The organism is Rhizobium sp. BK538, assembly GCF_014197575.1.
Lineage (GTDB): Bacteria > Pseudomonadota > Alphaproteobacteria > Rhizobiales > Rhizobiaceae > Rhizobium.
Genome location: NZ_JACIFT010000012.1, coordinates 1 through 53,563, shown reverse-complemented (window position 1 = coordinate 53,563; position 53,563 = coordinate 1). Strand labels below are relative to the sequence as shown.

68 protein-coding genes, 1 tRNA gene and 3 pseudogenes (1 of these 72 cut by a window edge) are annotated in these 53,563 nt (G+C 58.8%); 36 read left to right on the top strand and 36 right to left on the bottom strand.

From position 1 onward, the window contains the following. Window positions 1–1,159: the 3' portion of a GTPase HflX gene (gene hflX / locus FHX09_RS16250; RefSeq protein WP_007793333.1), read on the top strand. 176 nt of this gene lie to the left of the window's left edge; the window shows 1,159 of its 1,335 coding nt (coding positions 177–1,335); the start codon falls outside the window, past its left edge; the stop codon is at window positions 1,157–1,159. Between the two features lie 75 nt (window positions 1,160–1,234). On the opposite strand, the gene mazG is transcribed toward hflX, so the two are convergent. Both mazG and FHX09_RS16240 read right to left on the bottom strand, forming a co-directional pair. Further along, on the bottom strand, window positions 1,235–2,068 hold the full coding sequence (gene mazG, locus FHX09_RS16245; protein ID WP_132590968.1) for a nucleoside triphosphate pyrophosphohydrolase: 834 nt from the start codon (window positions 2,066–2,068) through the stop codon (window positions 1,235–1,237). A 6-nt stretch (window positions 2,069–2,074) separates the two neighbouring features. Continuing rightward, complete coding sequence (locus tag FHX09_RS16240; RefSeq protein WP_132590970.1) at window positions 2,075–2,662, bottom strand: nucleoside deaminase; 588 nt, start codon at window positions 2,660–2,662, stop codon at window positions 2,075–2,077. Window positions 2,663–2,923: 261 nt separating this feature from the next. Between FHX09_RS16240 and cysG the strand changes: the two genes are divergently transcribed. The 5 genes from cysG to FHX09_RS16215 are packed head-to-tail and all read left to right on the top strand — an operon-like array spanning window position 2,924 to window position 8,127. Then, window positions 2,924–4,360 carry a siroheme synthase CysG gene (gene cysG / locus FHX09_RS16235; RefSeq protein ID WP_132591012.1) on the top strand — a complete coding sequence of 479 codons (1,437 nt, stop codon included), beginning with the start codon at window positions 2,924–2,926 and terminating at the stop codon, window positions 4,358–4,360. Window positions 4,361–4,362: 2 nt separating this feature from the next. Continuing rightward, a complete protein-coding gene (locus FHX09_RS16230; protein ID WP_007793337.1) occupies window positions 4,363–4,677 on the top strand; it encodes a DUF2849 domain-containing protein in 315 nt (104 codons plus the stop codon). 8 nt (window positions 4,678–4,685) lie between these two features. Further along, window positions 4,686–6,356, top strand: a complete 1,671-nt coding sequence (locus FHX09_RS16225) for a nitrite/sulfite reductase (protein ID WP_007793343.1) — start codon at window positions 4,686–4,688, stop codon at window positions 6,354–6,356. 10 nt (window positions 6,357–6,366) lie between these two features. Continuing rightward, on the top strand, window positions 6,367–6,879 hold the full coding sequence (locus FHX09_RS16220; protein WP_132590972.1) for a DUF934 domain-containing protein: 513 nt from the start codon (window positions 6,367–6,369) through the stop codon (window positions 6,877–6,879). Window positions 6,880–6,915: 36 nt separating this feature from the next. Beyond that, the gene (locus tag FHX09_RS16215; RefSeq protein ID WP_132590974.1) at window positions 6,916–8,127 is read left to right on the top strand and encodes a UbiH/UbiF family hydroxylase; all 1,212 of its coding nucleotides are present in this window, start codon (window positions 6,916–6,918) and stop codon (window positions 8,125–8,127) included. On the opposite strand, the gene FHX09_RS16210 is transcribed toward FHX09_RS16215, so the two are convergent. The 6 genes from FHX09_RS16210 to FHX09_RS16185 form a co-directional block, all read right to left on the bottom strand. Further along, window positions 8,107–9,057 carry an AEC family transporter gene (locus FHX09_RS16210; RefSeq protein ID WP_007793350.1) on the bottom strand — a complete coding sequence of 317 codons (951 nt, stop codon included), beginning with the start codon at window positions 9,055–9,057 and terminating at the stop codon, window positions 8,107–8,109. The two genes, FHX09_RS16215 and FHX09_RS16210, sit on opposite strands and share 21 nt — an antisense overlap. A 38-nt stretch (window positions 9,058–9,095) precedes the next feature. Continuing rightward, window positions 9,096–9,845 carry a cytochrome c biogenesis CcdA family protein gene (locus FHX09_RS16205; RefSeq protein WP_132590978.1) on the bottom strand — a complete coding sequence of 250 codons (750 nt, stop codon included), beginning with the start codon at window positions 9,843–9,845 and terminating at the stop codon, window positions 9,096–9,098. 195 nt (window positions 9,846–10,040) lie between these two features. Further along, window positions 10,041–10,325: a hypothetical protein gene (locus FHX09_RS16200; protein WP_007793355.1), complete on the bottom strand. Its 285-nt coding sequence runs from the start codon at window positions 10,323–10,325 to the stop codon at window positions 10,041–10,043. Between the two features lie 289 nt (window positions 10,326–10,614). Beyond that, on the bottom strand, window positions 10,615–10,842 hold the full coding sequence (locus FHX09_RS16195; RefSeq protein WP_007793359.1) for a hypothetical protein: 228 nt from the start codon (window positions 10,840–10,842) through the stop codon (window positions 10,615–10,617). Window positions 10,843–11,048: 206 nt separating this feature from the next. Next, on the bottom strand, window positions 11,049–11,204 hold the full coding sequence (locus tag FHX09_RS16190; RefSeq protein WP_007793362.1) for a hypothetical protein: 156 nt from the start codon (window positions 11,202–11,204) through the stop codon (window positions 11,049–11,051). 204 nt (window positions 11,205–11,408) lie between these two features. Next, on the bottom strand, window positions 11,409–11,645 hold the full coding sequence (locus FHX09_RS16185) for a hypothetical protein (protein ID WP_132590980.1): 237 nt from the start codon (window positions 11,643–11,645) through the stop codon (window positions 11,409–11,411). A 93-nt stretch (window positions 11,646–11,738) separates the two neighbouring features. Here FHX09_RS16185 and msuE point away from each other — a divergent pair, with 93 nt between their 5' ends. From msuE to FHX09_RS16165, 5 genes are read left to right on the top strand one after another with little or no spacing between them, the layout of a single operon-like run. Then, window positions 11,739–12,302 carry an FMN reductase gene (msuE, locus tag FHX09_RS16180; RefSeq protein ID WP_007793364.1) on the top strand — a complete coding sequence of 188 codons (564 nt, stop codon included), beginning with the start codon at window positions 11,739–11,741 and terminating at the stop codon, window positions 12,300–12,302. Between the two features lie 16 nt (window positions 12,303–12,318). Beyond that, window positions 12,319–12,489, top strand: a complete 171-nt coding sequence (locus tag FHX09_RS16175) for a hypothetical protein (protein ID WP_007793367.1) — start codon at window positions 12,319–12,321, stop codon at window positions 12,487–12,489. Between the two features lie 22 nt (window positions 12,490–12,511). Further along, window positions 12,512–12,673 (top strand): hypothetical protein, encoded by a 162-nt coding sequence (locus tag FHX09_RS16170; protein WP_165933119.1) that lies wholly within the window; start codon window positions 12,512–12,514, stop codon window positions 12,671–12,673. An 8-nt stretch (window positions 12,674–12,681) separates the two neighbouring features. Continuing rightward, the gene (locus tag FHX09_RS30355) at window positions 12,682–12,813 is read left to right on the top strand and encodes a hypothetical protein (protein ID WP_281040965.1); all 132 of its coding nucleotides are present in this window, start codon (window positions 12,682–12,684) and stop codon (window positions 12,811–12,813) included. 40 nt (window positions 12,814–12,853) lie between these two features. Then, a complete protein-coding gene (locus FHX09_RS16165; protein WP_132591013.1) occupies window positions 12,854–13,453 on the top strand; it encodes an alpha/beta fold hydrolase in 600 nt (199 codons plus the stop codon). 26 nt (window positions 13,454–13,479) lie between these two features. Here FHX09_RS16165 and FHX09_RS16160 read toward each other — a convergent pair whose 3' ends face one another. Continuing rightward, the gene (locus FHX09_RS16160; RefSeq protein ID WP_132590982.1) at window positions 13,480–13,761 is read right to left on the bottom strand and encodes a hypothetical protein; all 282 of its coding nucleotides are present in this window, start codon (window positions 13,759–13,761) and stop codon (window positions 13,480–13,482) included. A 12-nt stretch (window positions 13,762–13,773) separates the two neighbouring features. Between FHX09_RS16160 and FHX09_RS16155 the strand changes: the two genes are divergently transcribed. The 4 genes from FHX09_RS16155 (at window position 13,774) to FHX09_RS29940 (ending at window position 16,951) form a co-directional block, all read left to right on the top strand. Next, a complete protein-coding gene (locus tag FHX09_RS16155; protein WP_007793375.1) occupies window positions 13,774–14,433 on the top strand; it encodes a peroxiredoxin in 660 nt (219 codons plus the stop codon). 40 nt (window positions 14,434–14,473) lie between these two features. Further along, complete coding sequence (locus FHX09_RS16150; protein ID WP_132590984.1) at window positions 14,474–15,805, top strand: LLM class flavin-dependent oxidoreductase; 1,332 nt, start codon at window positions 14,474–14,476, stop codon at window positions 15,803–15,805. A 182-nt stretch (window positions 15,806–15,987) separates the two neighbouring features. Next, entirely contained in the window at window positions 15,988–16,545 is a 558-nt protein-coding gene (locus FHX09_RS16145) for a hypothetical protein (protein ID WP_132590986.1), read from the top strand. 223 nt (window positions 16,546–16,768) lie between these two features. Then, complete coding sequence (locus FHX09_RS29940) at window positions 16,769–16,951, top strand: hypothetical protein (RefSeq protein WP_132590987.1); 183 nt, start codon at window positions 16,769–16,771, stop codon at window positions 16,949–16,951. A gap of 34 nt (window positions 16,952–16,985) precedes the next feature. Here FHX09_RS29940 and FHX09_RS29935 read toward each other — a convergent pair whose 3' ends face one another. From FHX09_RS29935 to FHX09_RS16135, 3 genes are all read right to left on the bottom strand, one after another. Beyond that, window positions 16,986–17,177, bottom strand: a complete 192-nt coding sequence (locus tag FHX09_RS29935) for a hypothetical protein (protein WP_132590988.1) — start codon at window positions 17,175–17,177, stop codon at window positions 16,986–16,988. 504 nt (window positions 17,178–17,681) lie between these two features. Then, the gene (locus FHX09_RS16140) at window positions 17,682–18,236 is read right to left on the bottom strand and encodes a LysR substrate-binding domain-containing protein (protein WP_245505489.1); all 555 of its coding nucleotides are present in this window, start codon (window positions 18,234–18,236) and stop codon (window positions 17,682–17,684) included. Window positions 18,237–18,255: 19 nt separating this feature from the next. Then, the gene (locus tag FHX09_RS16135) at window positions 18,256–18,516 is read right to left on the bottom strand and encodes a hypothetical protein (protein ID WP_132590990.1); all 261 of its coding nucleotides are present in this window, start codon (window positions 18,514–18,516) and stop codon (window positions 18,256–18,258) included. 119 nt (window positions 18,517–18,635) lie between these two features. On the opposite strand from FHX09_RS16135, the pseudogene FHX09_RS16130 reads away from it, so the two are divergent. After that, window positions 18,636–18,800, top strand: a pseudogene (locus tag FHX09_RS16130) (DUF1515 family protein); the annotation flags it as partial. Between the two features lie 212 nt (window positions 18,801–19,012). Here FHX09_RS16130 and FHX09_RS16125 read toward each other — a convergent pair. The 3 genes from FHX09_RS16125 to FHX09_RS16115 form a co-directional block, all read right to left on the bottom strand. Beyond that, a complete protein-coding gene (locus tag FHX09_RS16125; protein ID WP_007793395.1) occupies window positions 19,013–19,201 on the bottom strand; it encodes a hypothetical protein in 189 nt (62 codons plus the stop codon). Between the two features lie 597 nt (window positions 19,202–19,798). After that, window positions 19,799–20,044 carry a hypothetical protein gene (locus FHX09_RS16120; RefSeq protein WP_132590994.1) on the bottom strand — a complete coding sequence of 82 codons (246 nt, stop codon included), beginning with the start codon at window positions 20,042–20,044 and terminating at the stop codon, window positions 19,799–19,801. A 148-nt stretch (window positions 20,045–20,192) separates the two neighbouring features. Continuing rightward, entirely contained in the window at window positions 20,193–20,498 is a 306-nt protein-coding gene (locus tag FHX09_RS16115) for a DUF982 domain-containing protein (RefSeq protein ID WP_007793418.1), read from the bottom strand. A gap of 189 nt (window positions 20,499–20,687) precedes the next feature. Between FHX09_RS16115 and FHX09_RS16110 the strand changes: the two are divergent. Both FHX09_RS16110 and FHX09_RS16105 read left to right on the top strand, forming a co-directional pair. Next, window positions 20,688–20,843: pseudogene (locus FHX09_RS16110) on the top strand (ATP-dependent DNA ligase); the annotation flags it as partial. Further along, the gene (locus tag FHX09_RS16105; RefSeq protein WP_132590998.1) at window positions 20,843–21,217 is read left to right on the top strand and encodes a hypothetical protein; all 375 of its coding nucleotides are present in this window, start codon (window positions 20,843–20,845) and stop codon (window positions 21,215–21,217) included. The pseudogene FHX09_RS16110 and the gene FHX09_RS16105, both read left to right, overlap by 1 nt. A gap of 43 nt (window positions 21,218–21,260) precedes the next feature. On the opposite strand, the gene FHX09_RS16100 is transcribed toward FHX09_RS16105, so the two are convergent. Next, complete coding sequence (locus tag FHX09_RS16100; protein ID WP_037082833.1) at window positions 21,261–21,479, bottom strand: DUF982 domain-containing protein; 219 nt, start codon at window positions 21,477–21,479, stop codon at window positions 21,261–21,263. Between the two features lie 230 nt (window positions 21,480–21,709). Between FHX09_RS16100 and FHX09_RS16095 the strand changes: the two genes are divergently transcribed. Next, complete coding sequence (locus FHX09_RS16095) at window positions 21,710–22,357, top strand: transcription termination/antitermination NusG family protein (RefSeq protein WP_281040966.1); 648 nt, start codon at window positions 21,710–21,712, stop codon at window positions 22,355–22,357. Between the two features lie 263 nt (window positions 22,358–22,620). After that, window positions 22,621–22,869: a hypothetical protein gene (locus FHX09_RS16090; RefSeq protein WP_184450373.1), complete on the top strand. Its 249-nt coding sequence runs from the start codon at window positions 22,621–22,623 to the stop codon at window positions 22,867–22,869. A gap of 312 nt (window positions 22,870–23,181) precedes the next feature. On the opposite strand, the gene FHX09_RS16085 is transcribed toward FHX09_RS16090, so the two are convergent. Next, window positions 23,182–23,367, bottom strand: a complete 186-nt coding sequence (locus FHX09_RS16085; RefSeq protein ID WP_007793431.1) for a hypothetical protein — start codon at window positions 23,365–23,367, stop codon at window positions 23,182–23,184. Between the two features lie 168 nt (window positions 23,368–23,535). After that, on the bottom strand, window positions 23,536–23,718 hold the full coding sequence (locus FHX09_RS16080; RefSeq protein ID WP_037082842.1) for a DUF3606 domain-containing protein: 183 nt from the start codon (window positions 23,716–23,718) through the stop codon (window positions 23,536–23,538). Window positions 23,719–23,955: 237 nt separating this feature from the next. Between FHX09_RS16080 and FHX09_RS16075 the strand changes: the two genes are divergently transcribed. After that, window positions 23,956–24,396 (top strand): hypothetical protein, encoded by a 441-nt coding sequence (locus FHX09_RS16075; protein WP_184450371.1) that lies wholly within the window; start codon window positions 23,956–23,958, stop codon window positions 24,394–24,396. Between the two features lie 66 nt (window positions 24,397–24,462). Here the strand turns inward: FHX09_RS16075 and FHX09_RS16070 are convergent, their stop codons facing one another. Together FHX09_RS16070 and FHX09_RS30350 are read right to left on the bottom strand one after the other, a co-directional pair. After that, window positions 24,463–24,603, bottom strand: a complete 141-nt coding sequence (locus FHX09_RS16070) for a hypothetical protein (RefSeq protein WP_165933122.1) — start codon at window positions 24,601–24,603, stop codon at window positions 24,463–24,465. A gap of 466 nt (window positions 24,604–25,069) precedes the next feature. Continuing rightward, a complete protein-coding gene (locus tag FHX09_RS30350; RefSeq protein WP_007793444.1) occupies window positions 25,070–25,198 on the bottom strand; it encodes a hypothetical protein in 129 nt (42 codons plus the stop codon). Between the two features lie 220 nt (window positions 25,199–25,418). Between FHX09_RS30350 and FHX09_RS16065 the strand changes: the two genes are divergently transcribed. Then, window positions 25,419–25,613: a hypothetical protein gene (locus FHX09_RS16065; RefSeq protein WP_132591016.1), complete on the top strand. Its 195-nt coding sequence runs from the start codon at window positions 25,419–25,421 to the stop codon at window positions 25,611–25,613. 21 nt (window positions 25,614–25,634) lie between these two features. On the opposite strand, the gene FHX09_RS16060 is transcribed toward FHX09_RS16065, so the two are convergent. Then, complete coding sequence (locus tag FHX09_RS16060; protein ID WP_132591210.1) at window positions 25,635–25,979, bottom strand: hypothetical protein; 345 nt, start codon at window positions 25,977–25,979, stop codon at window positions 25,635–25,637. Window positions 25,980–26,612: 633 nt separating this feature from the next. Then, complete coding sequence (locus FHX09_RS16055) at window positions 26,613–27,122, bottom strand: hypothetical protein (RefSeq protein WP_007793452.1); 510 nt, start codon at window positions 27,120–27,122, stop codon at window positions 26,613–26,615. Window positions 27,123–27,669: 547 nt separating this feature from the next. Here FHX09_RS16055 and FHX09_RS29930 point away from each other — a divergent pair. Next, window positions 27,670–27,813, top strand: a pseudogene (locus FHX09_RS29930) (ATP-dependent DNA ligase); the annotation flags it as partial. A gap of 63 nt (window positions 27,814–27,876) precedes the next feature. Here the strand turns inward: FHX09_RS29930 and FHX09_RS16050 are convergent. After that, on the bottom strand, window positions 27,877–28,215 hold the full coding sequence (locus FHX09_RS16050; RefSeq protein ID WP_007793456.1) for a hypothetical protein: 339 nt from the start codon (window positions 28,213–28,215) through the stop codon (window positions 27,877–27,879). Window positions 28,216–29,115: 900 nt separating this feature from the next. On the opposite strand from FHX09_RS16050, the gene FHX09_RS29925 reads away from it, so the two are divergent. Next, the gene (locus FHX09_RS29925; RefSeq protein ID WP_132591018.1) at window positions 29,116–29,301 is read left to right on the top strand and encodes a hypothetical protein; all 186 of its coding nucleotides are present in this window, start codon (window positions 29,116–29,118) and stop codon (window positions 29,299–29,301) included. A 439-nt stretch (window positions 29,302–29,740) separates the two neighbouring features. Here FHX09_RS29925 and FHX09_RS16045 read toward each other — a convergent pair. Both FHX09_RS16045 and FHX09_RS16040 read right to left on the bottom strand, forming a co-directional pair. Continuing rightward, a tRNA-Ser gene (locus tag FHX09_RS16045) sits at window positions 29,741–29,830 on the bottom strand. Between the two features lie 76 nt (window positions 29,831–29,906). Then, window positions 29,907–30,173 carry a tyrosine-type recombinase/integrase gene (locus FHX09_RS16040; protein ID WP_281040967.1) on the bottom strand — a complete coding sequence of 89 codons (267 nt, stop codon included), beginning with the start codon at window positions 30,171–30,173 and terminating at the stop codon, window positions 29,907–29,909. 49 nt (window positions 30,174–30,222) lie between these two features. Between FHX09_RS16040 and FHX09_RS16035 the strand changes: the two genes are divergently transcribed. Next, window positions 30,223–30,915, top strand: coding sequence for a hypothetical protein (locus FHX09_RS16035; protein WP_184450370.1), 693 nt, complete (start codon window positions 30,223–30,225; stop codon window positions 30,913–30,915). A 192-nt stretch (window positions 30,916–31,107) separates the two neighbouring features. On the opposite strand, the gene FHX09_RS16030 is transcribed toward FHX09_RS16035, so the two are convergent. Continuing rightward, on the bottom strand, window positions 31,108–31,830 hold the full coding sequence (locus FHX09_RS16030; RefSeq protein WP_132591024.1) for an SOS response-associated peptidase: 723 nt from the start codon (window positions 31,828–31,830) through the stop codon (window positions 31,108–31,110). 105 nt (window positions 31,831–31,935) lie between these two features. Here FHX09_RS16030 and FHX09_RS16025 point away from each other — a divergent pair, with 105 nt between their 5' ends. After that, a complete protein-coding gene (locus tag FHX09_RS16025) occupies window positions 31,936–32,973 on the top strand; it encodes a hypothetical protein (RefSeq protein WP_132591026.1) in 1,038 nt (345 codons plus the stop codon). 105 nt (window positions 32,974–33,078) lie between these two features. Here FHX09_RS16025 and FHX09_RS16020 read toward each other — a convergent pair whose 3' ends face one another. Then, on the bottom strand, window positions 33,079–33,297 hold the full coding sequence (locus FHX09_RS16020) for a hypothetical protein (protein ID WP_007793480.1): 219 nt from the start codon (window positions 33,295–33,297) through the stop codon (window positions 33,079–33,081). Between the two features lie 242 nt (window positions 33,298–33,539). On the opposite strand from FHX09_RS16020, the gene FHX09_RS16015 reads away from it, so the two are divergent. The 5 genes from FHX09_RS16015 to FHX09_RS15995 all read left to right on the top strand — a co-directional run bounded on the left by FHX09_RS16015 (window position 33,540) and on the right by FHX09_RS15995 (window position 38,200). Continuing rightward, a complete protein-coding gene (locus FHX09_RS16015) occupies window positions 33,540–33,842 on the top strand; it encodes a hypothetical protein (protein ID WP_132591028.1) in 303 nt (100 codons plus the stop codon). Between the two features lie 170 nt (window positions 33,843–34,012). Then, a complete protein-coding gene (locus FHX09_RS16010; RefSeq protein WP_132591030.1) occupies window positions 34,013–35,116 on the top strand; it encodes a septal ring lytic transglycosylase RlpA family protein in 1,104 nt (367 codons plus the stop codon). Window positions 35,117–35,185: 69 nt separating this feature from the next. After that, window positions 35,186–36,382: a D-alanyl-D-alanine carboxypeptidase family protein gene (locus FHX09_RS16005; protein ID WP_132591032.1), complete on the top strand. Its 1,197-nt coding sequence runs from the start codon at window positions 35,186–35,188 to the stop codon at window positions 36,380–36,382. A 116-nt stretch (window positions 36,383–36,498) separates the two neighbouring features. After that, complete coding sequence (gene tmk / locus FHX09_RS16000; protein ID WP_007793489.1) at window positions 36,499–37,182, top strand: dTMP kinase; 684 nt, start codon at window positions 36,499–36,501, stop codon at window positions 37,180–37,182. Then, window positions 37,175–38,200, top strand: a complete 1,026-nt coding sequence (locus FHX09_RS15995) for a DNA polymerase III subunit delta' (RefSeq protein WP_132591034.1) — start codon at window positions 37,175–37,177, stop codon at window positions 38,198–38,200. Before tmk ends, FHX09_RS15995 begins: the two co-directional genes overlap by 8 nt. Here FHX09_RS15995 and FHX09_RS15990 read toward each other — a convergent pair whose 3' ends face one another. After that, complete coding sequence (locus FHX09_RS15990) at window positions 38,201–39,001, bottom strand: sulfite exporter TauE/SafE family protein (protein WP_132591036.1); 801 nt, start codon at window positions 38,999–39,001, stop codon at window positions 38,201–38,203. 238 nt (window positions 39,002–39,239) lie between these two features. Here FHX09_RS15990 and metG point away from each other — a divergent pair, with 238 nt between their 5' ends. From metG to FHX09_RS15975, 3 genes are read left to right on the top strand one after another with little or no spacing between them, the layout of a single operon-like run. Continuing rightward, on the top strand, window positions 39,240–40,790 hold the full coding sequence (metG, locus tag FHX09_RS15985; RefSeq protein ID WP_132591038.1) for a methionine--tRNA ligase: 1,551 nt from the start codon (window positions 39,240–39,242) through the stop codon (window positions 40,788–40,790). 7 nt (window positions 40,791–40,797) lie between these two features. Beyond that, entirely contained in the window at window positions 40,798–41,580 is a 783-nt protein-coding gene (locus FHX09_RS15980) for a TatD family hydrolase (RefSeq protein ID WP_132591040.1), read from the top strand. 4 nt (window positions 41,581–41,584) lie between these two features. Beyond that, entirely contained in the window at window positions 41,585–42,415 is an 831-nt protein-coding gene (locus FHX09_RS15975) for an MBL fold metallo-hydrolase (RefSeq protein WP_132591042.1), read from the top strand. Between the two features lie 33 nt (window positions 42,416–42,448). On the opposite strand, the gene atzF is transcribed toward FHX09_RS15975, so the two are convergent. The 8 genes from atzF to FHX09_RS15935 form a co-directional block, all read right to left on the bottom strand. Continuing rightward, complete coding sequence (gene atzF, locus FHX09_RS15970; RefSeq protein WP_132591044.1) at window positions 42,449–44,278, bottom strand: allophanate hydrolase; 1,830 nt, start codon at window positions 44,276–44,278, stop codon at window positions 42,449–42,451. Continuing rightward, the gene (locus FHX09_RS15965; RefSeq protein ID WP_132591046.1) at window positions 44,275–44,628 is read right to left on the bottom strand and encodes a cupin domain-containing protein; all 354 of its coding nucleotides are present in this window, start codon (window positions 44,626–44,628) and stop codon (window positions 44,275–44,277) included. Before FHX09_RS15965 ends, atzF begins: the two co-directional genes overlap by 4 nt. After that, entirely contained in the window at window positions 44,621–45,289 is a 669-nt protein-coding gene (locus tag FHX09_RS15960) for an isochorismatase family cysteine hydrolase (protein WP_132591048.1), read from the bottom strand. Before FHX09_RS15960 ends, FHX09_RS15965 begins: the two co-directional genes overlap by 8 nt. Next, window positions 45,289–46,839, bottom strand: a complete 1,551-nt coding sequence (locus FHX09_RS15955) for an ABC transporter ATP-binding protein (RefSeq protein ID WP_132591050.1) — start codon at window positions 46,837–46,839, stop codon at window positions 45,289–45,291. Before FHX09_RS15955 ends, FHX09_RS15960 begins: the two co-directional genes overlap by 1 nt. Window positions 46,840–46,879: 40 nt before the next feature. Continuing rightward, on the bottom strand, window positions 46,880–47,581 hold the full coding sequence (locus tag FHX09_RS15950; protein ID WP_132591052.1) for an isochorismatase family cysteine hydrolase: 702 nt from the start codon (window positions 47,579–47,581) through the stop codon (window positions 46,880–46,882). 78 nt (window positions 47,582–47,659) lie between these two features. Beyond that, complete coding sequence (locus FHX09_RS15945; protein ID WP_184450415.1) at window positions 47,660–48,586, bottom strand: ABC transporter permease; 927 nt, start codon at window positions 48,584–48,586, stop codon at window positions 47,660–47,662. After that, complete coding sequence (locus tag FHX09_RS15940; RefSeq protein WP_132591054.1) at window positions 48,586–49,716, bottom strand: ABC transporter permease; 1,131 nt, start codon at window positions 49,714–49,716, stop codon at window positions 48,586–48,588. Before FHX09_RS15940 ends, FHX09_RS15945 begins: the two co-directional genes overlap by 1 nt. An 18-nt stretch (window positions 49,717–49,734) precedes the next feature. Next, window positions 49,735–50,859, bottom strand: coding sequence for a BMP family ABC transporter substrate-binding protein (locus FHX09_RS15935; protein ID WP_132591056.1), 1,125 nt, complete (start codon window positions 50,857–50,859; stop codon window positions 49,735–49,737). Between the two features lie 321 nt (window positions 50,860–51,180). Here FHX09_RS15935 and FHX09_RS15930 point away from each other — a divergent pair, with 321 nt between their 5' ends. Together FHX09_RS15930 and FHX09_RS15925 are read left to right on the top strand one after the other, a co-directional pair. After that, the gene (locus FHX09_RS15930; protein WP_132591058.1) at window positions 51,181–51,858 is read left to right on the top strand and encodes a GntR family transcriptional regulator; all 678 of its coding nucleotides are present in this window, start codon (window positions 51,181–51,183) and stop codon (window positions 51,856–51,858) included. Window positions 51,859–52,072: 214 nt separating this feature from the next. Continuing rightward, entirely contained in the window at window positions 52,073–53,446 is a 1,374-nt protein-coding gene (locus FHX09_RS15925) for an ISNCY family transposase (protein ID WP_184450368.1), read from the top strand. The last annotated feature ends 117 nt before the right edge of the window (window positions 53,447–53,563 follow it).

Here is a 53,563-nt window from a genome sequence, read left to right as displayed (position 1 = left end):
GCGGCCCGCGACGCTGATGGGCACCGGCAAAATCGACGAGATCAAGGCGACGCTGGATGCGAACGACTCCGGTCTCGTCATCGTCGACCATCCGCTGACGCCGGTGCAACAGCGCAATCTCGAGAAGGAATGGAACGCCAAGGTCATTGACCGCACGGGCCTCATACTCGAGATCTTTGGCCGCCGCGCTTCCACCAAGGAAGGTACGCTGCAGGTCGATCTCGCGCATCTCAATTACCAGAAGGGCCGTCTGGTCCGCAGCTGGACGCACTTGGAGCGTCAGCGCGGTGGCGGCGGTTTCATGGGCGGTCCGGGTGAGACCCAGATCGAAGCCGACCGTCGCATGCTGCAGGACCGCATCATCAAGCTCGAGCGCGAGCTGGAGCAGGTCGTGCGAACCCGCCAACTCCATCGCGCCAAGCGCAAGAAAGTACCGCACCCGATCGTGGCGCTGGTCGGCTATACCAATGCCGGCAAGTCGACGCTGTTCAACCGTATCACCGGCGCCGGCGTGCTCGCGGAAGACATGCTCTTTGCGACGCTCGATCCGACGCTTCGCCGGATGAAGCTACCGCATGGCCGCACCGTGATCCTTTCCGATACCGTTGGGTTCATTTCGGACCTTCCGACCCATCTCGTGGCGGCTTTTCGCGCCACGTTGGAAGAAGTTTTGGAGGCCGACCTGATCCTCCATGTCCGCGATATGTCCGACGTCGACAACCAGGCGCAAAGCGTAGATGTGCTCCGTATCTTGAAGGACCTCGGCATTGACGAGGAAGAGGGCGACAAGCGGATCATCGAGGTCTGGAACAAGATCGATCGCCTTGAGCGGGAAGCACACGATGCCATCGTGCAGAAGGCAAGCGGTGCCGAGAACGTGGTCGCGCTATCTGCAATCAGCGGCGAGGGTATCGATACGCTGATGGGAGAGATCAGCCGCAGGCTTTCTGGCGTGCTGACCGAAGCGACCGTGCGCCTGCCTGTCGACAAGTTGGCGCTGCTGCCTTGGCTCTATGACCACGCGATTGTCGACAACCGCGAAGACAACGAAGACGGCTCGATCACGCTCGACGTGCGCCTCTCTGAAACCGAAGCGGTTGAACTGGAGCGCCGTCTCGGCAACGGACCGAAATCAGGCAAAGAGGACTGGGAGCGCTAAGGGCGCTCTTCTGTAACGGCGTTTTGTCTGACGCGCGCCATTGCGCTTCCAGCAAGGTGAGGTTCAGCTATCGGCTCAACCCAGTTGCCGCTCGATCGCCTTTGCCGCCTGCCAGATTTCCTCCATCCGCTCCAGGCTCGCCGCTTCCAGCGTTTCGCCTTCCGCATCAAGAACAGCTTCGATATGATTGAAGCGTCTACGAAACTTCGTATTCGTTCCGCGCAGAGAATCTTCTGGATCGGCCTTCACATGCCTGCCGATGTTGACGACGGCGAAGATAAGGTCGCCGAGCTCATCGCTGACCTTCGCCTGATCGCCTTCGGCCAACGCAACGCGCAGTTCACCGATCTCTTCCTCGATCTTGTCGAGGATCGGCTCGGGTGCTGACCAGTCGAAGCCCACCTTTGCAGCACGCTCCTGCAGCTTCAATGCTTCCGTCAGGGCGGGGAAGCTCCGCTGAACCGATCCCAGGAAACCGGCCTTGAAATCCTCGCTGACACCGCGCTTGGCTCGCCGTTCGGCGCGCTCACGCGTTTCGGCGTGCTTGATGTCGTCCCACTGCTTCTTCACCGCGTCGGGCGTATCGGCGTCTGAACGCGCAAAAACGTGCGGATGGCGGCGGATCATCTTGCGGGTAATCGCCTCGACGACATCGCCAAAGGAGAATTCACCGGCTTCCTCCGCCATTCGTGCGTGGAACACGACCTGCAGCAGCAGGTCGCCCAACTCATCGCAGAGGTCGTCCATGTCGTGGCGCTCGATCGCGTCGGAAACCTCGTAGGCCTCCTCGATCGTGTAGGGCTTGATCGTTTCGAAGGTCTGGACGATGTCCCAGGGGCAGCCGGTTTGCGGATTGCGCAGCGCGGCCATGATCTCGATCAGGCGCGAAATGTCTTTAGAGGCTTCCATGGTCACTCAGTTCAGTGGAATGTCGTTGTCGCTCTTGGATGCCTGATAGCTGTCCGAGAGCGTGTCGTAACGCGCCTTGATGCGCGCCGTCTGCGCCTTCAACTCAGCCTTCAAATGCTCGTCCTCTGTCTCGACGAGATCGGCGATAGCAAAGCTGTTCCAGAACGCGTTGCTGCGCCGGTAGCCGCCCGGCTCCAGACCGAAGACTTCCTTCAGGATCCTCAAGTCGTGGGGAATGGCGAAGGCGTCGCGCGAATCTTCGTGGCTGAAAAAATAATAGAAATTGTCGAAACCGGCCCAGGTGATCGCCGACATGCACATGGTGCAGGGTTCGTGGGTCGACAGAAAGATCAGATCCTTCGTGGCGGGGTTCCCGCTAAGCTCGTAGAAGCGCTTCAGCGTGTGCACCTCGCCATGCCACAGCGGGTTTTCAAGCTCGTTGTTGGTTTCCGCAATGACGAGCGAAAGATCGGATTTGCACAGGATCGCGGCGCCGAACACCTTGTTGCCGGCCGCGACGCCGCGCTCGGTCATCGGCAAGATGTCTTGTTCCATGACGTTGAGCAGGCGGGCGGCGAGGGTCTTGTCGGGCATGGCTTTCTCCTTGGAGGCCGCACTTTACCGCCAGCGGCAGTCAACGCAAATGCCGATCAGGCAGCGCGACCGGATTTGTCACAGCCTTCTGTTGCGGTGCGGCGGATCAGGCTGTGTCCGCTGCGCCGCACCGGTGACTTTTACTCAAATCACCGGAACACCGAGTAAAAGAATACGCGCCCGCAGAGGCTTTCGAATTTCTGTTTCTTCAATTCCTTGGCTCGACGGTGCATATTCCGGCAACTTCGAAATGGATTGATGATGCCTCCCAAGACTGAACAACTGTCGGTATTTCCTGCTTTCTTTCGCGTTGAAGGCAAGATTGCGGCTGTCTTCGGCAATGGCGACGAGGCCTTTGCGAAGGTTCGTCTGCTCTCGAACACGCAGGCGCGGGTTGTCGCCTATACCAACCGCCCTGAGGCCGATTACCACGCCTACCTGATCGCCAATCGGATCGAGACGGTGCGCGCCGGCCTTGCGGCCGAGCAGGTCCGTGGTGCAACGCTCGTCTTTGCGGCGACCGGAGACGCGGCACAGGATCGCGCCATCGTCGAGGCAGCCCGTGCCGAAAAGGTGCCCGCCAATGCCGTCGATCAGCCGGAGTACTGCGATTTCTTCACGCCGGCTCTTGTCAACCGTGCGCCGGTAGCCGTCGCGATCGGCACCGAAGGCGCCGGGCCGGTGTTGGCCCAGATGATCCGCGCTCAGGTCGACCAGCTTCTCGCACCGTCGCTCGGCCGGTTGGCGGATCTCGCGATCAGCTACCGCAAGACAGTTGAGCATGTCGTCCCCAAGGGCGCTGCACGCCGTCTTTTCTGGCGTCGCTTCTTCTCCGGCGCGGTTGCCGATGCTGTCGCCAACGAGAACCTACCGCAGGCGCGTCGTGCTGCCAATGGCCTGCTACAGTTTGCTGAGCAGGTCGAGGGCCATGTCTGGCTCGTCGGTGCCGGTCCGGGTGCCGCGGATCTCCTTACTCTGCGCGCCCAGCGCGTGATGATGGAAGCCGATGTCATTGTCTATGATGCCCTCGTGCCGCAGGAGATTGTCGACATGGGTCGCCGTGACGCCGAGCGTCTGTCGGTCGGCAAGCGCAAGGGATGCCATTCGAAGTCCCAGGAGGAGATCAACGATCTGCTCGTGTACCTCGGTCGCGAAGGCAAGCGCGTGGTTCGCCTGAAGTCCGGAGATCCGCTTGTGTACGGTCGAGCAGGCGAGGAGATGGCGGCAATGCGCGCTGCGGGCATTTCCTATGAAGTGGTTCCGGGCATCACCTCGGCTTTCGCCGCTGCCGCCGATTTCGAGCTGCCGCTGACGCTGCGTGGCGTGGCCTCCTCGCTGGTCTTCACGACCGGCCACGATCTGACGGGCGATGTTCTGCCGGATTGGGCAAGCCTTGCTGTATCCGGCGCGACGATCGCCGTCTATATGGGCCGCACCGTTGCCGCGTCCGTAGCTGAACGCCTGATGCAGGCAGGCCTTGCCGCGGAAACGACTGTTGCCGTAGTTGAGAACGCCAGCCGCTCCGATCGCCGCCTGTTACATGGGATTTTGCGGGATCTTCCCGACCTGCAGCACCGTTACGAGTTGACCGGCCCGGTCATGGTCATTATCGGCGATGCGGTCGCAGGCGCCAATTTCGAACTGTCGGAGCCGCTTGTGCGCGAACGCGCCCGGTCCGAGGAATTTGCAAGGAGCTGAACATGGTAGACAAGGTTCTGACCGCCAACCGATTGACGGATGGTGTCGCGGTTTGGCTGAACGCCAATGGCGAATGGGTTACCTCGCTGCAGGAATCTCTCGTTGCTCGCCATGCAGAAGCCGTCGCGGCGCTGGAGGCGATTGGCAAGAAGTCCTATGCCGACAACCAGGTCGTGGACGTTGCCGTCGTCGAGGTTCAGGAGACAAACGGCGTACTCTGGCCGCTGCGTCTTCGCGAGCGCATTCGTGCCCAGGGGCCGACCATGGAATACGCGCCGGGCTACAAGCCCGCCGACCCCGCATTCATCGCAGTCTGAGGAAGCAGATGTATCGTTACGACGAATTTGACCATGCTTTTGTCGCCGAGCGCGTCGAGCAGTTTCGCGACCAGGTGCAGCGCCGCCTTTCCGGCGAACTCGCCGAAGACGCTTTCAAGCCGTTGCGCCTGATGAACGGCGTCTATCTGCAGCTTCACGCCTACATGCTGCGTATTGCCGTTCCTTATGGCACGCTGAGCTCGCGCCAGATGCGTATGCTCGCTCATGTCGCGCGCACTTATGATCGCGGTTATGGCCACTTCACCACGCGCCAGAACCTGCAGTTCAACTGGCCGAAGCTCTCCGACATGCCGGATGTGCTGGCTGAGCTTGCGACGGTCGAGATGCATGCGATGCAGACCTCGGGCAATTGCATCCGCAATGTCACGGCCGATCACTTCGCCGGCGCTGCCGCGGATGAAGTCGCCGATCCGCGTCCCTATGCTGAAATCCTGCGCCAGTGGTCGTCCGTGCATCCGGAATTCTCGTTCCTGCCGCGCAAGTTCAAGATTGCCGTTACCGGCGCCGAACGCGATCGCGCTGCGATCCAGGTCCACGACATCGGCCTGCATCTGAAGAAGAATGAGAAGGGCGAGATCGGCTTTGCCGTCTATGTCGGTGGCGGCCAGGGCCGCACGCCGATGATTGCCAAGCTGATCCGTGACTTCCTGCCGGAAGAGGATCTGCTGTCCTACACGACCGCAGTCATGCGCGTGTATAATCTGCATGGCCGTCGTGACAACAAGTACAAGGCTCGTATCAAGATTCTCGTGCATGAAACGGGTGCGGAAGAGCTGGCACGTCAGGTCGAGGCCGAGTTCGCTGAACTCAAGGACTCCGAACTGAGGCTGCCGGAGAAGGACGTCGAAGCCATCGCCGCCTATTTCGCGCCGCCGGCTCTGCCCGATCGCGCGGAAGGATGGGAGAACCTCGCTCGTTGGAAGAAGGCCGATCCGGCTTTCTCCCGCTGGGTTCAGCAGAACGTGCAGCCGCACAAGCATCCCGACTACGGCATGGTGACGATCTCGCTGAAGCCGATCGGTGGTATTCCGGGCGATGCTTCGGACAGCCAGATGGATGCTGTTGCTGATATCGCCGAGGAGTATGCCTTTGACGAAATCCGCGTCAGCCATGAGCAGAACCTGATCCTGCCGCATGTGGCGCTTGCCGATCTCGAAGCCGTTTATCGCGGTCTGGTTGCCATCGGTCTTGCCGAAGCCAATGCCGGTCTCATCACCGATATCATTGCCTGTCCCGGGCTGGACTACTGCGCGCTCGCAAACGCGCGCTCCATTCCCGTTGCGCAGGAAATCTCCAGGCGCTTCGGCGATCCGGTTCGTCAGGCTGAAATCGGTGAGCTGAAGATCAAGATCTCAGGCTGCATCAACGCCTGCGGCCATCACCATGTCGGCCATATCGGCCTGCTGGGCGTGGAAAAGAAGGGCGCCGAGCTCTATCAGATCACGCTCGGCGGTTCGGGCGACGAGCACACCTCGATCGGCGAGATCATCGGCCGTGGCTTCGAGCCCGACAAGGTGACTGACGCGATCGAAACGATCGTCAACACCTATCTGGCAATCCGCAAGGAGCCCTCCGAAATCTTCCTCGACACCTATCGTCGCGTTGGTCCGCAGCCGTTCAAGGATGCGCTGTATGGTTCGGCGGCCGAAGCGGCGTAAGGAGACGAGGATGACCAAGATCTGGAGAGAAACCGGCTTCGTCGAGAACGATCCCTGGGTGATCGAGACGGAAGAGGTGAAGGCAGCTGAGGGGGAAAAGCCCCTACTTGGCGTGGATGAGCTGATTGCCAAAGCAGACGAGAGCAATGAAGTCGGGTTTGGCGTGCTGATCAAGCCGGCGGACGATGTTCGCAAGCTCGAGCCCTACCTTTATCGGCTTGAGATCGTCGCTGTCGCCTTTCCGGCGTTCAATGACGGCCGTGCGTTCAGTCACGCTTCCCTGCTGCGCGACCGCCTCGGATACACCAACGAACTGCGCGCCGTCGGCGACGTGTTGATCGATCAGATTCCGTTGATGCAGCGTGTCGGTATCGACAGCTTTGCAGTCACCAACGAGACTGCGATAAAGCGTCTCACGGAGCACCGCCTGCCGGGAATTCCGCATCATTATCAACCGGCTGTGCGTGACGCGGACGCCGGCAAGGGCTATAGTTGGCGCCGTCAGGCGAAGCCGGCTGCATAAGCACCGGATCGCCGTCAAAATTGACGGAACGGTGCAATGAAGACTTTTGAAATAGCGGTGATCGGTGGCGGGCTTGCCGGCATGATCGCCGCCATCGCCTTGGCTCGCGGCGGACGCAACGTGGCTCTCGTCGCGCCGCCTTCTCCCAGTCAGGACCGGCGCACGACTGCGCTTATGGATCAATCGATCCGTTTCCTCGACAGGCTGACGCTTTGGGAAAGGCTGCGCCCGGCTGCCGCTGCGCTTTCCACCATGCGCATCATCGACGGTACGAATCGTCTGCTGCGTGCGCCGATCACCACCTTCCGTTCCATCGAACTCGATCTTGAGGCGTTCGGCTACAATTTCCCGAACAAGGCATTGATGGAGGTGCTGCACGCTGCGATTGCGGCTGAGGGCAACGTCACGTGTTTCACTTCGTTTGCCGATGCGATCGATATCGGCGCGGAATCGGTGACCGTCACGCTCGCCGACGGCGAAGTCCTTTCGGCGACGTTCGCGGTTGGCGCTGACGGACGCAAGTCGAAGCTCCGTGAAACAGCCGGCATCGATGTGCGCACGTGGTCCTATCCGCAATCGGCCATGGTGTTGAATTTCGAACATTCGCTGCCGCATGAGAATATTTCGACGGAGTTCCATACGGAAAGTGGGCCGTTTACCCAGGTTCCGCTGACGGGCAATCGCTCCAGCCTCGTCTGGGTGCAGAACCCCTCGGATGCGGTTGCGCGCAACGAGCTCTCGCTGGTTGAGTTGAGCAATGTGGTCGAGGAGCGAATGCAGTCGTTGCTCGGCAAGGTGACTGTTGAGGAAGGTGTGCAGCTTTGGCCGCTTTCCGGCATGGTGGCCCATCGCTCCGGCAAGGGGCGGATCGCCCTCATCGGCGAAGCCTCTCATGTCTTCCCGCCGATCGGTGCACAAGGGCTCAATCTCAGCCTGCGCGATGTCATGGCGCTTTCGGAGATTCTTTGCACGCGGTCCGAACTGCCGATCGCTGCCGATGCCGGCGATCGGTTCGATCGCAAGCGCCGCGCCGATATCATGACCCGCACGGCAAGCGTCGATCTTCTCAACCGCTCGCTGCTGTCCGATTTCCTGCCTGTTCAAATGATGCGTGCTGCTGGCCTGCATATCCTGTCGGCACTGCCGCCGCTGCGCAGCATTGTCATGCGCGAGGGCATCGAGCCCGGTCGCGGCTTCCGGGACATTCCCGATGCCATCAAGGAAAAGCTAAGCCGGAAGAAAGCCTGATTTTATCGCAATCAGGATGAGCGAGACGGTCACGACGGAAAGCGCCGTCGTGATCAGGATCGTCGCCGAAGCACGCTCCTGCCAGACGCCGTATTGTTGCCCGATGACAAAGACATTGGTCGCCGTCGGCAGGGCGGCGAGCAGTACCGCGGCATAGATCCAAACCGGATCGAAGCCGCCGACGGCCGTCAGCGCGAAATAGACGACAAGCGGGTGCACGATGAGCTTGGCCGGCACGATATAGCCGATCTCGGCAGGTATACGCTTCAGCGGCCGAAGGGCCAGCGTGACTCCCATCGCAAACAGCGCGCAGGGCGCAGCAGCCTGCGCAAGGTAGTCGACGAAGCGCTTGAAGGGCAGCGGCTGGTCGATATGGAAGCCGGCGACAACAAAGCCCAGCGCCGTCGACAGGATGAAGGGGTGAAGGGCCACTTTCCGAGCAATATCGATCGCTAGCCGCCCGGCGGATCGCCGATCATCGCCGGCTGCCGCCATGAGCGCCGGTGCGACGATGAAATGCAGCGCGTTCTCCAGGCAAACGATCAGCGCGACCGGCACGGCCGCACCTTCGCCCAGCGCCAGCAAGGCGAGACCTGGCCCCATGTATCCGATATTGCCGTACGCGCCGGCAAACGACTGAACGGTGCAGTCAGCGAGTGAGTTGCCCCGGATCCCGCGAGCGATCGCAAACAGGACAATGAAGATCGAATACGTCGCAGCGAGATCGGTGGCGATGAAATCGATGCGTGTCAGATCCTCGAAGGGTGTACGTGAGACGAGTTTGAAGAAAAGCGCGGGCAGCGCGGCATAGATGATGAAGGTGTTCATCCAGCCGAGCGCGGCGGCCGGCTGCTTCGTCACTTTCCCTGCGATATAGCCAATGAGGATCAGGCCGAAGAACGGCAGAAGCAGACTGACGATATCGGACAACGGCTATTCCAATGCAAATTCTTGGGAGTGATCCCGGCTTAGCCGATTTTCATCAGGATTGGAAAGGTCTGCTGGAACCAGATTGCGACGTCACTGACGAAACCGAACATGAAAGCGAGGCCTGTCAGAATCAGGAACGAGCCCATGACTTTCTCGACCGTTCCGAGATGTCGGCGGAAGCGCGTCAGAAAGCCCATGAAGGCACCGGAAAAGCCCGCGGCAATCCAGAACGGGATGGCAAGGCCGAGGGAATAGACGGCGAGGAGCCCGGCGCCTGAACCGACTGTCTCCCGCGAGGCCGCGACGCCGAGGATTGCACCGAGCACCGGGCCGATGCAAGGTGTCCAGCCGAAGGCGAAGGCCAGCCCCATAACATAGGCACCCGTCAGCGTCGCCGGCTTGCCGCTGCCTTGAAAGCGTGCCTCGCGGGCCAGAATTCCAATCCGGAAGACCCCGAGGAAATTCAAACCCATGACTATGATAATGAGGCCGCCGATCTTTGCCAGGAGATCGAGATGCTGGCGAAGCGCCATGCCGATGCTGGATGCACCAGCCCCGAGCGCCACGAAAACGGTCGCGAAGCCGAGTGTGAAGAAAAGCGCTGAGAACAGGACGCCCCGCCGCGTATCCGGAGCGACAGCGACCGCGCTGCCGCCGCGGAACTGCTCGACGGAAATGCCGGCCATATAGCAGAGATAGGGCGGAACGAGAGGCAGCACGCAAGGAGACAGGAACGACAGCGCGCCCGCAAATAGGGCGCTCAATAAAGAAATATCGGCAATCGACACTTAGGGACTCCGGCGGCAGGCAATCATGGGCGAAGTCCTATCGCAGCCCAGGCATCGGGGCCAATCACCTTTTCGCGCTTTGGGAGAATAGGTAGGTGTCGGAGTGTACCCGCAGCACATGCTGCATTGAATTGGAATGGCGCGCCGTTCGTGCGCGCCATTGCCCTGCAATTGAAGTCATCACTACACGACGGATTAGCGATCGCGGCAGACGGTCCTGTATTTGGTGATGTAGTGGTGATGGCTCTTCTTCTGGTAGGGCTGCTCCCAGCACACCTGTCGCGCGTAGCGCGGACGATAGTAATCATCGTCATCATCGTCGTAGACATAGCGTGGCTCGTGTCTGTAATAGCGGGGCGGTGGCGGGTCGTCATAGTAACGCGGTCCGGAGCCGAATTCGAAGTATACGCCGTCCGCGAAAGCCGGTGCGCTCACAAGCAGCGTCGCAAGTCCGGCAGCTGCAACAATAAGCTTTCTCATGATCGGTCTCCATCTGTATCTGCTGACGTAACGCCTTTGGAGCGCTGTTGGTTCGACAGATTAGATGTGGCGAATGAATGCGCACTGAAACCGGCGTTCATGTTCCAGTCATGTGCGAGATGATCGCAGAGTTGTGATTCGATGCAGCTTGCGCCACACGGCCGGGCGTTAAACGCATCGAGACTAAATGCAGGCGAAGAAAGCCGCTCGCAATTTCAGCAACGTGCAGGATCACATGCTGCCAAAATAGAAGTCTCGGTGGTCCGCCGAGGCAGACAAACGCCGCGGTTCAATGATCAGCATCTGAAACATGGGGAATATGGAGTATCTGGCCATCGAGCAAAAGGAGGAAATGTTCCTCATCAAGCCGATTCACGATCTCGCCGTCCTCCGTCATATAATCGGTCTTGGGCGAAGCCGCGTTCTGACCAGAAATCCTGATCTGCTGAATGACAACGTAGGTTTTCCCTCCGTCGTCCTGACACCGAAACCGCCTTTCCTCTCTGTAGTTCGACATGGCTTGGCCTCCATCGCATCAAGAGGAATCTTTGCCGCCATCAACGCGATTTCAAGGCCCACCGACTATTTCGGACGATTTGACGCCATTTGAGACGTCGGGTGAGGAAGCACAGTTTGGGGACCTGCCAAGGACGACGCCGGCAGGCTTCCGCCCGGAAGCATAAGGCGCCGCCCAATAAAGTGACCGCGAGGCCGTTAACGAGATTAACGGGACGCAGCGTTCGCTACGCGATTGCCGGCGTTCTGGGTCGCATTGACGGTATTGGCCGCATCGCGTCCAAAGCCCTTGATGGTGTTTGCGCACGAACTCAATGCAATGAGCACGCACAAGGCAGTAGCAACTTTGGCGATGATCGTCATTTTCCTGTCTCCTAGTTGGAGTCGATAGGTAATGCGCGAGACCGCAAGTTGTTCAAAACGAACCACAATTGCGTCAAGCCAATGCAAGATTTTGTGGAAGAGAGTGTCAAAAAGAAAAAGCCCGGCGGGATAGAATCCACCGGGCCTTTTTGCGGACCTACATAGGCGATGCTGGTCCGGCAGCGCGGATTTCAAACGCTGCAGTTATTTAACGGACATCGCGAGCAAAGGTTCCCACAAATATTGGCTATTTCGCGATCCAAGCTCGTGCCGCATCAGGCGGCTTGAGCGGATGCCGGCACCAGCGCCTGTACCCCGGTCGTATTTCAACATCCGGCCGGCCATGGTCTGGCTATTACTCGCTGTCTCGCAGGCTTTGTCCAAAAAGGCTTGCAAGCGCTGCGGAAGCCAAGCTGCCGCGATGGCTTGCTTGAGGGGCATCGAATTTCACGCTTCCTCCTCACAACGGAACGTCATTTCTTTTGTGGACTAATTTTATAGACAATATTTGATGCAACAACGAAGGAGAGATATATGTCGCTGCGATTGGTGGGCATTGCCGGTAGCTTCAACCGTCCGTCCAAGACCTATGCCCTGGTCGAGCATATTGCCGGGCTTGCCGCTGCAAACTATGGCTTTTCCTCGAAGATCTACGATCTCAAGGACGTCGGCCCATCATTGGGCACTGCCCTGTGGCGCAGCGAGCTGGATGAACAGGCCAGCCAGGTTCTCGATGATATCGTCAAGGCGGATGTCCTAGTCGTAGGCTCGCCGACCTACAAGGGATCTTATCCCGGCCTGTTCAAGCATCTTATCGATCTTATCGAGCCGAGCGAACTCCGCTCCAAGCCGATCATCATCTCTGCGACCGGTGGCGGGGATCGCCATGCCCTGATTGTCGAGCATCAGCTACGGCCGCTGTTCGGTTTCTTCATGGCCCACACGCTGCCGACGGCCGTCTATGCCTCGGACCGCGATTTCGTAGACTACAAGGTCGCCTCGGAGTCGCTGTCTGGCCGCATCGGCTCTGTCGTCGATGAGCTGGCCGCGTTCTCTTTCCTCCCGTCGGCAAAGGCCACGCTTCAGGCCGCCGAGTGAGCTCTGGAGGGGCGACATGGACAGTGCGGAGAAGACGTCAATGGGAAGCGAGCTTTGGAGCGTCTTCGACTTTGCTCGCCGTTATCGGCTGACGGTGCGCGAGCAAAACCGTCTGCTGATGCTGTTCGGCCCGGTCGCCAGCGCCGCGGACTTACTTTCGAATGCGAGGCGCAACCAGTTGATCTGATGAGGTAAGCAAGGAGAAACCGATGCTGCATTCTCTTCTTTTATGGCTCCGGTGGGCCGTCCGCCTCGGGCCTTCCCAACTGGCGGCGGGCGCACCGCGGATCGAGCTGCACAGTGACGGCGAGCCGGCGGCCCGCGACTATGAAATCTACTATTGGAACCCATCTCCGGGGCCCTGGTACTGAGGATCGTCATGGCTGTTTTCGATGATCGCCGCATCGCTCCGCGAAACCGGCTTGTAGGTGTTTTGGCGGATGTGGCCTCTTCTGCGGCTACAGTGCTCGCCTTCGGGTTCCTCTTCGCGATCACTCTCGGCGTTCCCTAGGAACAGATAGCTCGGTCACGCGACGCAATAAGGATTGATGATGACGCCAGTACTTATTCTTCCCGGGCTCTTCGGATCAGAAGATGCGCATTGGCAAACCGCCTGGCTGCGGGATCATCCCGAAAGTCGCCTCGTCCATCAGGACAACTGGGATCATCCGCACTTGAGTCTCTGGCGGGCAACGCTCGAGGCCGTGCTCGAAGAGGCCGGCGAGGCCTACATCGTGGCCCATAGCTTAGGATGTCTGCTGGCGGCGAGCCTTGCCACGAGGCCAGCGGCGGCACGGGTGAGGGGAGCGCTGCTCGTGGCGCCATGCGATCTGCCGGCGACCGAGAAGCTTCATCCCGGCCAGATTGCTTTCGGCACGATGCCGACGGCTGAGTTGCCGTTTCCCAGCATCGTCGTCGGTAGCCTCAACGATCATTACATGTCGCTCGATCGCCTGACACTCTTTGCTCGCCTCTGGGGCAGCGAGTTGCGCAACGCCGGTTTGGCCGGACACGTCAATGTCGCCAGCGGCTATGGCCGTTGGCCAGGCGGCTACCGTGTTTTCGAAACGCTGAAAGCCAGAACTCGCCATCTCGATAAAATACCGCAGAAAAAGCCGTCTCTCGGCAGAGAGGCTTCGTCCGCGTGGTAGAGGATCTCATGGCGTCGCCAAGCCGATCATCGACGATATCGGGTGAAACTCGCCGGCGAACACTTCGTCGGCTTGTGTGGGTTCTCCTTGAATTTGCGGATGATCTGGGCGACCAATCTGACGCGCCGAAGATCGAGAAGCTCTGTCAAATCATCGACAGAATGAGCGTGGATATTGCTGCGGCTGATAAGGCAAGCTTTGCCGCTATCCTTCATCAGGCGACCGTTTTGACGCAGGTGCTTGAACAGCGGCTGAAAACGGCTAGACAATTCACCCGTCATTGAAAACCAACGCCATTTCACCAGCAAGGATCAACGCTCATGAGCCTCCGCATCAACGATATTGCGCCTGATTTCACCGCCGACACCACGCAAGGTGCCATCCAATTCCATGACTGGATCGGTGATGGCTGGGCAGTGCTCTTCTCGCATCCGAAGAACTTCACGCCGGTTTGCACGACCGAGCTTGGCGCGATGGCAGGACTGGAGCCCGAATTCCGCAAGCGCGGCGCCAAGATCATCGGCATCTCCGTGGATCCGGTGGAAAGCCACGGCAAGTGGAAAAACGACATCAAGACGGCGACCGGTTTCGATGTCGAATACCCGCTGATCGGCGACAAGGACCTGAAGGTCGCCAAGCTTTACGACATGCTGCCCGCTGGAGCCGGGGAAACGTCGGAGGGGCGCACGCCGGCGGACAATGCGACCGTCCGTTCCGTCTTCATCATCGGCCCGGACAAGAAGATCAAGTTGGTCCTCACCTACCCGATGACGACTGGGAGAAACTTCAACGAGATCCTTCGCGCGATCGATTCCATCCAATTGACGGCAAAGCATCAGGTTGCGACGCCGGCGAACTGGCAGCAGGGTGAGGACGTCATCATCACAGCTGCCGTCTCGAACGAGGACGCAGCAACCCGCTTCGGTTCGTTTGACACAGTGCTTCCTTACCTGCGCAAGACCAAGCAGCCGCAGGCGTAAACGCGCGGGCAAGGGGTAGGGTATCGGACGGGAGCGCTTGATGGCACAGGAGCGGCAATTGCACCTTGGGGCATTCATGCGCCCTGTCAGCCTTCATACTGGAGCCTGGCGCTACCCCGGCGCCTATCCCGACGCGAACTTCAACTTCAAGCACTTGAAGGAGTTTGCGCGAAAGCTGGAGGCGGCGAAGTTCGACGCCTTCTTCATGGCGGATCACCTCGCCGTGCTTAACATGCCGGTGGAGGCTCTAAAGCGAAGCCAGACGGTAACCTCCTTCGAGCCGTTCACGCTGCTATCGGCTCTTGCCGCAGTCACTGACCGGATCGGCCTCGTTGCGACGGCCTCGACGACCTTCGACGAGCCCTATCACGTTGCCCGCCGCTTCGCTTCGCTCGACCATATCAGCGCCGGGCGTGCGGGCTGGAACATCGTGACGACCGCCAATCCCGATGCCGCGCTGAATTTTGGCCTCGAGGAGCATGTCGAGCATGGCGAGCGCTACCACCGTGCCCGGGAATTTTATGACGTCGTCACCGGCCTCTGGGACAGTTTCGCCGACGACGCTTTTACGCGCGATGTGGAAAGTGGCCAGTTCTTCGATCCCGCCAGAATGCATGTCCTCAATCACAAGGGCGAGGAGCTTAACGTGCGCGGCCCGCTCAACATCGCCCGCCCGCCGCAGGGTTGGCCGGTGATCGTGCAGGCGGGGCAGTCCGAACCGGGACGCCAGCTCGCCGCCGAGACGGCAGAAGTGGTGTTCTGCTCGCCACGCGATCTCCGCGCGGCGCAGGCGCTCTATGCCGATATCAAGGAGCGCATGTCCGCGATTGGTCGGGATCCCGATAGCCTCAAGATTCTGCCGGCCGCCTTCATTGTCATCGGCGACAGCATTGAGGAGGCGCGCACGAAGCGGGCGCATCTCGATAGCCTCGTGCACTATGACAGCGCCATCGCCTCGCTCTCGATCGCTCTTGGTCACGATGCTTCGGGCTTCGATCCGGATGGGCCGCTGCCTGATATAGCGGAGACGAATGCCAGCAAGACCGGTCGCGCGCAGGTACTGAAGCTTGCCCAGAAAGAGCAGTTGACTGTTCGGCAGCTCGCGCAGCGCTATGGTGGCTACTCCGGCCTTGCCTTTGTCGGCACGCCGGAGACGATTGCCGATGAGATGGCGCAATGGCTGGAGGAGCGAGGCAGCGACGGTTTCAATGTCGTCTTCCCGTATCTTCCTCAAGGTCTCGACGATGTCGTCGATCGGCTCGTACCCGAACTGCAGCGGCGAGGGATTTTCAGGCAGGACTACGAGGGCACGACGCTGCGTGAGCATCTCGGCCTTTCCCGGCCGACCAACAGGTTCTTTGCAAGTCCCTGAGCCGCGATATGTCGCGGAAGAGATATCGGATGGCTTGGTATTTACTGGTGCCCGGGGAGATGGCGCTGACTTACTGGAATTAGCCTGCAACCTACCAGACATAGCCCGCGCAAGAGTGGCGTGCACACATTTACATTATCCAATTTCCAGATGATGCTTCCCTAGGCAAATTGGGGGCGGTCATGCAGTGGGTTACTCAAAACGCGGTCCCGTTGATTGGCGCCGCAGTCATCATCATCACGGTCATATTCATAGCCGTCGGCCGAACTGTAACAAATGGGCATGCAATCGTACTAGCAGCTGGTGCAATCTTGCTGGCATTGCCATCCGTGGCGAACTTCGAATGGTCATCCGGAGTGCTCAAATATACCAGCAGGGGAGAGACGCTCGACTTGACCGCCAAACTAGAGAAGCTTGCGCAAGACAATGCTCAAGCCAACGCGGCTTTAACGACAGTCAACGAGGCATTGAAAGTCGCGAACGAGCGAATTTCTCAGCTTGAGACAATGGCTAGTAAACGAGGCGACGGGTCAACCGGAAGTGCCTTGCCAAACACGTCCAACTGGGGCGTTTTTTCCCAGCCGGCGTTCTACGAAAAGCTCGTGAAAGGCAGCCAAGCTGCGACAACCACGAGCAAAGAGAACCTCGACAGCATACAGGAGTTCAGGAATTCGCTAAGCAATTGGCCACCATCGAGCGACTCCTCTAAGTTCCGCTGCGGACCGAGCAATCGCTGCTAGCCGCGAAGCTTGAGGGAAGATATTCCCGATATGCGCACGACAGTCAATGATAGGAGGACGCTCATCGCGACCACTCCTGGCCCCGCATTGCAGGGCATAAGTCGCGCGAGCGTTCGTCGGCGGTCATTTATTTCCACTTCCTTGCGTAACGCCCCTCGCATCTACCTAATCGTGCGATACATTGCTGCCTGCAGCGTAGCCGCCCTGGCGAGGAGAAGCAAAGATGAGCAGATTTCGTGCTTTAGTAGCAGCCGGAACGATGATTAGCCTTTCAGCGCTCACATCGGCCTGCTCGACTCCACCGAATTCAATGGGCTCGGCATCAGGCTATCAGCCTGGAGATTCAATGAATCGAGCCTGCGCGGATGGCTTCAGACCTAGCAACGGCCGCTCGTGCAGTTACTGACGGGCGGTAGCGCAGGTAAGTAGATACTGGCGCATCACTGATCTCGCCCATCCGCTTTCTTGATGTCTTCCCAATACGGATAATGCTCGGCACACCACCATCGCGTTTCTACGCCCTTGGAAGAGGCGTGGCCGAAGCCTCCCCATTTCCCGCATCCCGCCACACTGCAGTAGTGGTTTACGTGAATGTTGGCGCCAGGCGCCTTCGAGTGGTTTTCGATGCTCATCGCGACAGGTTCCTACCATCAATCGCGCGCCTTTATGGCCGCATTTGCATCGCATGAAACCTGCGACCTGGCCTAGCGTCAATCCTCTTCGAAACTTCCATTGTATCTCCCACCGGTCGATGGGTTTGCGCCGCTTGCAATGGGGCATAGGCGAACAACGCTTCATACGGCGCAACTTCGCCAAGTGTTCGTTCCCGGTCAGGCTTCGGCGCTGGAGGAGGCGCCAAGTAGGACAGCAGCCTCGCGCATGAGGTGAGCCACGACCGAAACCGGATCACAACGACAAAGGGAGTGGGAAAAAGTCGGGAAGCCTATTTTTCTTTGAAATAATCAGCAAAGTCATTCAACGCTCATACGGGGCTGGTGGATCATCCGATGTGTGTCTGCTCTTGCTGCCGCAGTTTCTCCCGCAAGGCATCCAGAGCCGGGGAACGGTGTTCCGGGCGCCAGATCAGATGGGTGCGTACCCGAGCGACCTTTGGCGGCAACGGCAGCGCCTGCACGTCACTTTCCGCGTGGACCGCGCGCAAGCACCGAGCGGGGCATGATCGCGACGCCCGAGCCGGCCGCCACGCAGGCTACAATCGCGTGGTAGGACGCCAGTTCCAACACCCGCTCGGGCACCACTTTCGACATCGATAACCAGTCTTCCAGGATGCGTCGGTAAGAACAACCGGTGGCAAACGCGATCACCGTGCGATTCCGCAAGTCCCGCGCGCCTTTGATGGGGGCCATGGTTTTCGGCGCTATCAGCGCCAGTTCTTCGGTGAAGGCTTCCTGTGCCTCCAGCCCTTCTGCGCAGAAAGGCTCCGAGATGAAAGCAGCTTCCACATCGAAACTCCTGACTCGATGCAGCAGCGCGGTGGAATCTCCAGTGACGAGTTCTATCTGCACATCGGGGTAACGCTCGTGATAGGTCGAGAGCAGTGGCGGCAGGCGCGCTGCTGCCGTGCTTTCCAGTGTGCCGATGCGCAATGTGCCGCGCGGCGCACCGGGCCGAAGTGCGGCTTCGGCCTCCGATGACAGGCGCAGCAGACGCTCGGCATAGGCGCTCTTCACGCCCCGTGGAAAGAACTGCTCATGGCAAATCGGCGTGTGATGCGACAAGATAGGACTGCAGCTCATCCGCAAGCTCGACGCAGAATCGCTCGCACTCCTCTAGGAGCGTCTTGTCGCCAGCCTCAGCAATTAACTTCTCGCGAAACCGGATGGCGTCGCCGTAATTCTCGACATCTTCGATCCGCCGGTGCGCGATAAGGGCATAGGGACGGAGATGCGGGTGTCGCATCAGAAGGGCCGCCAACCCATAGCGAAATCTGTCGAAGCGTGCGGGTTCCATGTTCCAAGAACCGTTCTAGAATGAAACTTATGCAGCTCTAAATGCAAGCTATGCGAGAATACTAATACGGAGCTTGCTTATTTGTTCCGCAAGGTTGCAAAAAAATACGTCACGCGGGTGTTCAGGAAGATGTCACAGAAATGAAGCCAGTGACCGAGGACGTGAAGCGTTGGAAGCTGATGGGCCTTGGTGCGCTTGGCGTTATAGGTGTCGGTAGCATGGCATTAGGGGTCACCTTTGCCGACGTCATACGACGAATTTTGATTGCGGTGTTTGGTCGCTAGCTCCGGCCTTGGCGGCTTCACTTGGTCGGCGCCATCGCCTCCACCAGCGCGGTTGGGGCGATCAAGATATTTTTCATGTCGGGGAGCGCGCCGAAGTAGCGCTGGGCAATAGGCACCCGGTGTCGTGTTCGCGGACGTCATCCGGCGAGTTGTGATGGCTATTTGGGGACGGTAGCGGATTGAGTAGAAGCGGCACCAACCTGCCGCCCATTTTAGTGGAAGACATCCCACCAGTCCTTCTCTTGCGCTTCGTTCATGGTCTCCAGAGCCTCGATTATCTCGATCAGCTTGGCGGCTGTCATTTCTTGAACCTCAGAGATTCCTTCCTCGCCGACAATCATAACCGTCCAAGTACCATCAGAGTACCGGAAAGCGAGGAAAGCGGGTTTGGCGTCGTTCATAACTGTCTCTCCTTTGTGACTTGCGGGATGACAGCAAGACAGCAGGCCAGATCACGGATATCCACTCGCAAAAGTGCGAGCCTCAACGGGCAGTTCCCGGATACTGCGGAGGGTCCGTCCGCCATATCCGGGCTGCATCGTATCCTTGGGAATGAGGATGCCGGAAGCATACGGGGCGCTGTGTGATCTGGCATCACCCGAAGGTCGCACGATTGAATGGACTTAGGTCCAAGCGAAAAGACCCCCACATAGCGCGCGGCGAACGGCGCAACCCGGGTTCCGGAAGGCTCCGAGGGGTGTGGCACGCGAGGGGCGCGCCCGGAGCATTCCGGTGTCCGATGGGGTTGGGACAGCACAAATTATGGAGGACAGGGGCGGCTTGAACCTCGGACAAAGGTCCTGAAGGCGCCCGAGCCGAAGTCCGATCAATCTCGGACTTAGGTCCGATGTTCAGAAACAACGCTAATGACGTATTATCATCCGCTCGCAAAAGTGGGAGTTCGCGCCACAAAGAAAGCCCCGCTTGGTCGGTGGGGCAAGGTAAGGGCTCCTGAGTGTCACATCGTAGGACGTGAGCGAAGCCTAAAACGCCGAACGCTATGCCTTGGTTCCATCGCGGTTGAGATCGAGGCCGCGTGCGGCATCGACGATATGCTTCAGGTGGCCAACGTCGCGCACGCCCTGCTGATAAAGCTCGATGGTGATTGCAGCAACGCGATCCGCCTCCTCGGAGCCAGGCTCTATTCCGAACTCTTCGCAAATGGCATCTAGAACTACGTGGCATTTGCGTAGGTCGTCAGAATCCAGGGGAGCATCGTGGCGACTGAATTGTTTGCGAGACATCACAACATCCTCCATGAAGAACATCTCTCTTGCCATCCCTAGATACCACCAGAACAGCGGGGTCAGAGCTGGGACATAGGAAGGGTCGAGGCGAATGCCTCAGGCGGCTAAATGCGATTGCCGGTCTTTTGTTCCAGCTTCGTCACATTCAGAAATGTCGATGAACGGTTGGCGAAAAATGTTGGCCGTTCGGCCGCCTGTTACCGCCTCGAATCGCAAGGCCCGCCTCTAGGCATGCCGCGAGGAAGAGCTCTTTGCTTACTGCTGGAGGGGTCTGTCGCCTAAGGGCGTTCCGACAGCTGACTACGGCTGCATCGTGATAAGCACCGTGGGCTTTGGGCCATTCGTTTTCGAGGAAGTCCAGGGTGTCGTGAATACTCTCGAAAGACTTTTCAGTGCCATTCTGAAGTCGAACATTTACAGGGGTGTTCCAAAGGACATCCGGCGTCGGCATTTTTTCCTCCTTAATCGACCAACGGCAATGTGATTAAAATCTAATATTTGAGGCGCGGGTGCAAGGGGTGATATCCGGCTGTTTACCTAGCTTGCTCATAGCCAGCTACAGCTAGTCTCGCGACAGATGCCTCAACTCAACATCAATCGCGCACCCTTATGTCCGCATTTGCACCGCATGAGGCCAGCGAGGCCGCCGGCCAAGTACGAGGGGCGACGAAAGAAGCTGGTGTGGGCGCTGCCGACCATCATTGCCGAGATCGAGTATCGAGCGTGGACGCACGACCGGAAGCTTCGGCAAGCGTCATATAAGGGGCTGCGTGAGGTGCAGGATAGTACGCGTTGATGTCGATCGTTGAAGAACTGCCCGAAGACGTTCAGCAGCGAATGATTGAAAAGCTGCTCGGCAAGGTGAATGCAGAGCGCATCAAATCGGCGACCAAAGGCTTCCGGCCCACACCTGTCATCGTCGCCTACGAGTACTACCAGCTGCCAAAGCAGCTTTTCAGGAACTGGCGGATCGATCGCATCGAGAACGGCCGAAAGGATCAGTACCTCGCAAACTTGGACAAGGAGGCCTGCCTCATTGAGGTGAAACCCTTCGCCGAAAGGGTTTCACCGTCAAGCAGGTGGCGATCGGTCTCCAGCCTACGAAGGCTCAACGCGAGCAAGTCCGCGTCGCCGACAAGAACCGACGGAACTCCATCATGGACAAACTGAAGGATGTACGGATTTGACCATGCAAAGCACCAGTACGAATGACTTAGCGCGCTGCCGCGAGCTGAACGGCGGCCTTGGCGTCTTCAGCCCTCATCCGACCCTCGATGACCGCTCGGCAAGCTTGCCATGCTCGTTGCCATTTGGCCGTGCTCTGGTTTGGCTCATGGATGAGCCAGGTCAGGGCCTCCTCGGGGGAGCCGACAACGATCCGGATGCGGCTATCTCCGAGCACAAGGGGCTTTTTCCATCGGTGTACCAACATGGCTACGCTCCAATCGCGGGGTGTTCCGTTCTCAACGGCATCGGGCAGCGTTCCGCCTCCAGATAGATGGGTATCCGCAGCCCGCAATGAAAGAGAAGAAATGGGGAACCGGTCGCTGAGTGGCCACCTCAATTCAATCGTCGACAGGCTGAAGGATATCAAGATTTGAACATGCAGACCCTCAATCGAGCCTTCAATCCGTACAACGAAGATCAGCTGCCGAGAGAGACGTGCACCGAGGAACTGCGGTTTCGGGCGGCTGGCCATGGCGAAGGCGAGAGCGGCACTGGAACCCGGCGACCGAGCTATGGTTTGCGATCAAGGCCGCGCCAGGATCGCAGCGCTCCCAATCAGCGCTGGCCAGTGACGACAGAGATCCGAGGCTGAGCCTCATCGAGCGCAACCTTGCCAATGCCGGCTTCGAATCCTTCATGCCGACTTACCGTATTGTTGTTAAGCATCACCGGAACAAGAAGCTGATTGAGCGGCGCTTTCCGATCTTCACCGGGTATGTTTTCGTCAACCTGCCAACACAGCGGTTCGTCCCGGTCGAGGCCGTCGAAGGTGTCGGGAAACTTCTGAAGTACAGCCGGATCTATGGCGATGCTCCCGAGCCATTCAGCTTTCCGCAAGAGGTGATTGATCGACTCCGCTACATGGTCTGGGAAGAAGACCAGAAGTTCTTGCTGGATAAGGCTTGGCGTATGCGTCAGGAGGAAGTCGATCGGGAGTTGGTGGAGGTCAAAAAGGCTGCGTCGAGAGCCAGCCGCAAGATCCGGAACGCCCAGTATTCGGAGTTGGCCGGCGGCCTGGCGCCTGCAGCCTTAAGGCGCCTTCATCCCGCGCTTTGGTTATGCAAACGATGGATCAGTTGTTGAGATTGAGCTGATTCGCTTGCTAAGCCATAACCGTATGGTAATATACGCTCACTGATTTGCTGGATGTACAGTGCGCAGAGCGACGGTCCACCGCGGCCCCTAAGGGGTAAGCCGCACGATGGAAGAAATGCGTCTTCAGCAAGATTGGGCTTGGTCGGGTGGTGTGGCCCAAATGAACCTACCCAAAAACAGAATGCCGCGAAGTATTTTGTCGCAATCCGGCTGTAGGACCCTAGTTCCTTCTTCAAAGAAGGAGCGTCAACTTGGAAAATCTTAGAGAATTTGCTTCGAGCACAAACGGCGATCGGTGGTTCTTAGGCACGGATGACATGTCCAATTCGGAGGTCGTCCTTCACCGCGGCAATCCGTCGTCGGGCGGACATGAAACGGTAATGGCCGTATCTGATTTTTTGGATCGGCGACCATTTGGGCCGGAACGCGGTGCTTTGGTAATGCTGCTCGCGGACAGTCTTCCAGGCGAAAGCGGCGAGGTTCCCGTCAAGCCGGTATGACACCCCAACCTCGATTGGGTAGCACGGCACCAAATCGAGGCAATGCCTAAGTCCCGTAGGTGTGCAGGCACTGCTGGGTGGCCACAGAGCGCCAGGAGCCTAGCTGAGCTTGGAGAGGCGCGTGGCTACCGTGACAGCAAACGATAACTTCATTGAGGCGATGGAATTGGCGAAATACGCTGCCGAAGATTAGGCGAGGAAGTTTCTCGCAGTTCATACACCTACAAAGGTGAAGGGGCCAATGCCCCCCACCTTTCCGGACGCACAGATTGGTTGCGACGGACGCTCGGCAGCGATGAGCCGGGTGTAACTCTACCTAGCCCTAGTTCGACGCGTCACGTTGTTGGCGAGTTCGCCGGTTGTAGCGAACTGACCGAACAGTGCGGTGAGCTTGGCTTCCTCATTGCGATCCAGACGGTGCAGCGAGCAGAAGTCCGCGATGCACCAAACCTTCGTTGCGGCGATAGGTTCGGCTGCGGTCGAATCGATGTGTTGCATAGTTTGTCCTCCCACGAGGACGCTACCGCAAATTAGCTCGTAGTGAAATAAAACAATCACTCCAAAATTGTAGTTCCCGTCACCTGGCGCTGCCTCCTCCAGCGACGGGCGATCGTGCGGCAGGTCGAGATCCGGACGGATAAACCGGTAACCTCCCTGCCGCGCTTGCTATTTGAGCCGGTTGGCTGCTTTGTCGCAAGAATCCCGATCCGAGCCGTGCGTATTGATAATCCGCTTTGCGTCCGCGGTTGCGATACCGTGCTTCTTTGCAAACAGAGCGACCTCGTAGGGTTCCCGCGCTGATAGCCCGCCACGATCTGCTTTGCCGCGCCTCTGCTTGTGGTTTGACACTGTGGTCTCCTAATTGCATGGGCAAGTCATGGCGTATTCTGTTTCGGACCAAAGGTCCAGCGAAGCTAAATCCTACCGCAAATGGTATCGACTCAAGGCGTGGAAAACTGCACGTGCTGTGCAATTGGCGCAGCAACGGCTTTGCGAGCGATGCCTGCAAGATGAGGTCGTGACTGAGGCAACGGTCGTTCGCTCTGCCTGGGTGGAGACAGGCAAGGGCACGCGAAATCACCATGGATGGCTGCTACCGGCCTATACATAGGCGGCTGGTACGGTGTTAAGCGCGCCGAGATGTATTCGATCGGTCAGGACCGAGCGACCGCGAACGTTCTGTTCAAGGACGCTGGCGATGTGCTGGGCGCCTATGCCAATCTGCAGCCTGTATACGCAGAGGAAGAGCTTCCGGACAACAACGAGGAAGTGATTGCCTTTCTGAACCCACTGCCGCCCCCGGTTATGCGGGTGTCAGCCAGGCAGTTCAAGCTCCAGCTTCTCGCGGCGGGCCTCCTCGATAAGGTCGATGCTTGGATCAACACACAGTCGAAGGCGGTCCAGATCGCGTACGAATACAGCGGCACCTTTGTCCGGACTGAGCCCATGATGGCGGCAGGCGTTGCTGCCATGGGCTTCACCGAAGAGCAGATCAACGCATTCTTCACGGCTGCCGCAAACCTCTAAGGCTTCAAAACATGTTCCGGAAAGTCTTCCAGCTCGCGCCGCTCTCGGTCGCAGCGCACTCGCGGATCAAAATTCGAAGGTCTTGTCGTCCTTGGTGTAGCTTTTGCGAAATTCTTCCTCCCAAGGGTCGAAGAACTTCTGGCTCTCGGGGAGCGGTACGCGTGCCGGCACTTCGTCGCTTTCGTGTTGATTTTCAGAATCGCGCATATGCGCTCTAACCAGGTGAACGTCCGAAGTCTACTTTAGGTCGAACACTTATCTGTGGCCGTTGAGAGATTACGTGAGAGTCAACCGCGACCAAGTCGCACCAAGCTCGATGCCAAAGCCTTTCTGAAAAACCGAGGCCGCGGCTAGTGTCGCGGCCTGGCCGTAGACAGAGGCACACAAGACCGGGCAGGGGTTCCACTGGCCTTATGTGTTGACCCTGCTCACAGAGGAACTGCGAGCCATTTCAGAGTAGCCGATCAAGGCAAAAAGCAAGATGCCTTCGTTCGAACAGGTGAGCTTAGCCATTCGGTGAGGATCGGGATAGGCGAGGCCCGCGGGGGTGTACGCGGACCTCGGGGCACTGTCACAGCAAGTTGGCCGCATTTGGGGCCGCGCTCATAGAAGCACAACCGACCATCGATCGCATGTTCGCCAATGGTGGTATTCCGGCCCGCGCCTTGACGGACTAGAACGTGGTTTCCTGTACCAGCCACCACACAGGAAGAAATGCCAGCGCAATCGCTGCCAGCCAGACCGAGGCGAACTTGACCAGATACTGTCGTCTCGCTTTCGCTTCGTCCCATTCGTAGTACATCGCCAACTCCCAACTTTAGGCTTCGCTACTTGAAACACCGCTCAAGCAGCGAGTCGAGTGCGGAACTGCAACTCCTTCCAACAATCTGGAGCCATCCATGACGGACTTCCGGTCCTCAGAGGGCGCAGCCACGCGCCCACCCGCATTTTGCTACGCTATCTCGCCGGGGCGCTTATTGCGGCCGACTATCGCGACACGACGATGGGGAATTCGATCGCGAATGACCCAGGTCGCTGATAAGGGGCTGCGGACCTCAATCACCAAACGCAATGTTTCTCGAGATGCTCTGGCGGAAGCGTGGAATAAGTTCAGTTTCGACTCGGAGATAAGGGTCGTCATGCGCGAGTTCGTTGACACCTACGAGAATTTCTATGGGATCAGCGAAGCGCTCTATCAGGGTTGGGCGAACGGGTAGGCGGACATCCGGAATGTCCTGCTAAAATCTCTTCGCAACCTGGTACTCATTCTCTTCCCAGGATTGGAGTTCGCCAGCTTCGCAAGTGTAATTCTCGTCCGTCTCGTCCAGTCCGATGCCAATGCCGTCGATGTTCGGATCGTCGAAGGTGACGAGAATCCTCGACTTGGGGATTTTTCGCTCCTGAAAGTCCTTCAGTATGAAAGCGAGACATTGAACATTCTTCTTGGTGTTGCTGGTCTGAATGTGACTCTCAATTTTGCGATTAATCTTCGAAAGCGGAAGCGTGTCCGCCCGAGCTGCTTCTGATACCGGCAGCGCCAGCAAACCTAGAACGAAGATCCTTCTCAAACGCAATTTTATCATCTCAGAGTCCTCGTCTGCTACTACCAATTCAGTCTCGCGACAAAGTTGCCACCATCAATCGTGCGCCCTTGTGGCAGCATTTGCATCGCATGAGGCCAGCGAGTTGCCTCAGCGTCAATCCCTTCCCAAACTTCCGCTGTATCGCCCACCGATCGATCGGCTTCCGGCGCTTGCACTGCGGGCATAGGGCGAACATCGCGTCATATTGCGCAAGCTCACCCAGAGTTCGCATACTCTCGGACTTCGACGCCGGCTGAGCTATTCCAAGCGTTTCTTCGGCGGTCTGGTGGTAGTGCAATCGGCATTTGTCGTTGCACTGCGCGTCCGGCCCGCGTTCGCAACCAAGCTCCCTTGCTAAGCCGTTGAGAGCGGCATCTTTGGGCAGCGCGACAACATAAATCGACAGTCAGTGATCACGCCGAACACGGGACGCTTGGGCAGCAACGACCGCGGCAGAACCGGACCAGCCGATCTCAGATGCGGTTTCTACGGCCAGGGTCCGGGCAAAGAGCGTCGTGTTTCTCGAAGCGATCGCAATGCCAGTTACAGTCCTGCGGCATCATCGGATGCGCGACCGCAAAACGCAGCTTTGGGCAATCGGGCGTCTTGGTCGGTCAGGACCCTTGCCCGTCGTCACGGCTTGGTTGGGCAGCCCTTTGCCAGTCGAGATATCTGGTCTCGCGCCCCCGTGAGTTCAAAGCCGGTGCTGTATTCCACATCGGCCTTGACGGCGTACATGGTTGCGAAATCAGCGCCAGATGTAAGGGCGGCAAGCAGCTTCGGATGCTTTAAGAGAACAATCGTTCGCCGATCGGGACTGTTCCCGTCGAGGCGGATCGTCTCTTTGTACCTCCCAATCTCGAAGCGCGCCGATCGCACGCCCATCTCGCCAACAGTGGCATCGCCAATCTCGAAAATGAGACCGTTCTTGGCGTCGCACCGGACCATGTAACAAGCTTCGTTGTCGGTCGCATCAACGTTAGAGCATGTTCCGACCGCTCCGGCATGCGAACCGGTAAGCTTAACCCATGGAGCGGGCGGCTCGACTTCCTGTGCGAGTGCAGGCAATGCCGCAAGGCACGCGCCAAACACACAGGCTGCGACGCCAACCACGACTGCGACTGCCGGTCTGCTGAACCTCATCCTATCCTCGTTTTTCTACTACGTTGCGAGCCCGATAGCGTCTCGACATGGACGCGCTTGTCAAGGTCGATTGACAGGTGACGCAGACCAGCAGGCGGATGGCGCTTGTGATCGCCTCACTTGCTCTGAAAAGCCGGTCGACCGATCGCGGCAGGATCAACTGGTCATGGTAATATTTCTCTTTCTGCCGAGGCGTTCATCTTTCTGGATCGCCCATCAGCAGCCAGCATGATACGTGGGGTGACCTACGCGCTTACCGTTGAGAAGATCCGGCATTGGCGGGTTGCCGTATCAAGCAAGAGCATCCGCCGCGGACTGTGATCCACTGCGCCCGCACCTTTGGCATGAATAGCGAAGGTCGTGACCGATGAAGTCAGACGGGTAGTAGGCCATGCGCATAGCGCCTCTCCTTGAAGAGGTTGCCGACAGCCGCATGATGTCAAGGATTGAGTTTTCGCTTCCGCCCCGAAGCTGTGTGACAAATGGCCTTGGTCGGTGGCGGCGTCAAGACTGCCGCCATTGCGAAAATCTGTGGCTCACTTGAGGGATGGCAAAATCTCCGCGTTCAAAGCCCCTCCTTGCCGACGATAAGCCGCTCCGTTCTCGCGCCCGAAAGCCGCGAGATCCTTCCCAGCCGCGACTTCCTTTCGATCCAATGCCTGACCGCGTCGAGCCCTGTCTCGCGCTCCTCTCTTGCTCTACCGGGCGAGTTTTTGAGTTTGGACAGTGAACAAAAATGTGTGCTGTCCGCTGGTCAAGAACTCGCGCAATTCTTGCTGCGCATCGCGTTCTGAATGGCCTGCACTTTGCCCTTCGCGACGGCAACTTGGCCTTCTTTGTCGCCGCCAAAAGTGCTTGAAGTCGGGACACCAATTAGGAAGACGCCCACAGCATCACCTGTTGCTGCGTCATTTTGCGCCTTCGAAACCGCAGCTAGGTTTTCCTGCTCTTTGACCAGTTCGGCAGCGAGCACCGGGCACGGCGAGCCGGTATAGGCCGCCATGGGAATATCGACCGGTACGATCGCATCCGGACGTTTGGCGCAGGAAGTAGCTGCCAGCAAACTTGCCAGCACAACGTAACGAATTTTCATGAATGCCCCTTAGAAACACTCTTAACCCGACCACGAAATATGCATGACGTGTCGTGGCTTGGAAGGAATAATTCAAAGTTGCGCGTGCTTTTCCACTACCGCAACCAGTTGGAGTGACCCAAGGCAAAGAAAAAGGCCGACACCTCCCTCGGCGCCGACCTTTTTAATCTGTCTCAACAACAACTGCCAGTACATCCGTGGTCAGCCGTCAGAAACACGATGGGTTGAGTGTAGCTCATCTTGGCGAAGCGTCAAGCGCTGCTTATGGAACGTCAGTAATCCCAGGAATTCACCTCGGGTGGCGGGTCACCTTCTGGATCATAAAGAGGATCCGGATCGGCATACAGTCCGCGCTCTACCTGGGTAGCCTGTATTTGTTCAACAGTAGTCTGCGCTTCCGCGCTTCCAGGTTTGCTAAGCGACACTCTGCCCATGCGATCATTCGCTGGTAGTCTGGCGGAAGATCTACCTCACGAGGAACAGCGTCGATAGTGACTCTAAGATCGTCGACTTCGCGACGGGTCTTTGCGATCCAATCCAGATAAGAGCCGACGGATCGGCTGCTCTTTCATGCCAGCCATGAAGGCCAGTTGGATGTCTTCGAACTGCCACTCCTTGTCAGGGTCTAGCGGGCTCGTGAACCGCGCACAGTACTGGGCTGATTTTTGAATTTTGGGATCGTACAAGACGTCACCACAAATGACATAGCAAGTGCTGCCGGCAGGATCGCCGAAAGCTGTGACTGTCCGGTGGTGGCGGAACGCATGCGGATTGGTCGCCGCGGTTAAAGGCTAGGTGAGTCGAGCGGGGGCGGTCAAGTGTTCGTGATTGCCCTCGCATCTGCTTGATAGCGTCGCGGCATTTTCGCGTCTAGGACGCAAAGTAAATGGGGAGAACCACATGAACAGATTTCAGGCATTTGTAGCAGCCGGAATGCTGATCGGTCTCGCCGCGATTACTTCAGTGTGTACGACGGCGCCGCGAAATCCAAATCCGCCTGATTTTCGATATCCGCCAAGGACTTCCGTGAACCCGGCTTGTGCGGATGGCTTCAGACCGACTAACGCGCTCTCGTGTGCCTACTGACCAAGTTAGGACTATTCTGCGGTGAGGGCGGTCAAGCTGGGGCTAAACAAGGGGCGGTCACGTGATCTCGTGACAGCGGCGTGACGTCAATCTGCCACCCGACCCCATTCTAAAGTTAATGGCAGTCGCGCCCCGTCGCAGCGTCTACATGATCCTGTGGCAAAGGGCAAAGGCGGGAGAGGTGCCGCTGTTAAGTGAACTTTTGTGCCGTTGAAAGGTTCCGCGACGAGACGAGCAAAGCCCGGCGAGCTGGGGGCTGGCGCCGGGCCGATTGCGGACTTGCACTTGGGCGATGCATGGTCCCACAGCGTGTTGGAAGCGCTGCATAGTAAAAACAGACGGCGTAACGGAAAGTTCCAGTCGAGCCTAAAAATGCGTTATGACAATCCGATATTTCCGACCAGAAAACTCAATAAAATGCAATGAAATCAATGTTTTTTGGCGGAAGAGGTGGGATTCGAACCCACGGTACGGTTTCCCGCACGCCGGTTTTCAAGACCGGTTCCTTAAACCACTCGGACACTCTTCCATCCGATTGATTAGATTAGCTTTTAGCTCTTCGCCTTTTGCCTGAAAACCGGCTTTGCTACCGATTTGTTACCCAATCACTCGACGGCTGGCTTTTTAACAGCTTTGATGGCCGCGTCAACTTGCTCAGCAGCATTTGCCTGCATCCCCGCCATAACATGCGAATAGAGGTCGAGGGTGATGCCGATCGTCGAGTGACCGAGGCGCTCGCTTGCGATCTTCGGATGCACGCCGGCAGCAAGCAATTGCATCGCGTGTGAGTGCCGGACGTCATGGAAGCGGATGCGGGGCAGGTCGGTCTTTGCCAGCAGTCTGGTCCACTCGTGGGTATCTTCCCGATCGATCGCGAACTTGTTCTGATCCGCACCACGGACCCTGCCTGGACGTCAGGCGTTGCGCGAGGGACTGGGCGCCGGCACCTCGGAGCTCGAGAGCTACAAGGACCTCCTGGTTAACAAGAACACGATCACGCTGCGAACCGACGCGAACTCGGGAGACACGATTTCGATTTCAGCGCGCCAGGCAACATATCTCGGGAGCTTCCGAACGACCGCCAACGGCGTAGCGACGGACACGGCAAGTCAGCGCCTTCTATTCAACGCCTGGAATCCGATCGCCCGACGTCTGTTTAAGGCCAACCCCGCCGACTACGCCTATAGCGATCGGCGCGGAATTGTCGTCGAGATTGAGCAGGATCAGAGCTTCAGTAAGAGGTCCGATGCCGATCTCAACCATGAGCATAAAAAAGCCCTACCAAGCATTTGTGCGTGCGAGATATCGCTTCATAGTGGCCGATCAGTCGCATGCCCTCTGGAAGGTATCGACGTGGCGCTCGTGCCTCCAACCCGGATAGCAATCATCCCACCCATTGTCGTGGAAACGGCGAAATCCTCGATGGCGAAATCCGCCAAAGGTATGATTTGCACTTTCAGCAAAACCATCGTTGTGCTCGGCGACATTCCCGTAGTCTTTTCTGAAGTTGTCGCTACCCAAGGCGCCGCCGTGACCACCTCCTCCATGACCTCCGCCGTGGCCGTGGGCCATGGCAGGAGTGGTGGCGACGATCGACGCGACCGCAAGGGCTGACGCGATCAATCCCATCGCTGCGGCTTTTCTGAACGTGGACATGGCATTCTCCAATGAAAACGGCACCAACCAAAGGCAGGGACTATGGGTGAATGGTAACTCACAGCCGTTCTGGCGGAATCATACGGAGGTATAGGACGACCGATACAAAAGGCGCCTCGAGCTTTTGGAGTGTGACGTGGAAGGCCGTTTTCATATCATCGTCGGTTCGGGATCAGGATCGATCCTCTCGATAACGTCCGCCGTATCGTTTTTCGGCGATCCGACTTTTCGGTCAATGGGCCACATCTTCATTTGTTCGGCCGGGTAGGGTTTCATCAGGTCGTCCGGGTCGAGCTCTAGCGATAGCCAGCGCTCGTAGTCGTCGCGATGCAGGACAACCGGCATGCGGTCGTGGATGTCTGCCATCATCTCGTTCGGTGGACACGTCACCACCGCGAAATTGCGAATGTCGGCGCCGGTGGCAGGATCTCGCCACGTATCCCAGATGCCCGCGAGCGCGAACGGGCTGTCATCAGCCATGGCAATCGCATACGGCTGCTTGTTCTTGCCAGTCCCGTAAATGTCCTTCCATTCGAAGTAGCCATTGATCGGCACCAAGCAGCGGCGCGATCGGTACGCGGACTTGAACAGTCCGTTGGTCGCGATGCCTTCGCGACGAGCATTGATTGGCGGTGGACGCCCTCCGGGCTTCATCCAGGATGGCTGTAGGCCCCAACGGGCAGATACAAAGACTGGCCCCATGGTGTCGGGTTCCCGCACCATGTCCCGGATGATGATGGGGTAGTAAAGGGAAGGGGCGCCGTTATATCGCGGGAACTGGTTGCTTAGGGCTTCCACATCGCCCCGTGCCGAGAACGCGAAGTTCTGTAGCATTTCCTCGAGCGTAGCCTTGATGTAGATTCGTCCGCACATTCCAGAACCCCGATCAATCCCGTGGCAGTTTCCCTAGAAGCAATCTATAGCCGAGCGGGCGACGGCGGAAAGTACGCCTCATAGAGGCGGGTTCAAGGTAAGCACATGATTGTCGCTCTTCGACGTATCACGCGACGATGGCCGCATTTCATCGCAATGACACTAGTGTCGTTCTTCCTTAATTGTGGATTGCCAAAGGCGGCAATCGCAGATCCCGTTACCGATGATGGTCGCGCCTTGATAGCGGCCATAGGGGAGAACGATTTTCTTAGCGCTCGCACTATTTTACGCCGCGGGAATGTCGACGGAAATGGATTTGCCGATGGGCGATTCAAGCGGAGCTTTGTGAAGGAAGCTCTGCTGGCGCAGGCTGATGATCGTCTGATTGACCTGCTGATGGAGAACGGCGCGGACCAAGAGGGATGGGACTATTTCGCCGGTCGTTCCTCGAGTGCTTATGCTGTCGCCGTCGGGGGAGTGAAAAGACGCGGTGCTGAATCTACGGTTCGGATCATAAAGGCGCTAAGGAGTAAAAAGTTCGAACATATCCGTGGGGTGAAAGAGAACATAAGCCTCCTTTCAGTTAACGGGCTTCCCTACCCAGACTTCCTCTCCATCGTTGACGAGTTGGCCGCCGATGGAATTGACCTGAAGGGAGAGTTTCGCAACGGGACGCTCAAGATGGTGCGAGTTTTCGATACTGGTTTGGAGGCCACTTGGCCGTATCTTCTTAAAATAATTGATGTGAATGAGGCCGATGCGTGGGGAAATACCATTACGAGCGTATACGCTGGGGCCAATTGCACGGTGGAGGGTTGGCAGGAGGACAATCCAATTTGGTTTTGCAACGAGGATCCTGCCAGGTTGAGGAAGATTGAAACCGCCGTCCATTCGCCGGGGTTTAAGGGAGACACCCTTCTTCAAAAGGCAGGAGGCTGGACCACGTTTGACTATCTGGGCTTCACATCTGGTCAAACGGGGAGTTGTTTCAGCATCCCACGCGACGTCAGTCCTATTCAGGATGAAATTCAGGACTTCGTGAAATCCACCTTCTCTAGAGAACTATCGCAGTGGAGACCTGTGAAGGACCCTTCATGTTCAGTGCGCGGCTCGACTGTCATTTGCAAATGCCTGAGGCCGTAAGGCAGGTCTGCGAAGGATGCTCACCGCGACAAAGTCGCCACCAGCTGTGGCTCTTGCTGCTTTTGAGAAGAACATAGCCCCTCGTTTCCCTCTACTAAACTTCGCTTAATGCTTTGAACTCTTGCCCCGGTAAGCCTCTGGCGCTGGCAAAGCTTCGTGTGCCTTCGCCAGCGTCTCCAACCACGCAGCAAGTTCGGCCGGAACTTCCTCGTTCCCGGCTTCTAGCGCTTCGATCCATGACAGCTCGCACTGCAGCGCCGACGCGATATTGATCGGGGTCCATCGGATATGGAGCAGACATTCGCTAAATCGTTCGTTCGTCATGGCAACAGGCTCCTAGTCGGCGTCCGAATTGCACCAGCCTGTCATACAAGTTGCTGGAGTCAATGACTGCGGCTCGGCGCCTACTTCAATACGCTCCTGGACGGGACATGGCGCTTCGGTTGCCGCAGCGACTGCCATCAGCAGCCATGTCGTAGTTGGAATAGCAGTTTCCAGGGTAGCCCGGATACGATGAATACCACACCGCGGGCAATGCAAGCCTTCTGGGATGCATCACCATCGATATGGAAGCAAATGGCGCCACCAAAGGCCACAAGATCGGCTTCATGAACACGATCAACGAGTATGCCATGGCAGGCGGGTTTGCATCTCGAATGACGACGTCGGTAGGGGTTTCGCCGTCGACGACCTCAGATCCACTTCTCCAAACCATTGAAGGATATCGGCGGGGAACGCGCGAGTTCGCAAAGTTGCCCGATTTCAGCACGCGCCAGGCAGGAATAGCGGACTACGACGGCAAGGAAGCTCTCTTGCCAAACCGCCTGCTGGGCTGGGCGCCGAGCGCGTTGCCTAGAGCCTTAAATTAGTTATCTGTTAACCATAGTAATTAGAATTGTCGCCATCTTGGCGAAATGCTTCGCAAATTTGCCACGAAAGCCACATGATTAAAGTCTCGTTAGGTTGGTGGGATTAGGGGTGTCTGGCCCAGATCGGGGCAGATTTCTTAACCATAACGGTCTTGAGCGGCGTGGGGCATATGAAACGAGACTACGGGGCGGCGTCATTCGCAACGGGAATGCGATGGGTTGGGCTGTCGCTCATCTGCGCAACGGTTACGGCTTGTGGCACCGCGCCGACGCCGACGAAGCGCTCCCACGGCAAGGAATATTTCTCGGAGAAGGAATACGGCGTCAAGGCCAGTCCACGGGTTGCGTCCGGCAACAATATCCCGAAGGGCGGCGGTCGCTATATGGTTGGGGACGCATACGTGGTGAAGGGTAAGTGGTACTACCCGAAGGAAGATTTCTCGTACAACAAGGTCGGCATCGCATCCTGGTACGGCTCAGCCTTTCATGGTCGCTTGACGGCAAACGGCGAAGTCTACGATCAGATGCATCTTTCCGCGGCGCATCCGACGTTTCCTCTGCCGAGCTATGCACGTGTGACGAATACGGAAAACGGTTCGTCCATCATCGTGCGTGTTAACGATCGCGGTCCCTATCACGAAGGGCGCATCATCGACTTGTCCAACAAGACGGCGGATATGCTGGATCTGCAGCATAGCGGCACCGGAAAAGTCCGCGTTCAGTATGTCGGCCGTGCCCGCATGGATGGTCACGACATGCCCTATCTGATGGCCTCCTATGTGCCGAAGGGCAGTCGCATGCCGGGCATTAACCCGGGTGGCGGCCAGATCGCAAGCGGCGTCATGGTGGCCTCCAACAGCAAGCGCATAACCGCTGACCAGCTCCAGAGCTTTGGCGGCTTCACGCCTGAGCCGGAGAACGTCCCGGTGCCGGTCTCGGCGACGTCCTATGCCGGCTCGACCCCCAGCGCCAGCTACAATGCCGCGCCCGTTCCGACGCCAATGCCGTCACCGTCCGTTGGTGGCAGCGCACCGCTGGCAGAGCCTACGGCCGGGCAGATGGTCGTTCTGCCGGAATTTGGTCCTTTCCCTTATGAGCGTCCCTTTGGAGGGCCGCAGGGTTCTCTCGCAATGGGGTATCAGGAAGAGGGCGTAAAGACCGTCACGGTCGAGCTCGCTTTCGATGCGGTGATGGTTCGCAACGATGGGCTCACGCAGGACGCCATCCTGGCATCCTTCAAACGGCAGAAGGCGGGAGCAGCGCGCGCCGAGTAAAGGCGGCCATTGCGTCGTTCTCGGTCCGCCGCTAGCATCTTCAAGGTCGCCCGAGCTGTGGGGTTTTCGGTGTTGAAGCGTCTCATTTGCCTCTGTGTCTGTCTTCTGCCTTTTGCAACGGGCGCCGTTGCCGCAAGCAGTGACACCAACGCTTCCTTTGTGACCAAGGCGGCGCAAGCCTACATGATCGAAGGATCGACCGGCACGGTGCTTCTTGCCAAGAACGAGAATCAGACCTTCTCGCCGGCCTCACTTGCGAAGCTGATGACGGTGGACCTCGTCTTCGATGCGCTCGCAAAGAACCAGATCACCCTCGATACGCAATATTCCGTTTCGGAATATGCCTGGCGAACCGGCGGCGCGCCATCGCGCACGGCAACGATGTTTGCCGCACTCAAATCGAGTGTCCGCGTCGAGGATCTAATCAAGGGCGTTGCCATTCAGGGCGCCAATGACAGCTGCATCATTCTTGCGGAAGGGATGAGCGGTGGCGAGCCGGCCTTTGCGGAGGCCATGACGCGGCGCGCCAGAACGCTCGGAATGGAACGGTCTATCTTCGGGAACTCGACCGGGCTTCCGGACGGCAAGAGCAAGACGACCGCGTTAGACATGGTGACGCTGGCCGCAGAACTGCAAAAGTCCTACCCGAACCTCTACTCGTATTTTTCTCAGCCCGATTTCGAATGGAACAGGATCTTCCAGCGTAACCGCAACCCGCTGCTCGGTCTCAGCATGGGCGTTGACGGTCTCGCCATCGGGTTTGCCGAGGGAGAAGGGTATTCGATCGTTGCTTCGGCAGAGCGCGACGGCAGGCGGCTGTTCATGGCACTGGGCGGGATCGCCTCCGATAAGGAGCGCACTGAAGAGGCCAAAAGAGTGCTCGAATGGGGGCTGACTGCGTTCGAAAGCCGCCAGATTTTTGCCGATGCCGAAGTGATCGGCCAGGCCAGCGTCTATGGTGGAACCTCGCGCAGCGTCGACCTCGTCGCAAAGACGCCTGTGAGTGTCTACATACCGATCAGCAATCCCGAGCGGCTGTCGGCGCGCATTGTCTATCGTTGGCCGTTGATGGCTCCGGTGGCGGCCGGTCATGAAATAGGGACGCTGCGCATCTTTGCGGCTGGCCGGCTGTTGCGTGAGGTGCCGCTCTATACGAGGGAGACCGTGGCGGTCGGCTCTTTGAGCAGCCGCGCCGTCGATGCTCTGATGGAGCTCGGCGAAACGTTGTTGTTCTCCTGGCTGTGGAACAAGCCCGAACCCATGTGATCGCCATATTCGCCGTTCAGGGTGAGAGTTGTCGTCGGGGCGGTTTCACTTTTCGCTGCCTTCCGCTAGATGTACGGCAGTGGTGCGGGCGAGCGCCGTAATGCAGGAAGTAGTCATTGCCATCCGGTACTGGATTGTTCGTAACGTTTGAAGGCGGGGAGGGCGCGGGAAAGTCGACGCAGATCCGTCGCCTCGCCGAGGCTCTTCGTGGTCGCGGCTACGACGTGCTGTTGACACGAGAGCCGGGTGGCTCGCCAGGCGCGGAAGCCGTGCGTCATGTGCTTCTGTCGGGTGCTGCCGAAGCCTTCGGAACACGAATGGAGGCAATCCTTTTTGCCGCAGCGCGCAATGATCACGTTGAGGAAGTCATCCGACCGGCTCTAATGAGCGGAAAGGTGGTCCTTTGCGATCGTTTCATGGATTCATCCCGCGTCTATCAGGGCGTGACCGGAAATCTGGAATCGGAATTCATCGAGGCGCTGCAGCGCGTGGCCGTCAACGGCATCGTCCCGGATTGCACGCTGATCCTCGATCTGCCGGCGTGGGCTGGTCTGGAGCGTGCCCGGAGACGAGGTGCGGCCGGCGATGTGAGCCCCGATCGCTTCGAGAAGGAAGAGCTGGAAACCCACGAGAAGCGCCGGGAAGCCTTTCTAGACATAGCTGGTCGGGAGCCGGGCCGTTGCCACGTCATTGATGCGATGCAGACCGAAGAGGCCATCGCTGCGGAGATTGTCGAGATCGTCTGGCAGCGTCTGTCGCATCCGGCTGCGGCGAAGGTAGCGGAGGCAGCGCATGAGTGATGAACGGCCGGGATTGCTCGACGGCGCCATTTGGCCAGCCGAGAACATGAAGCTATTTGGTCACGAAGACGCCGAGGCATTCCTCGCGCAGTCATACCAGTCGGGCAAAGGCCACCATGCGATTCTAATCGAGGGGCCACCGGGCATCGGCAAGGCAACGCTGGCGTTCCGGTTTGCAAATCATGTGTTGACTCATCCTGATCCTGCCAGTGCGCCGGAGCTGCTGGGCGATCCCGATCCGGCCTCGTCGGTCAGTCGCCAGATTGCCTCTGGCGCGTCGCATAACCTGCTTCACCTGGCACGGCCCGTTGATGAGAAAACGGGCAAGGTCAAATCTGCCATCACGGTCGATGAGGTCAGACGGGCAGGGCGCTTCTTCTCACAGACGTCGGGCACCGGCAATTGGCGCATCGTCATCATCGATCCTGCCGATGACATGAACCGCAATGCCGCGAATGCGATCCTGAAAATTCTCGAGGAGCCGCCGAAGCGTGCGTTGTTCCTGCTGATCTCGCATGCGCCGGGGAAACTGCTGCCAACAATTCGCTCGCGCTGCCTGCCGCTGAAGCTTGCGCCGCTTGAAGACAGCATCCTCGGCGCGGCGCTCGCACATCTCGGTATCGAGGCCGCCGATCGCGACCTTCTTGCGGCCGCGAACGGCAGCGTCGGAGAGGCGCTGAAGCTGGTGAACTATGGCGGCGGCGAGATCATCGCCGCCTACAACGAGGTTCTGCAAGCGCAGGGACCATCAGCCCGGCGCGCGATGCACCGGCTAGCGGATGCGCTTTCCGGCAAGGACAGTGACACGATCTTTGAATTCTTCACCAGCCATGTCGGCGAAGATCTGATGCGCAAGGCACGGGCCGCAGCGATTGCAGGGCAGGTTGCGGTCGCCGAGCGGCTGGCCCGCCTACATTCCGACATCGGCGAGCGGCTGACGGTTTCGGATGCCTACAATCTGGATCGCAAGCAAACGATCCTCAGCATCCTCGGAGACATCAAACAACCTGGTTCTTGATCAGGTCGCGAGCAGCTTCCACGCGACGACGGCAAGCGTTAGCGCCAGCACGATGCGGATTGTCCGTTCATGGAGCTTCGGTGCGATCAGGCTGCCGGCGATGATCCCGGGGATAGAGCCCACCAGAAGTGCAAAGAGCATTCCCCAGTCAATCTCGCCGATCATCCAGTAGCCCATACCACCGATCAGCGTCAGCGGAACGGCGTGGACGATGTCGGAGCCGACGATCTCGCGAACATCAAGGCGCGGGTAAAGCACTAGCAGCACGGTCACGCCGAGCGCTCCTGCACCCACCGACGTCAGGGTCACGAGGACCCCGAGCACCAGGCCAAGCACGGTCGTCCAGATGGCGATCGTGATCGGCTTGGGCGGAGAGCGCTCTCCAATGGAGCGAAGCGCAAGTGCTAGCACCTGCTTGCGAAAGACCAGCATGAATGCGGTCAGGACAAGCAGCCAGCCAAGGGCTGTCGTGATCGTGTGGGCGACGTCGACGCTCTTGCGGTCGACACCTGCCATGAGCCAGAGCATCAGCAGGGCGGCCGGAACGCTACCGGCGGCAAGACAGCCGACAACGCGCCAGTTCACTCTGCCGTGCATGCCGTGCACTGCCGTTCCGGCCGTCTTGGTAACAGCGGCGTAGAGCAGATCAGTTCCGACGGCTGTGGCTGGATGAATGCCGAAGACAAGCACCAGCAAGGGCGTCATCAGTGATCCGCCGCCGACGCCTGTAATGCCGACAAGAGCGCCGACGAGAAGCCCCGAGAGGGAATAGAGGGGATCGAAACTGGAAAGGACGGTCAAACAGCCGACCTCGAGCCTGCGCGTGAAATGATGCTGCCGAGTGCTGGAGATGTCACGTCGCTGATGCCCCGCCTTTGAGTTTTCTTTGGGTAGAATGCGCCTAAAATCGAGTCAAGTGCAGCACGCCCGCGATCGCCAAATCGCCGATGCTTTCAAAACTTGGTGTTTCGCTTCGCCATGACATGCGCTAAGAGCGGCTGACAAATTTTATAGAGTAAGCCGGACAAGAATGGCCGCCATGACAGACAAGACACCCTTCTACATTACTACCGCGATTTCCTACCCGAACGGCAAGCCGCATATCGGCCATGCCTACGAGCTGATCGCGACGGATGCCATGGCGCGCTATCAGCGCCTCGACGGCAAGGATGTCTTTTTTCTGACCGGCACCGACGAGCATGGCCAGAAGATGCAGCAGACGGCGCGCGCCGAAGGCATCTCGGCGCAGGAGCTTGCCGATCGCAACTCCGGCGAATTCGAGTCGATGGCGAAACTTCTCAACGCATCGAATGACGATTTCATTCGCACGACGCAGGAGCGTCACCACCAGACATCCCAGAACATCTGGAATCTGATGGCCGACAATGGCGACATCTACAAGGATTCCTATGCCGGCTGGTACTCGGTGCGCGACGAGGGCTACTATCAGGAAAACGAGACCGAGCTGCGCGCCGATGGCGTGCGCTACGGTCCGCAAGGCACGCCTGTCGAATGGGTGGAAGAGGCGAGCTACTTCTTCAAGCTCTCTGAATACCAGGACAAGCTGCTGGCGCACTACGAAGCCAATCCGGATTTCATCGGGCCGGCCGAGCGTCGTAACGAGGTGATCTCGTTCGTCAAGTCAGGGCTCAAGGATCTCTCGGTCTCGCGCACGACGTTCGACTGGGGCATCAAGGTACCGAACGATCCTGCCCATGTGATGTATGTCTGGGTCGACGCGCTGACGAACTACATTACCGCGACCGGCTATATCGAAGATCGGAGTGGCCCTCGAGCCAAGTACTGGCCGGCGGATGTGCACATCATCGGCAAGGACATCATTCGCTTCCATGCGGTCTATTGGCCGGCATTCCTGATGTCCGCGAAGCTGCCGCTGCCGAAGCGCGTCTTCGCGCATGGCTTCTTGCTCAACAAAGGCGAGAAGATGTCGAAATCGCTCGGCAACGTCGTCGATCCGGTCAATCTCGTGAACCATTTCGGCCTTGATCAGGTGCGCTACTTCTTCCTGCGCGAGGTTTCCTTCGGCCAGGACGGCAGCTACAGCGAAGAGGCGATCGGCACTCGCATCAATTCCGACCTAGCCAACGGGATCGGCAACCTTGCCAGCCGTTCGTTGTCGATGATTGTCAAGAACTGCGACGGCAAGATTCCGGAATGTGGTTCGCTGACGGATGAGGACAAAGCCATGCTGGCGCAGGCCGACGCGCTGCTCGCGTCGACGCGTGACGACATGGGCAAGCAACTCATTCATCGTGCGGTGGCCTCGATCATAGCGGTCGTTTCCGAGACCGATCGCTATTTCGCAGGCCAAGAACCGTGGGCGCTGAAGAAGACCGATCCGGCGCGCATGGGCACCGTGCTTTATGTCACGGCCGAGGTCGTGCGCCAGATCGCCATCCTGCTGCAGCCCTTTATGCCGGAATCGGCCGGCAAGCTGCTCGATCTCGTGGCTGCTCCCGCCGAAAAGCGCGACTTCGCAGCGCTGGGCGAGGCCGGTCGTCTGGTTTCCGGCACGCCGCTCGAAGCGCCGAAGCCGGTCTTCCCGCGTTACGTCGCGCCGGAAGCGTGAGGATGTCATGCTGATCGATACGCATTGCCATCTGGATTTTGCCGACTTCGAGGAGGAGCGCGACGAGATCGTCAAGCGCGCGCACGACGCCGGCGTCAAGCAGATGGTGACGATCTCGACGCGCGTGCGCAAGCTCGACGCGCTGCTCGCGATCACCGAGAAATATCCATCCGTCTTCTGTTCCGTCGGCACCCATCCGAACAATGCCAGCGATGAGCTCGACATCCAGACGGACGATCTCGTGCGGCTGGCCAATGCCCACGAGAAGATCGTCGCGATCGGCGAGGCCGGTCTCGACTACTTCTACGACACGCAGAAGCCGGAAGACCAGCAGACCGGATTGCGGCGCCATATCGATGCGTCGCGTGAGACACAGCTGCCGCTGGTGATCCATAGCCGCAGCGCCGACGAAGACATGGCGGCGATCCTGACCGAGGAAACGGGCAGGGGGGCGTTCCCCTTCATCCTTCATTGCTTCTCGTCGGGCGCCGAACTCGCAAGGGTCGGCGTTGAACTCGGCGGCTACGTCTCCTTTTCCGGCATCCTGACCTTCCCGAAGTCGGAGGAGCTTCGCGACATCGCCAAGACGGTCCCGCACGATCGCCTGCTTGTCGAGACGGATGCGCCCTACCTCGCGCCGAAGCGCTGGCGGGGCAAGCGCAATGAGCCGTCCTATGTCGTGAACACAGCCGAGGTTCTGGCCGAGACGCTCGGCCTCGGCTATGCCGAGATGGCACGGATCACGACGGAAAACGCATTTCGCATTTTCTCAAAGATGCCGAGGATCTGACAGCGTGGGCTACAGACGGCGTTTCACCATTCTCGGCTGTTCGTCGTCGCCCGGCGTTCCACGCATCACCGGCGATTGGGGCGCATGCGATCCGACCAATCCGAGGAACCGGCGTACGCGTGCAGCCTTCATGGTGCAGCAATTTGATGACAACGGTGGCGCTACGACGGTCGTTGTCGACACCGGACCGGACTTTCGCGAGCAGATGATCGCGGCCCGCGTCACGCACATTGACGCGGTTCTCTATACGCATCCGCATGCAGACCACATTCATGGTCTCGACGACCTGCGCGGCTATTTCTATGGATCGCAACAACGCGTCCCTATCCATGCCACCAAGGAGACGATGGATCGCATTCGCCAAGGATTCGGCTATTGCATGGAGACGCCGCCCGGGAGCAATTATCCGCCCATCGTCGAAACCAAGGTCATTGAAAGCATTGATGTGCCACTGCGGATTGCCGGCGCCGGAGGCACGATTTCATTCCACCCACATAGACAGCAGCATGGTGATATAATGTCCCTCGGATTCCGCATTGGTGGTGTCGCTTATTGCAGCGATATCAGTGACTTCCCTCCGGAAACCGTAACAAAACTTCAGGATCTCGATGTCCTGATCATCGACGCGCTGCAATACCGGTATCATCCCAGCCACCTGTCGCTGGAACAATCTTTGGATTGGATCGACCGTCTGAAGCCGAAGCGGGCTATCCTGACCCATATGCATACCCCGCTGGACTACGATACTGTTATGGCCGAGACGCCGGACCATGTCGTACCGGCCTATGATCAAATGAGCTTCGATATCGAGTTGGCGGAGCTGGAAACCGCCTGACGAGCCATCAGGCGCCTGAGGTTTGCGCGCAGATCAGCCCGCGCTTCGCGCCCTCTGCTCGGCCTGCGCAGCCACATAGTTGCGCCAACCGCCATAGTCGGTGATATCGGTCGCCTCGGTGATCGCTGCTGGCTCCACAAGAAAGCCTTTCACCACGACTCCGTCAGACAAAGTGATCGAACCGATTCCGAGAGGCGAGGGTATCGCAGCCACGAATTGCCCAAAGGCAGCAGGCGTCAAACGCCAGACTTCCACATCGATGCGGCCACCTTTGCCGGGCTCGACACGGATCATCCCGGGCTTTGCGGGCACCTGGCCGGTAAGCGCATAGAGCCGGTAGGCATCCGATGTCTGCGCCGCCCGCGAAAACACAGCGTCGAGGTCACGCAGTTGGACATTCAGCTGCATGCCGGATAGATGCGCACCGACGACAACAAGATCGATCATCTCGCTCTGGGCATTTGTCGTCGGTTTCGGCGGCGCGGCGGGCAGGGGCCAGCCTGTGGCGCCCAGGCTCACACCGGCGGCCTGGTGGATCTCTCGTGCAAGAGCCGCCGTCAAACTATCCCGGCCCGACAGCGCCAGCAGCGTTACGCTTGCCGGCAGGCCGTCGGTACGTTTGCCCGTCGGCACGGCGATCCCGCACATATCGAGTAGATTGACGAAATTGGTGTAGGTCCCAAGCCGTGAGTTCTCGCGGATCGGCTCGGCGGCGAGGTCGGCCAGCGTGTAGTGGCTTGGCGCTGTCGGAACGCAGAGAAGATCGACAGAGTCGATGATCGGTTGCACGGTCTTCTTCAAAGCCTGAAGGGCGTAGAGGCCGTTGAAGACATCGGCAGCACTGAGTGTTCTAGCGGCGCCATAGATCTTGCGCGTGACCGGATGGAAGCTCGTTTCGTTGGCATCGAAGAAGGCCTTCACGGCAACATAGCGTTCAGCCACCCAGGCACCTTCGTAGAGAAGATTGGCGACCTTGTAGAAATTCTCGAACGGCACCTCGACGAGGCGATGGCCGAGCGTTGCCAGCAGCTCGAGCGCGTTTTCGTACGAAGCTTCCATGGCGGCGTCGCCAAAGAATTGGCGGTCGGCCTTTGCGGGAGTTCCGATGGTCAGGACCGGCGGAAGCAAGCCATAGCCGGCGGCAGGGATGTCCTTCGAATAAGCATCCGCCACATCGTAACGGGCGACGGTGCCAAAGACACGCCAGGCATCATCGACGGTCAGGGCAAAGATGGACACGCAGTCGAGCGTGCGGCAGGCAGGTATGACACCCATTGTGGAAAGGGCGCCGACACTCGGCTTGAGTCCGACGATGTTGTTGAGCCCCGCCGGGACGCGGCCGGAGCCGGCGGTATCCGTTCCCAGTGCGAAGCTGACGATGCCCTGCGCGGTGGCGACAGCTGAGCCGGAGCTGGAGCCGCCTGGAACGAGGTTGGCGTCGATAGCGTTGCGAGGGATCGGATAGGGCGATCGGACACCCACCAGTCCCGTCGCGAACTGATCGAGATTGGTCTTGCCGATGACGAGCGCACCGGCTTCCTTCAACAAGCGAACGACGGTTGCATCAACTGTCGGCAGATAAGAATAGTCCGGGCAGGCGGCAGTCGTCGGCATGCCGGCAACATCGATGTTGTCCTTGACGGCGAGGGGAATACCCCAAAGCGGCTTGGCCTCGGCGTCAAACGCACCCAGCGCATCCGCCTCGGCAAGCAGTGCCTCACGATCTGCGAGGTGAAGAAAGATGCCCGGATCGTTGACCTCGGCCAGCCGTGCGAACACCCTGTCGATGATCGTGTGGGCAGTTCCGCCCCCAGCGTAGAATGCGTGCAGCGATGCGATATCGAAAGCCGGTGCGCCGGTCATGCTATTTCCTCGTCCAGAATCTTCACGGGCCGATCCCATTGGATCAGCACGACGCAGCCGGTGTCACTCCACACGGAGTGTTCTGTCCCGGCCGCATTGACGATGTAACTGCCGCGCCCATAGTCGCCGGCCTCATCGGATTGGGTGCCTTCCAGCACCAGGATGGTCTCGAGCCCCTCATGGCGATGCCGTGGCACAGACGCGCCAGCCTCGTATTTCAAAAGGGCGACGCCCGGTTGATCGTTTTCGAAAGGGCGGATCCAATGGATAGTGACGTCTTCACGAAATGGAGAGAAAGTCAGGTTTTTCCAGCCGCCTAGGGTAAGGAGTTCACGTGTCGTCTCAGGCATGGCCGACTACCTCCAATATGTCGTCCACATGTGCAGTCCAGCCGACGATCGCGCCCTGGGCGCGGATCATGGCGATGGCGGCTTCCTTGAATTCGGGAAAATAGCTCTCGGTCGCTTCTTCGGCGAGGAGGCACTCGTATCCGCGATCATTGGCTTCGCGCATGGTCGTCTGAACGCAGACCTCAGTGGTGACGCCAGCAAAGACGAGCTGGCTGATGCCCCTCGCTTTTAAGACGTCCCCGAGTTCGGTGGCGTAGAAGGCACCCTTGCCCGGTTTTTCGATCACGATCTCGCCGTCGATAGGGGCAAGCTCAGGCAGGATCGCCGTACCAGCCTCGCCGGCAATCAAGATCCGACCCATTGGTCCATCATCGCCGATCCTGAGGGTTGGCTTGCCGCGGTTGCGCTTGGCAGGCGAGAGATCGGAAAGATCCGGCTTGTGGCATTCCATGGTGTGAATGACAGGCAGGCCGGCATCACGAAATCCTTGAATCAGCCGTTTGACATCGGGAACGATCTTGGTGATGCGGCTGACATCGTTGCCGAGGCTCGCGCCGAAGCCGCCGGGCTCGGCGAAATCGCGCTGCATGTCGATGACGATCAGTGCCAGTTGGTCGGACTTCGTCGGAAAGGCAAAAGGTTGCGCCTTGATGTCAGCCATCAGTGATGTCCTGCCATGTGCGCACCAATGACCGAGATATCAGCCGCCAGCGCCGGGGTTTCGTAGACGAACTTGCCTCCCGAGATGACCATGATCCGGTCTGACATCTCCAGCAATTCGTCCAGATCTTCAGACAGCAGCAGCACCGCCGCACCGGAGTTGCGCGCCCTCATGATGCGCGCGCGGATTTCCGCCACCGCCGAGAAGTCAAGGCCAAAGCAGGGATTGGATACGATCAGAAGATCGACCTCGCCCGTCAGTTCACGCGCAAGCACGGCACGTTGCACATTGCCGCCGGACAGCGCAGCGATCGGTGATGCGGACGAGGCGGTCTTGACCTTGAAGTCGGCGATCAGGTCAGTCGCCCGCTTCTTCATTTTGGCCTTGTTGAGCCAGATTGCGTCCTTACCGTCCTGCTTCAGATCGAATGTACGGAAGGCGAGATTCTCGCTCACCGTCATGCGTGGTGCGCAGGCATTCTGCAGGGGTTCCTCCGGAATGAAGCGCACACTGTTCCTGCGCGTTTCCAGCCGGGTCGCTCCGTAGGCGTTACCGTTTACCAGCACGCTACCTGCCTCGGTCGGTCGTTGACCGGCAAGAATCTCGGTCAGTTCCTTCTGCCCGTTGCCCGATATGCCAGCGATGCCGACGATTTCGCCGGAGCGAACCGTCAAGTTCTCGATCTCGATGGTCTTCAGGCCGGAGCGATCAGGAGCCTTGACCTTTTCCACCTTGAGAACAGGCTTCGCCATTTTCGATACCGGCACGCGCGTGTCGAGTTCGGCGAGCTTGACGTCGCCGATCATCGTGGAGGCCATCTCTGCGGTCGACATCTCGCCCACCTTGCCGCCGCCGACCAGCTTTCCGCGTCGGAGGATAGAGACGGCGTCGGCGAACTTGGTGACCTCATGGAACTTGTGCGAAATCATCAGCACGGTCAGTTCGCCGCGTTCGGTCATGCCGCGCATGAGCCCGAGCATCTCGTCTGCCTCGGCGGGCGTCAGTACGGATGTTGGCTCATCGAGCACGAGAAAGCTGCGGCCGAGATAGAGCTGTTTGACGATTTCGAGTTTTTGCTTTTCACCGGCGGCGAGCTCCTTGACCGGACGATCGAGCGGGATCTTGAACGGCATGCGCTCCATGAAGGCTGCGAGATCCTTGCGCTCCTTGGCCCAATTGATCACGGCGGGCACGGCGGCGCGGCTGATGACGAGGTTTTCCGCACCTGTCAGCGACGGCACCAGCGTGAAGTGCTGATAGACCATGCCGAGCCCATAAGTCGCCGCATCCCTGGGGGAGGCGATCACCACTTCGCGGCCATCGACTGAGAGCGAACCCGACGTCTGATGGTAGAAGCCCATGATGCATTTGACGAGAGTCGACTTGCCTGCACCGTTCTCGCCGAGGAGGGCGTGGAAGGTACCGGCCGGAATGTCGATTGAAACACGGTCAAGTGCGATGAAGCTGCCGAACCGCATGGTCATGTCGAGTGTCTGAATACCGACGGCCTTGCCGGACTGGGGAAGAGGCGTGTCGCGTACAATGCTCACTTCAGATCTCCTTTTCGACGAAGGGCACGCAAGGACGGCATCAAGGAAACGCCTCGATCAGGGTTGTCGAATTGGACACCGATCCGAAGACACCGCCCTGCATCTTCACCATCTTGATGGCGGCGAGGTGATTGCCGTAGTCGGTGGCGCCGCAGCAGTCCTCGAGCAGCAGGCACTCGAAGCCGCGATCGTTCGCCTCGCGCATCGTCGTGTGAACGCAGACATCGGTCGTGATGCCGGTCAGGATGATGTTCTCGATCCGCTTCTGGTTGAGGATCAGTTCCAAATCCGTAGCGCAGAAGGAGCCCTTGCCGGGCTTGTCGATGATCGTCTCGCCCTCGGTCGGCTTCAGCTCGTCGATAATGTCCCACCCTGGTTCTCCACGAATGAGGATGCGGCCGCAAGGGCCGGCGTCGCCGATGCCGGCGTTAATGCGCTGTGAGCGCCAGCGCTTGTTTGCGGGCAGATCCGCGAGATCGGGGCGATGCCCTTCGCGGGTATGAATGATGTGGTAGCCCTTGGCGCGCATGGCGGCGAGCACGTTCTTGATCGGCTCGATAGGCGCCCGCACTAGCGACAGGTCATAGCCCATGTGATCGACATAGCCACCCTTGCCGCAGAAATCGGTTTGCATGTCGATGATGATGAGTGCCGTGTTGTCGGGCCTCAGTGCACCGTTGTAGGGCCAGGGATAGGGATCGGCATTGATGTAGTGTCCTTTGGTTTCGACCATCGCGTCCATCGTTTTCTCCTATTCCCCCGCAAGCTTGAATGTTTTTCCAGCCCGTCGAATCCGCCGGGACCGTCCATTGCAGATCATCTATTTCGCGAGCGACAACGCGCCGGGCGCTCCCGCAAGCGAGCGGGTGGGCGACGAAGTCGCGATTAGAATAGCCAGTGTCAGCACGTAGGGAGCCGCGTAGAAGAGATAGTAGCCCTGGGTGACGCCGACGGACTGCAGGGCAGGGCCCAGCGCACCCGCGCCGCCGAAGAGAAGCGCCGCCAGGAAGCAGCCGATCGGGTTCCAGCGTGCGAAGATCACTAGTGCTACCGCCATCAGGCCCTGCCCCGAGGAGATGCCTTCGTTCCATGAGCCCGGGTAGTAGAGCGAGAGATAGGCGCCCCCGACGGCGGCAAGCGATCCGCCGACGATCGTGGCCAGCAGGCGCACGCGGTCTGGGTTGATTCCCATCGCACGTGCCGCGTCGGTACTGTCGCCGACGACGCGCAACACAAGGCCGATCCGGGTGTTTCTGAACGCCCACCACAGAAAGAGCGCAAGTACGCCGCCCAGGATGAAAAGCGCATTGATGTTCAAGGCCGCCTGAACCTGCGGAAGATCGGACCAGGCACCTAGCTGGATCGACGGCAAATGTGGCGCTGCCGGCTGGATGAAGGGCTTGCCGAGAAAGAAGGCAAGCCCGAGGCCGAATTGCATCATGGCGATGCCGATCGCGATATCGTTGACCTTCGGCCACTTGCAGATCCATCCGTGCACCAGGCCAAAGACCGCACCGGTGCCCATGGCTGCAAGTACACCAAGCCAGGGCGAGCCGCTGAGCACGGCGATCGCGTAGGCCGTCATGGCGCCGAAGACCAGCGTGCCTTCCAGCCCGAGATTGATGCGGCCGGAGCGTTCGGTGATGGTCTCGCCGAGGCTGACGAAGATGAAAGGTGTCGACACGCGGATCGCGCCTGCGAAGATGGCGAGGGGGACGCCCCAGATGCCGATGCCGCCCGCGTCCATCATGCACTCCTTTTCCAGAGGTCGGGATTGAAGATCTTGAAGCGGCCGTAGAAGGTCTCGCAGAAGAGGATGACGACGAAGAGCGTGCCCTGCAGCACCAGTACAGTCGCGTCAGGCAATGCCATGCGGCGCTGAATCAGCCCACCCGACGCATCGATGCCGCCAAGCAGGATGGCGACCGGAATGATCGCTAGCGGATTGTGTCGCGCCAGGAAGGCGACGAGGATGCCCGTATAGCCATAGCCCGCCGCCAGCGAGGCATTGGCGCTACCCTGGACGGCAGCGACTTCGATCATTCCGGCAAGGCCCGCGAAGCTGCCGGCGATCGCCGTGAAACCGACGATCAGGCGGCCGACAGGCAATCCCTGGATCTGTGCGGCACGAACGTTGCCGCCGGCGATACGCGCGGCAAAGCCGTAGCTCGTCACCTCGATCAGCACCCAGGAAGCGATGCAGGCGACGACGCCGATGGCGAGCCCCCAATGCACGTCCATTCCGGGCATCTTGCCGAGCATGTACTCTGCGGGTAGGGGAGATGTCGAGGGTTTGTTCAGGCTCGCCGGATCGCGCAGCAGCCCTTCGACGAACTGGTTCATCAGGGCAATGGCGATATAGGCGAGCAGCAGAGAGGAGATCGTCTCGTTGACGCCGCGATAGTGCCGGAGGAAGCCTGCAAGGCCAATCCAGATGCCTCCGACGACCATGGCCGCTGCAGCCATGAGCAGCAGGACGAGGAGAGCAGGCAGCATCCCGATGAACGGCAGCGCAATCGCAGCGGCGGCGACGCCGCCCAACACTACGGCGCCCTCGCCCCCGATGATGACGAGCCCTAAACGGGCCGGCAAGGCGACACACAGTGCTGTCAGAAGAAGCGGGGCGGCCCGGCTAAGGCTGTTCTGGATCGAGAACCAGCTGCCAAAGCCGCCCGTGTACATCAGTTGGAACAAGGGGGCCGGCGGTTTGCCGATCACTAGGATGAAGATGGAGAAGAGCGCCAGCCCGATCAGGATCGCGCCGAAACTAATGACAACAGGTTCCGCTCGCCGTGCCAGCCATTCGAGGACGGGTCTCAGTACGGAAGATCGTTCGGAAGCGATGGAAATTGCGGCAGTGTTCGCCTCGACTGTCATGACGCTTCTCCCTCTGGCTTAGGCCGTGGATCCGACGACGCCTTCCACCAGGTAGTCCATGCTCTCGAGCTCGATAGCATCTTCGGCATAGCTCTTGCCGGCCGCGACGACGACGTTGCCCTTGTTGTCCTTGATCGGCCCCTTGAAGACGGAGAACTTGCCGGTCATCATTTCGGCTAGCGTGGCGTCGAACTTCGTCCGTCCTTCCACGGGCACGGCAGGCCCCAGTGGACTCATCTTGACGAACCCGTCTTTGAGGCCTCCGCGCACGAAGTTGCCGAGCTTTTCGCCGGCCTGCAGCTTCTTTACGAAGTCGGTATAGACGTTACCCCACGCCCATTCCGCGCCGGTCAGGTATTTTTCAGGTGCCAACGGGCTCTGGTTTGCATGGTAGCCGCAGACAAAAGCGCCGCGTCCGGCAGCCGTTTCGACGACAACCTTCGGGCTGTCCACGTGGCAGGTAATCACATCCGCGCCCTGGTCTATCAGTGCGTTGGTGGCTTCAGCTTCCTTGACGGCCAGCGACCACTCGCCCGTAAAGATGACCTGGCAGGTGATTGACGGATCGACCGCGCGCGCGCCGAGCAGGAAGGCATTGATGTTCTGCAGCACCTGCGGAATGGGCTTGGCGGCGACGAAACCGATCTTCTTGCTCTTCGACGTATAGCCGGCCACGACACCGTTCAGATATTGGCCCTGGAAGATGTAGCCGAAATACGAACCGGTGTTCGCCGGGTTCTTGCTTTCCTGCCAGAGCCCGCCGCAGTGCCGGAACTGAATGTCCGGATACTTTGCCGCCATCGCCAGCATATGCGGGTTGAAATAGCCGAACGACGTCGGGAAGATCAGCGTCGCGCCGTCGAGGTTGATCATCGATTCCATCGTCTTCTGGACATCGACCGTTTCCGGGACATTTTCTTCTTCTACGATGGTCACGCCTGGCAGCGCCTTTAGCGCTGCCGCGCCTTCGGCATGCGCCTGGTTGTAGCCGTAATCGTCCTTGGGGCCGACATAGATGAAACCCACCGTCAGCGCGCTCTGGGCGAGGGCGCGGCTTGGCAGCAGGCCAGGCGTCAAAGCGAGTGCGCCGGCTGCGGAAGCCTGCAGGAAATGGCGGCGGTTCATGGAAAGGAGTCTGGTCATCGGAATGCTCCTTGCGGCAAGGGCCGGTTCGAAAACGTTGCAAGAAAGTGTATGCAATGACCGTGCCAGATTATAAACTATTGTTGTTATTGCATAAAAATAAGTGTAGATATGGAGCTGTGCAAACTGTATGCAGATTGTTGTCGTTAAGTGATTAAAAAATAATCCGAGAATTATGTTTGGGCATGAATGGCCGCGTTCGGATTTAAAGCCATTTCGTGTTTGTCAGAATGGACGAATAACCCACTAAAAAGACAAAACTATTTGACTTTTCAGAATACTGGATGAATCTGTATACAATCTAGGGAAGTCAGCGCGAACGTGAATCAGGTCAAACGCAGACAAGTGGTAAGAGCAGGCACGACCGTCGAGCAGATGGTCCGCGCGATGGCTGATATGATCGTCACGGGAGCGTTGTCGCCGGGCGAGAAACTCGATGAGATTTCGCTTGCAGCGCGTTTCGATGTGTCACGAACGCCGGTTCGCGAAGCGTTGCGCGAGCTTGGCGCGATGGGCTTGGTCGATCGAGAACCGAACCGCAGTGCGATCGTGGCCAATGTCACGGAAGCCTATCTTCATTCGATGTTCGAGGCGATGTCGGAATTGGAAGCCATTTGCGCGCGCCTTTCGGCCGAACGAATGACCATTGATGAAAGACGGGCGCTCGAGTTTTCGCACCGCAGTTCCGCAAGGCTCGTCCATGCCGGCGCCAAGGACGAATATGCCGCGCACAATACCGAGTTTCACTCGCTGCTTTATCGCGGCGCGCACAATGATCACATCTTCGAGCTGGTGACGCAGACACGCGCACGATTGGCGCCATTCCGTCGCGCGCAGTTCCGGCTGCCTGGTCGCTTGGCAAAATCCTATGACGAGCACGACGTCATCGTGACCGCGATCATGCGTGGCGATGCAGCGGCAGCCGGTCAAGCGGCTTATTCGCATGTCGCCATCGTGAGCGATGCGAGCATCGTTTTCGCCACAGCAAAGGGTGAGTGACTTTCTCACTGTGCATCGGCATAGGTTCATAGCTAGTTGAAAGAGAAATCCAATCGGAGCGTCTTGATGAAGTTCGTTTAAGGATCGCGATAACGTCTCATGTTCCATAATCTATCTTATCCGACTTCATGGTGTAGCCGCAAAGTTAAAGTGTCCTGTTTCTGCAAAGTTGGAATGTCACTCTCCCCGCGTTTGATGACGTGGGAGATTGCCGGTGGGACTGATTGCGATGAGCGAGCGTGACCTGCAGCGGATCGAGGTTTTGTCGAAAGTCATCGACGGTCGAATGACGTTGGTGTCGGCGGCGCATGTTCTGGCGCTGAGCGAGCGCCAGGTGCGCCGGCTGTTGGAGCGGATCAGAACGGGTGGCGCGGCGTCGATCCGGCACAAGGCGATCGGCCGGCTGTCGAACAACCGGATCGGTTCTGGCGTGCGTGATTATGTGCTGTCGATCGTTCGCGAGCGCTATTGGGATTTCGGGCCGACGCTGGCGGCCGAGAAGCTTGCAGAGCTCGATGGGCTGACGGTGTCGCGCGAGACGCTGCGGCAATGGATGACGGCGGCCGGTATCTGGCGATCGCGCCAGCGGCGTCGCACGTTCCATCAGCCACGGTTGCGGCGCGAGGCTTATGGTGAGCTGGTGCAGATCGACGGCTCCGAGCATCGCTGGTTCGAAGATCGTGGGCCGCCATGTACGCTTTTGGTGTTCATCGACGATGCGACGGGCAAGCTGATGCAGTTGCGCTTTGTGCGCTCGGAAAGCGCCTTCAGCTATTTCGCGGCGCTGGAACTCTATCTGCAGGATCACGGGGCGCCGGTGGCGTTTTATTCCGACAAGCATTCGGTGTTCCGGGTGGCGAAGAAGGACGCCAAGGGCGGCCAGGGCATGACCCAGTTCGGGCGGGCGCTTTGCGAGCTAAACATCGAGATTCTTTGCGCAAATTCAAGCCAGGCGAAGGGCCGGGTCGAGCGCATGAACCAGACATTGCAGGACCGATTGATCAAGGATATGCGATTGGCAGGGATCTGCGACATGCAGGCGGGCAATGCCTTTCTGCCGACGTTCATGGAAGGCTACAACGCGCGGTTTGCAGTTGCCCCTGCCCGATCTGACAATCTGCATCGGCCGGTGAACCTGGCGTTGGACCGGCTCAAGGACATTCTGTGCAAGCGTGAGCAGCGGTATGTCGGGGCGCAGCTGACGTTCTCGTTCGAGCGCCAGCGGATCATGCTGGAAGAGACCGATATCACGCGTGGGCTGGTCGGCCGCTATGTCGAGACCTATGCCTTTTCCGACGGTCGGCTGGATGTGCGCTGGAAGGGGCATTCCCTGCCCTACAGGGTGTTTGACAAGGACCAGCGGGTGACACATGCGGCGATCACCGAGAACAAGCGGCTTTCCGATGTGCTGAGCTACATCCAGGAGCGCCAGGAGCAGTTGCCACGGCCGAAGGTGAAGACCAATAGCGAGAAGAATGGCTACACGCCGCGGGGTCGCAAACCGGGACGAGCTAAGGATTTCATGAACGACCCCGCCGTCATTGCCCGACGGCAACAGGCGCTCTCCGACCTCGATGCGGCGGAATGACAGGCTGCTCCAACTGTCAAAGCTCACATGAGGATTTCGCCGTCAAGATCAATCACCTTTTCATAGCGTGCTCCTTTCGATTTGTATCGAATCCATGGCTGAGCCACCTTTCATGAC

Coding starts and splice junctions, on each gene's coding strand:
- mazG (WP_132590968.1), bottom strand. CDS start 2,068: ATGGAAGCCTCTAAAGACATTTCGCGCCTGATCGAGATCATGGCCGCG.
- FHX09_RS16240 (WP_132590970.1), bottom strand. CDS start 2,662: ATGCCCGACAAGACCCTCGCCGCCCGCCTGCTCAACGTCATGGAACAA.
- cysG (WP_132591012.1), top strand. CDS start 2,924: ATGCCTCCCAAGACTGAACAACTGTCGGTATTTCCTGCTTTCTTTCGC.
- FHX09_RS16230 (WP_007793337.1), top strand. CDS start 4,363: ATGGTAGACAAGGTTCTGACCGCCAACCGATTGACGGATGGTGTCGCG.
- FHX09_RS16225 (WP_007793343.1), top strand. CDS start 4,686: ATGTATCGTTACGACGAATTTGACCATGCTTTTGTCGCCGAGCGCGTC.
- FHX09_RS16220 (WP_132590972.1), top strand. CDS start 6,367: ATGACCAAGATCTGGAGAGAAACCGGCTTCGTCGAGAACGATCCCTGG.
- FHX09_RS16215 (WP_132590974.1), top strand. CDS start 6,916: ATGAAGACTTTTGAAATAGCGGTGATCGGTGGCGGGCTTGCCGGCATG.
- FHX09_RS16200 (WP_007793355.1), bottom strand. CDS start 10,325: ATGAGAAAGCTTATTGTTGCAGCTGCCGGACTTGCGACGCTGCTTGTG.
- FHX09_RS16195 (WP_007793359.1), bottom strand. CDS start 10,842: ATGTCGAACTACAGAGAGGAAAGGCGGTTTCGGTGTCAGGACGACGGA.
- FHX09_RS16190 (WP_007793362.1), bottom strand. CDS start 11,204: ATGACGATCATCGCCAAAGTTGCTACTGCCTTGTGCGTGCTCATTGCA.
- FHX09_RS16185 (WP_132590980.1), bottom strand. CDS start 11,645: ATGCCCCTCAAGCAAGCCATCGCGGCAGCTTGGCTTCCGCAGCGCTTG.
- msuE (WP_007793364.1), top strand. CDS start 11,739: ATGTCGCTGCGATTGGTGGGCATTGCCGGTAGCTTCAACCGTCCGTCC.
- FHX09_RS16175 (WP_007793367.1), top strand. CDS start 12,319: ATGGACAGTGCGGAGAAGACGTCAATGGGAAGCGAGCTTTGGAGCGTC.
- FHX09_RS16170 (WP_165933119.1), top strand. CDS start 12,512: ATGCTGCATTCTCTTCTTTTATGGCTCCGGTGGGCCGTCCGCCTCGGG.
- FHX09_RS30355 (WP_281040965.1), top strand. CDS start 12,682: ATGGCTGTTTTCGATGATCGCCGCATCGCTCCGCGAAACCGGCTTGTA.
- FHX09_RS16165 (WP_132591013.1), top strand. CDS start 12,854: ATGACGCCAGTACTTATTCTTCCCGGGCTCTTCGGATCAGAAGATGCG.
- FHX09_RS16155 (WP_007793375.1), top strand. CDS start 13,774: ATGAGCCTCCGCATCAACGATATTGCGCCTGATTTCACCGCCGACACC.
- FHX09_RS16150 (WP_132590984.1), top strand. CDS start 14,474: ATGGCACAGGAGCGGCAATTGCACCTTGGGGCATTCATGCGCCCTGTC.
- FHX09_RS16145 (WP_132590986.1), top strand. CDS start 15,988: ATGCAGTGGGTTACTCAAAACGCGGTCCCGTTGATTGGCGCCGCAGTC.
- FHX09_RS29940 (WP_132590987.1), top strand. CDS start 16,769: ATGAGCAGATTTCGTGCTTTAGTAGCAGCCGGAACGATGATTAGCCTT.
- FHX09_RS29935 (WP_132590988.1), bottom strand. CDS start 17,177: ATGAGCATCGAAAACCACTCGAAGGCGCCTGGCGCCAACATTCACGTA.
- FHX09_RS16135 (WP_132590990.1), bottom strand. CDS start 18,516: ATGGAACCCGCACGCTTCGACAGATTTCGCTATGGGTTGGCGGCCCTT.
- FHX09_RS16125 (WP_007793395.1), bottom strand. CDS start 19,201: ATGAACGACGCCAAACCCGCTTTCCTCGCTTTCCGGTACTCTGATGGT.
- FHX09_RS16120 (WP_132590994.1), bottom strand. CDS start 20,044: ATGTCTCGCAAACAATTCAGTCGCCACGATGCTCCCCTGGATTCTGAC.
- FHX09_RS16115 (WP_007793418.1), bottom strand. CDS start 20,498: ATGCCGACGCCGGATGTCCTTTGGAACACCCCTGTAAATGTTCGACTT.
- FHX09_RS16105 (WP_132590998.1), top strand. CDS start 20,843: ATGTCGATCGTTGAAGAACTGCCCGAAGACGTTCAGCAGCGAATGATT.
- FHX09_RS16100 (WP_037082833.1), bottom strand. CDS start 21,479: ATGTTGGTACACCGATGGAAAAAGCCCCTTGTGCTCGGAGATAGCCGC.
- FHX09_RS16085 (WP_007793431.1), bottom strand. CDS start 23,367: ATGCAACACATCGATTCGACCGCAGCCGAACCTATCGCCGCAACGAAG.
- FHX09_RS16075 (WP_184450371.1), top strand. CDS start 23,956: ATGGCTGCTACCGGCCTATACATAGGCGGCTGGTACGGTGTTAAGCGC.
- FHX09_RS16070 (WP_165933122.1), bottom strand. CDS start 24,603: ATGCGCGATTCTGAAAATCAACACGAAAGCGACGAAGTGCCGGCACGC.
- FHX09_RS30350 (WP_007793444.1), bottom strand. CDS start 25,198: ATGTACTACGAATGGGACGAAGCGAAAGCGAGACGACAGTATCTGGTC.
- FHX09_RS16065 (WP_132591016.1), top strand. CDS start 25,419: ATGACCCAGGTCGCTGATAAGGGGCTGCGGACCTCAATCACCAAACGC.
- FHX09_RS16060 (WP_132591210.1), bottom strand. CDS start 25,979: ATGATAAAATTGCGTTTGAGAAGGATCTTCGTTCTAGGTTTGCTGGCG.
- FHX09_RS16055 (WP_007793452.1), bottom strand. CDS start 27,122: ATGAGGTTCAGCAGACCGGCAGTCGCAGTCGTGGTTGGCGTCGCAGCC.
- FHX09_RS16050 (WP_007793456.1), bottom strand. CDS start 28,215: ATGAAAATTCGTTACGTTGTGCTGGCAAGTTTGCTGGCAGCTACTTCC.
- FHX09_RS29925 (WP_132591018.1), top strand. CDS start 29,116: ATGAACAGATTTCAGGCATTTGTAGCAGCCGGAATGCTGATCGGTCTC.
- FHX09_RS16030 (WP_132591024.1), bottom strand. CDS start 31,830: ATGTGCGGACGAATCTACATCAAGGCTACGCTCGAGGAAATGCTACAG.
- FHX09_RS16025 (WP_132591026.1), top strand. CDS start 31,936: ATGATTGTCGCTCTTCGACGTATCACGCGACGATGGCCGCATTTCATC.
- FHX09_RS16020 (WP_007793480.1), bottom strand. CDS start 33,297: ATGACGAACGAACGATTTAGCGAATGTCTGCTCCATATCCGATGGACC.
- FHX09_RS16015 (WP_132591028.1), top strand. CDS start 33,540: ATGGAAGCAAATGGCGCCACCAAAGGCCACAAGATCGGCTTCATGAAC.
- FHX09_RS16010 (WP_132591030.1), top strand. CDS start 34,013: ATGAAACGAGACTACGGGGCGGCGTCATTCGCAACGGGAATGCGATGG.
- FHX09_RS15995 (WP_132591034.1), top strand. CDS start 37,175: ATGAGTGATGAACGGCCGGGATTGCTCGACGGCGCCATTTGGCCAGCC.
- metG (WP_132591038.1), top strand. CDS start 39,240: ATGACAGACAAGACACCCTTCTACATTACTACCGCGATTTCCTACCCG.
- FHX09_RS15980 (WP_132591040.1), top strand. CDS start 40,798: ATGCTGATCGATACGCATTGCCATCTGGATTTTGCCGACTTCGAGGAG.
- atzF (WP_132591044.1), bottom strand. CDS start 44,278: ATGACCGGCGCACCGGCTTTCGATATCGCATCGCTGCACGCATTCTAC.
- FHX09_RS15965 (WP_132591046.1), bottom strand. CDS start 44,628: ATGCCTGAGACGACACGTGAACTCCTTACCCTAGGCGGCTGGAAAAAC.
- FHX09_RS15960 (WP_132591048.1), bottom strand. CDS start 45,289: ATGGCTGACATCAAGGCGCAACCTTTTGCCTTTCCGACGAAGTCCGAC.
- FHX09_RS15950 (WP_132591052.1), bottom strand. CDS start 47,581: ATGGACGCGATGGTCGAAACCAAAGGACACTACATCAATGCCGATCCC.
- FHX09_RS15945 (WP_184450415.1), bottom strand. CDS start 48,586: ATGGACGCGGGCGGCATCGGCATCTGGGGCGTCCCCCTCGCCATCTTC.
- FHX09_RS15940 (WP_132591054.1), bottom strand. CDS start 49,716: ATGACAGTCGAGGCGAACACTGCCGCAATTTCCATCGCTTCCGAACGA.
- FHX09_RS15935 (WP_132591056.1), bottom strand. CDS start 50,859: ATGACCAGACTCCTTTCCATGAACCGCCGCCATTTCCTGCAGGCTTCC.